Raw genomic sequence first — 44341 nt, forward strand, 5'->3', positions numbered from 1 at the left:
TCTTTACGCTTATGGAGTAACAAGCCGCTACCATCACACAATTTGCCAGCTCCCAATATTGTGGTCCCTTGGCACTTAAGACGGTTTATAAGAGGCATTTTTAGTCTTTTTTTAGTGTTTTTTGTTTATACGCCTCTCCCCACTTGTAACATGCAATCAAATGGTTTTGATAGATTCAACATAAAAAAGATTTGGATGAGAGAATCTTACGGTATTCAGGTTTTTTATTCAATATGAATAACGCAAAATTATCATTATAAATCAATATATTATATGATTAATGTATACAGATAACTACGATTGTATTGAACAATGCAAAGAGCAACTCCTAGAAAAGTGTGCTAGAAGCAAGTCAGCAAGAGCGCTTTTTACTAAGTCAAAATGTTGCAATAGCTTTTGCATTTAAACAGATTCGTGAGAATCTCCCTGTTTTCAAGAGTTTTATCCACATACAAACTTCATTTATGATGTGGAAGCGAATAAATTTGCTTAATGTATAATGAACAAGTTTGGAATGAGAGAATATTCTGATATTTGAGGAGCTCATTTTGTGTGAGGAAATAATAAATTATATTTATAAATCAATATGTTGATGTGATATTCGTATAGTTTATTATTTTCAGACGATATTTCGTGCCTTTGTTTATTACTCAATAAGTGATTTCTATGTTGGCAGAGCAGGGCAATTTGCTTTTATTTTAAAATCAAAAGGCTCCAAAGCTTTATTTTTAAGGACTTTCACTTTTTATCTATAAACATATTATTTTTCTCTAGAAATTTGCAACGAAGGCACTAGGTAAAATCCATTATGGATATTTGATGAGGTTAAATTTATGAACATAAAATATTTTATTACAGCTTTTGCTACTTTTGCTTCAATCTCTATCGCTCAGGGTGCGAGTTTTTTAGCATCTCAAAACCTTATACAGAGAGCATTTTCGGCTGTTCCTCCAATAGATCTTTTTTCTGGTGAACAGCTTCGCAAGGTTTTATCTGAAGTTTTTCAAATAGAACTTTCTTGCACGGATAACAGCGAATTCATAACATCAGCTAAGTTAGTACCTGTGTCACATTCTGGTAAAAAAAGAGGATATAATCATAAAAAAGGACCAGGGAAAGGAGGACGACCAAACCTATTTAGACGAGGTCCAATGAGTTTTTAAAAAGTGAGAAAACAATATTGAGAGGTGTAACGTATGCTCGAAAAATGAAGAAAGGAGATATTATCACTTGAAAAAAGGGGGGGAGTTATTTGTTTAAAGGGTGTTATGATTGTGCACGATGAGAATGAAGAGTACTGTTCGGAAAAGACATGAGAAGGGAGATTTCAGGGAACGAATAACACTGTATAATAGCAATCAGTCATTACAAAATTCATGGGTTTAGATGAATATAGCCTAGAGATTCTGCGTTATTTTCTTATGCCGTAAATATCGTCATTTTAAGTGTGATTATATAAGGCATGTAGAACGCCTTGATCAGTGTTTTTAGAGTACGTGGTGGGATTAGTGAAGGACTTGTCTATAAAACCCCTGGTAAAATGAATTACATGAATGGGAAGCTAAATGAAATCTACTCGACAAAAATCTGGACTATTTGCAGACAGGGCCTGATAGAAAGCTTTATCCAAATCGATGAGAAAACAAAGTATTTATTTTAATGTTAAACTTTTGATCTTGGTGTGTTTCAAAGAATAAAACGCCATTGAGTTGCATACTTACGTGCGCTTGTTTTAAAGAAACATTTCTCAATGCTCCCAAGCCTATTTCGCGACGCTATCTATGAAGGGTATAATGGCAAACCCTGACTACCACCATCTTTATACTTATTTATACTTATGAAGGGGACAAGACGGCATTCATCACACACTTTGCTAGCTCTCAATGCTGTGACAGCCTCTGGTATGTGAGACGATTCATAAGAGGCGTTTTTAGTCCTTTCTTGTACAGTTTTTATCCACACGGCTTTTCCTGCTTGTAACATGCAATCAAATGGTTTTGAGTAATTGCAACATGCGACCGGTTTGGAATGAGAGAATCTTACGATATTCGGATTTCTTATTTAATATGCGAAATGATGAATTATATTTATAATCAATCCATTATTTGACTTAGATTTAAAAATACTTTTATTTGTCTATGATTCAATATCAGATATTTTTTGCCAAATTGTTTGCTCAATTAATGACTTTCAAAGCAAAGTTTGGTGTGAGCACTTTAAGAAAGATCTCTCATCTTTTTTGCTTTAGGGAGAGTTTTAATATAGATTTCAGTATTTGTCATACCAGTTGCCTGTCTTGAGGTGTTTTTTACAGTTTCGTTTATAAATTCGTTTATAAAAGAGTATGAAATAGATAGCCTAAAAATAAGACTGAAACTCTGAAAAAGACTTTCTATGAGGTTGAGATAAGCAAAAAATGGTAAATATTTAAAAACAATAAATGCCTAAAGTAAAAACAAAGAGCAGGCAAGTTGCATATGATCTTGTTTCAATCCGTGGATTATTGGAAGAATTGTTTATGTGCGATACAAGTTTATTTGTAATATAAACATTCTTTTTATGAAAAAAAACAAATATATAACTTTCACATTTTGTCATGCTAAGGATGAAGGTAAAAACGTTATTTGTATAAATTTAAATAGAACGATTGTATTTGACTGTTCTTGATATTGAAAACATTCATAAGTGACCTTTTTAGTTTTTTAACGGTTTCACATACTTGCTCGTTTGTAATGTATAGAGGGACGATTTTTGTTGCTTGAATATACAATGGTTTAAGATGAAAGCATTTAAATTTAATATAAAAGGATAATCTTGTCATTAGACAAGAGCACATGCTTTTCACGGTGATAACGCAGATATTTTTGAAAAATTTATAAAGAAGAGCAAATATAACGAGAGACAATCATTTGTGTATTGGCATAGTTCAATTCTTATTTATTAAGAGATCAAGCAATTCAGGATGCTTTCATTGGCTTTTTATTTTTTTATGAGTGTATCATTTTTGCTACAGATATCTGAAGTTTGGGCTCTATATGAAATGATGTGTTCAAATAAATATTCAGCTATGGAGAGAAAATATGAATATGAAATGGTTAATAACAGCTTCTGCTTTCGCTTTTGTTTCAGTTTCAGCGGCGCAAGCAGCAGATGTTATTGTTCCCCCAAGTCCAACACCTGTTGCTCCCGTTATTGTTGCTCCAACTTTTTCTTGGACAGGTTTCTACCTTGGTGGGCAACTTGGTGGTTTTTCGGGTAAAACGAAAATGGATATTCTTGCTAAAGGGCAAAAGATTCCGGTAGATGACGATTATTTGCCTAAACTATCTGGTTTCATGGGTGGTCTTTACGCAGGTTCCAATATTGATCTCGGCAATGGCCTTATTCTAGGTGTTGATACAGATATCATGTGGTCTAATAAAGATGACACGAAGACAGGAAACACATATGTTATTCTTCCAAATCACATAAATTATATTAAGAAGATATTAACAGAATCTGGAATTAGTATTGGTAAAGATGCGCTTGAAGCTGGTGCTAAACGGACCCACAGTTTCACTTTTAAAGAAAAGTGGGCTGGTGCGACACGTGTACGTATTGGTTTTGCAGCTGAACGCATTATGCCTTATGTTGCTGGTGGTATCGCTTATACACAGCTTCAAGATAGTGCATCGATTTCAATAACAGGCAAAGATTCAGATAAAGTAATAGCTTCTGGTACCTTGTCTGATGAAACAAAGACCCTTGTTGGTTACACTCTGGGTGCTGGTGTTGATTTAGCAATGACCAATAACGTTATTGTTCGTGCGGAATATCGTTACTCTGATTTTGGTAAAAAGAAGTTCTCAAATGATAAATATGAGACATCTTACAAAACCAATGATTTCCGAGTTGGTGTTGCTTACAAATTTTAACAGATGATAAGTTAAATAACAGAGGCGCTGTCTTTAACAGCGCCTCTGTTATTCTCTGTTGCTATATTATCACACAATACATAATTTATTGTGGATGTGGAAAGATATTATTCAGATTTTCTTAAAAAAATCATAAACAATAATTACATTTAAGATCAATAAGTTATTTATATATACAGTTTGTAATTTCTCGTACAAAACAAAGCTATGAAGCGATTTTGTCTGGGATGTGCCCTCCATTTTCTGTGACTGTATCATTTTTACTACAGCTTTTCTTTCTGTAATCTTGTAGCACTGTGCTCATAAATAAATTAGGAGCAAAGTTTATGAATATAAAATCTTTAGTAACAACTTCTGTTATCGCTATGGCAGCAGCTTCTGCAGCACAAGCTGCTGATGTTGTCATCCCTCGTGAAACAGCCCCAGCAGTCATCTCAGCAGCCCCTGCCTATTCTTGGACAGGTTTTTATCTTGGTGCTCAGATTGGTGGTCGTTCAATGAAATCTGACAAAGGTTCTAGCACTTTAGGTTGGCACGATCTTAAGCTTTCCGGTATGCTCGGTGGCCTATACACAGGTTACAATGTTGATCTCGGCAATGGTGTGATCTTCGGCTTGGATACAGATGTCACTTTTATTGGTAAAAAAGACACAATTGATTACGGTACATGGGATGTTGAAACAGCAGTTACTAAAACTGCTGAAGAGATTAATAAAATCCTTACAGAAGCTAAGATCCCACTGAAAGATGGTTTACAAGTTAAAAAATTCGATAAATACACCGAAAGTGTTACTATGAAAGAAAAGTGGTCTGGAGCTACACGCGTTCGCATAGGTTTTGCTACTGATCGTATCATGCCTTATATCGCTGGTGGTGTTGCTTATACGCAGATGCAAGGCATCTCCGCAATTGAAGTGAAAAAAGCTGGTGATGCTGGTGATGATGCTAATAAGGTTATTGCTTCTGGTAACGTACATGATGAAACAAAGACCCTTGTTGGTTTCACCCTTGGTGCTGGTGTTGACTTCGCAATGACAGACAATGTTCTGTTGCGTGCAGAATACCGTTACTCAGACTACGGTAAAAAGAAATACTTTAAAGACACAGCTGAACTTCAATACAAAACCAATGATTTCCGTGTTGGTGTAGCTTATAAATTCTAATTTCGTTAACAACGAAATAAACTTCCAAGAGGCTCTGTCAAAGACAGAGCCTCTATTATTTTCTGTTGTTATATTATTACTCACTCCATATTTATTGGAGATATAAAAATATTTTCATAAACGACAGACAAGAATTACATTCAAAATCGATAAGTTAACTTATGAATTCTCGTACGGAATGAAGTTAATAACGTTGTAAAGTCATGCAGCGATTTTGTTTTGAGTGCATCCTCCATTTTCTATGACTGTATTATTTTTTACTACAGCTTTTCTTTATGTAATCTTGTAGCATTATCCTCTAAATAAATGAGGCGCAAAGTTTACGAATATAAAATCTTTAGTCAAAACGTCTATTATCGCTATGGCAGCAGCTTCTGTGGCACAATCTTCTGATGTTATCATTCCTCGTGAAACAGTCTCAGCAGTTATCACAGCCCTTTCGTTTTCTTGGATAGATTTTTATCTCGGTGGTCAAGTTGGCAACTTTTCAAGTCAAAGTTGATGTATTTGATTTAGAGACAAAAGAAAAAACTTTAGATAAAGATGGACTACCTAAGCTTTGAGGTTTCATCGGTGGTATTTATTTAGGCTCCAACATAGATCTTGGAAATGTCCTCAATTCTAGGTGTTGAAACCGATGCAGTCTGGATAGACCGAGGAGAGACGAAGACGGTCTCAAAGATTCTTGCGATTGATGAATTTGATGATTTTAATGATGAATTTGAAGATGATGGTGTTGCATTGGTGGTGTTACATTGGATTAAAATGAAAAGTTTCAAAAGGGTGACACAGCAGTGTGTCGCATTGGTTTTAAAGCAAAAAGGTCTGGTGCAACACGGGTTCGTGTTGGTTTTTCCGTCGTTGACTGCGTTATGCCTTATGTTGCCGATGGTATTGCCTATGCGCAAATACAAGGTGTCGATAAAGTTTCAGAAACAAAAAAGTCAGCAAAATGGTAAATCAAGTAAAGCAGTTTCTGCTACGATATTTGATAAAACAAAAACGATGGTGGGTTTCACCCTTGGTGGTGGTATAGATTTCGTTATGACAGATCATATTCTGCTTCGTGCGGAATACTGCTACTCAGACTTTGGTAAGAAGGAATTTAAAAAGGGTTACCTTAAACTAGGCTACAAAACCAATGACTTTCATGTAGGTGTAGCTTACAAGTTCTAATTTCATCAAAAGTGCGATTATGAATAAAAAGTATTAATAAAAAATTAAATTTTCAAGAGATCTTGACTTTGACAAAACTGCTGTTTTCTGGGCTTTTATTTGTATGACTGTGACATTTTTACTACAGCTTTTCTATCTATAATCTTGTAAGGTCATTTTATAGTTAATTTAGGAGCAAAATTATGAATACAAAATATTTAATAGCAACTTCTGTTGCCGCTTTAATTTCAGCTTCTGCAGCACAAGCTGCTGATGTGATGATCCCTCATGAAGTCGCACCAGCAGTTATCGCAGCAGCCCCTTCGTTTTCTTGGACGGGTTTTTATCTTGGTGGTCAAGTTGGCAACTTTTCGAGTAAAACTAAAGTAACTATTCCAGGAGAAGAGAGAGAACTTTTCAAAAAAGATAACACACCTAGTCCTTCTGGTTTCATGGGTGGTATTTATGCAGGGTCTAACGTAGACCTCGGAAATGGTCTCATTCTCGGTGTTGAAACCGATGCAGTTTGGGCAGATCGTGAAGAATCAAAAAAAGCCCGTGAATTGACTCTTACTGAAAAAAATGCAGCAGATTTTAATGCTGCCCTTGAAAAAGCTAAGGTTGAATTAAAAGATCAGCAACAGTTTGAAAAAGGTGACAAGGTAACAGAAACGCACAGTTACAAAGAAAAATGGTCTGGTGCGACACGTGTCCGTATCGGTTTTGCTGCTGTTGACCGTATTATGCCTTATGTTGCTGGTGGTATTGCCTATGCGCAGGTACAGGGCATTCAATCCGTTGCAGGAAAAGGAGAGAGAGCTAAAGTTGAGCAGAAAGCTGACGGGGATGAAAAAGTGCCAGAAGCAGGAGCTAAGCAAAGCATAGATTTGACTGGTGGTGCTTGGGCTGATGAAACGAAGACAATGCTTGGTTTCACTATTGGCGGAGGTGTTGATTTTGCAATGACAGACAACGTTCTTTTACGTGCAGAATACCGTTACTCCGATTTTGGTAAAAAGAAATTTGCAAACGATACGCGTGAATTCAATTACAAAACCAATGACTTCCGTGTAGGTGTCGCTTACAAATTCTAATTTCGTAAAAATGAAATTAGAAGCATAAAAAATACTAAGGCCTCGTTTAACGGGGCCTTTATTTTATTAGCTCTCTATTCTATATCTCTTAATCCCCTATATTTTTATTTTATATCATTTTGTAATATAAGACTTTAAAGAAAAAAGTTTTATATTATAGAGGGCGAATTGGTGCTCCATATGGATTTTATAGTTACTGATTACATAAAATCTTATATCACGGCTATCATTTTACGCCTAAGGAAAAGTATTCAATTAATCTCAGAAATAGGAAAAGATCATAACCAGTGACTAACTTTATTCTGCATATGCCAGATTAGAGCAAGCGTATTGCGTATATCTGTTGGAGTAAGCTTTGGGAAATACAGTTTCATTGGGGAAGAATATGAAGATGTAAAGATAGAAACCAGTTTCCAACTTTACCATCTTCTTTTAATTTAGTTTTACGATTTTCAAAAGTATTTAGAGCAATGTCTTTTAAATAATGAAAATGAAGATGACGCATTGTCTTACGTTTTTGTTTATTGCATTCTTTTTATGGGATTACACTCCTCATGCAAAACAGAACGCCCCAAACGGAATACACTTGTTGTTGTGTATTCACACATTTGTTTTAAAGAAATATTTTTCAAAGTACATCAAGCCCACTTCATGTCAGTATTCGTGAGTGATATAAGACGGTAAAGCCTCCCAATAAAATAATATAAAATCTATAGAGCACCGCTATCTTTACACGCTTAATAAAAAGAGCAAGCTAGCATCATCATACAACTTTGCCAGCCATCAATGTTGTGGACAGATATTGGCTGTTAAAAGCGTTTATAAGAGGCATTTAAAATTCTTTTAATGTTTTTGATTAATACAATATGGAACAGGTTCTAAATGATAGAATCCTAAAGTATTAGTTTTTCATTCAACATGAAAACAATAAATTATCCTTATAAATCAAACTGATGTGTCATGATGAAGATGTTTATACAAAAAATCTAAAAGTTTTTTTGCGAGTGTTTGAATAAGTCCTTTGTTTTTCTTAATTTTAGATACAAAATACTATCGCTAAAGCACCAAAAGTAGATCATACTGATAAATAGATGAAACTTTGATGGCGCTTGGTTTTAAAAAAGGCAATATTTGATTTCACTGTTTGCGCTGGCATTGATTTTGCGATGACAGATGATAGTTTATTACATGCAGAATACTGTTATTCAGATTTCGGTAAAAAGAAATTTATAAAGAGTATTATCATTAATAGTTATGCGAAAATTTAATGAAAATGAATCGAACGTTAAGACACATAATTCTAGTGTGATTTAGTTTACAAATTCTCATTGAATGCAAAATTGAAGGTTTAAGAAGCCTTATTTTCAAAAAATTTTTATTTTTTTGTGAGTGTGTCATTTTTGCTACAGATCTTTCAAAAAAGATGCTCTATATACATTTCATTTTGGATATTTGGAGAGATTTTATGAGTACAAAACGTTTAATAACAGCGTCTATTTTTTCATTAATTTCAGCGTCTACAGCGCTAGCTGCTGATGTTATGATTCCTCATCAACCAGCACCATCGACTTCTTCTACCATTGTTGCCCCCACTTTTTCATGGACAGGTCTTTATTTAGGTGTCCAAGCTGGTGGTTTTTCGAGCAAATCTGATATGGCTCTTGTTGATCAAGAAAAGAATTTGCCACTAGATAAAGAGTTCTCTCCTAAACTTTCGGGTTTTGTAGGTGGTTTTTATGCAGGTTCTAATATTGATCTCGGTGATAACTTTATTTTTGGTGTCGACACGGATTTAATGATATCTGGTAAAAAACACACAAAGACAATTACCATAGGTGCGGCTGATAACACTACAGTAGAAAATGCAGTTGTAAGATCCCGCAGATCCACAAGCCCACGAACGCCTCTAGTCCCTCCAACCACACAAGCAGGAATAGGAACACAGGCACAAGCACAAGCACCAAAAGCCGCTTCAGGAGGATCTGCAGGTGCAGGAGCTACAGCAGTAGGGACTCCAGTAGCAGGATCCGCGTCAGAACAATCTGCTGCAATGCAATACAGTCAAGCACAAGCACAAGCAGGAGTAGCACAATCAAATCAAGCAGCAACAACTGGAAGTTCTGGCAATGTTAATGCAACAGCAAAACAACCAGTGGCAGTGGGAGGGGGAAATTCAGGAGTTTCAACACCACCATCAAAAACGCCATCTGCATCGCCAGTAGCACAATCAGCCTCCTCTAAAACAGTGCAAGCGGCATCGTCCTCATTGGGAAGATCAGATACAGGAGGGGCATCGTTAGGTGGGGTAGGTAGATCACAGTTAGCTACACCTAAATCGACATCCCTTACAACAGGAGTAGGAACACCAGTGCAGTCAGCATCGCGATCAGCTGTAGTAGATCAGTTATCAGGCGTAAGGGCAAATGGAGCTGATGCATCTGTAAAACCAGCAGCTGTATCAGGAGGGTCCGCACAAGTACAACCTGCACCAGTAAAACCCACCGTAACCGCACCAGGAGCACAGCCAGCAGAAAAAGCAGCTACCTCGGTACAACCATCAGCAGCAGAAAGAACAGTACCGAGCGGAGGGGCACTTGTACTCGCGAGATCAGGATCATCCAATGGAACAAGCGGAGCCCAAGGTCATCATAGTACTCATCATGGTAGCGGAAGTAATGCTAATCCGCATGGTGCATCTCATGGAGGTGTGCATGGCTCTGGCGCTCATGCGCATGGTGCTAATTCACATGCTTCTCGTTCTCATGGTGGACAGAATATGGCTGGATACGGTGCACAGAGTACACAAGCGGTGGATAAGAACAATTCCAGTGTATATGGTATAGAACAAATGAAAAAGCTGGCTTCTGAACTTGGTCTTGATCAAGAGGATGAAGTTGAAACTTTAAATCATACTTTCAAACAGAATTGGGGTGGTGCTACACGGGTACGTATTGGTTTTGCGGCTGATCGCTTTATGCCTTATCTTGCTGGTGGTATTGCTTATGGGCAGTTCCAAGACACTGTATCAATATCCGTTAAGGATGAGGATGGAAGAGTCGTTTCTTCTAAGAACTTAGCTGATGAAACAAAAACCATGATTGGTTACACACTTGGTGGTGGCGTTGATTTCTCGCTTCTGGATAATGTGATTGTACGTGCCGAATATCGTTACTCTGATTTTGGTAAAAAGAAATTTGCAAAGGAAAAACTTGAAGTTAATTACAAAACCAATGATTTCCGTGTTGGTGTAGCTTATAAATTCTAATCTTTTAAAGAGTAAATTTCTAAAAGGCTCCACTGTCAGTGGAGCCTTTATTTTTTTAAGATCACTTTTTGGTTTCTTTTCTTGTTAATTTCATGATAAAGCCCATAGAGTGTAATGATATATTTTCCTGATCGCTGCTTAATACGAATGATAAGCTGGGCTTTCCCTATAGATAAAAACCAGAGTTGCAGGATTCAGGGAAGTTATGCAAAAATGAAATTGTAAAAGTGGACAGGGATATTTCACAATGACTGTGAAAAATGAAACAATAGATTATTCAAAAACTCTTTATCTCCCACAGACAAATTTTCCTATGCGTGCAGGGCTTCCGCAAAAAGAGCTTGAATTGATGGCGCGTTGGGAAAATATGGGGCTTTATGCGCAATTGCGCCAACAAGCAAAAGATCGTCCATTTTATATTCTTCATGATGGTCCACCTTATGCAAATGGTCATATTCATATTGGGCATGCTTTAAACAAAGTTCTAAAGGATGTGGTTGTCCGTTCATTCCAAATGCGCGGTTTTAATGCAAATTATGTACCTGGTTGGGATTGCCATGGGCTTCCAATTGAATGGAAAATTGAAGAAAAATATCGAGCACAAGGAAAAAATAAGGATGAGGTACCTCTTAACGAGTTTCGTAAAGAATGCCGTGAATTTGCACAGCATTGGGTAATCGTTCAAAGTGAAGAATTTAAACGCCTTGGTGTCGTGGGAGATTTTAACACGCCTTATACTACAATGGCGTTTCATGCAGAAGCACGCATTGCCAGTGAATTGATAAAATTTGCTATGTCAGATCAGATTTATCGTGGTTCCAAGCCGGTGATGTGGTCTGTTGTAGAGCGTACGGCTTTGGCAGAGGCTGAGATTGAGTATCATGATCATGAATCAGAGGTGATTTGGGTTAAATTTCCTGTTTTTGAAGCAAATTCTGATGATTTATATGGTGCTTATGTCGTCATTTGGACAACAACGCCGTGGACAATTCCTGCTAACCGTGCAGTGAGTTATTCTTTGCAGATTTCTTATGGTATTTACGAAGTTGAAAGTACTGAAAATGATTTTGGTCCTCAAGTTGGGGAAAAACTTCTCTTTGCTGATGCGTTAGCTATGAGTTGTGCAGAAAAAGCCAAACTTGTTTTGAAGCGTTTGCGTGTTATTTCTGCTGAAGAATTGAAAGCTCTTGTTCTTTCTCATCCACTCAAAGGTTTGGCTGGGGGGTATAACTTTAAAATTCCATTGCTTGATGGTTCGCACGTAACAGAGAGTGCTGGTACAGGTTTTGTTCATACAGCGCCAAGCCATGGGCGTGAGGACTTTGAAATTTGGAATGATTATAAGTCCTTACTGGAGCAAGCGGGGATTGATTCATCTATACCGTTTCCTGTTGATGATGCAGGGTTTTATACGAAAGATGTTCCAGGTTTGGGACCAGATCGTGAAGGAGGACCTGCACGTGTTATTGATGATAATGGAAAAATGGGTGATGCGAATAAAGAGGTCATTAACGCTTTAATTAAAGCAGATCGATTGTTTGCACGGGGGCGTTTAAAGCATTCCTATCCCCATAGTTGGCGTTCAAAAAAACCCGTTATTTTTCGCAATACACCGCAATGGTTTATTTCAATGGATAAAGATTTTGGGGATGGTTCAACTTTACGTAGTCGGGCTTTGGAAGCTGTTTCAAAAACGCGTTTTGTGCCGTCTTCTGGGCAAAACCGCCTAGCTTCGATGATAGAAGATCGTCCTGATTGGGTTCTTTCTCGTCAGCGTTCTTGGGGTGTTCCTATCTGTATTTTTGCGAATGAGGATGGTGTTATTCTAAAAGATGAAGGTGTGAACGAGCGTATTTTACGGGCTTTTGAAGCAGAAGGGGCAGATGCATGGTTTGCTGAAGGAGCACGTGAACGTTTTTTAGGCGAGCGTGCACATGAGCCTTGGATACAGGTTTATGATATTTTGGATGTTTGGTTTGATTCTGGAGCAAGCCATAGCTTTGTGTTAGAAGATCGGGCTGATTTGAAATGGCCTGCTGATGTTTATTTTGAAGGTTCAGATCAACATCGCGGATGGTTCCAATCTTCTCTTTTGGAAAGCTGTGGTACGCGTGCTTGCTCTCCCTATAAGGCGGTGATCACACACGGTTTTACTTTGGATGAGAATGGTAAGAAAATGTCTAAATCTTTAGGCAATACGGTTGTTCCGCAAGAGATCATTAAAACATCTGGAGCTGATATTTTTCGTCTCTGGGTTATGACAACTGATTATTGGGAAGATCAGCGTTTAGGCAAAAAAATCCTTCAAACAAATGTGGATTCATATCGTAAACTACGCAATGCAATTCGTTGGATGCTTGGAACTTTAGCATATGATGATGGAGAAGAAATATCTTATGGTGCACTGCCGGATCTTGAAAAATTTATATTGCATAGGCTTTTTGAACTTGATCAGTTGATTAATCGCGCTTACGATGAATTTGACTTTAAAAAGATTATGCGTGCATTATTGGATTTTTCAATCATTGAGTTATCGGCATTTTATTTTGATATCCGCAAGGATTCTCTTTATTGTGATGCGCCTTCATCAAAAAAACGCAAATCCTCCTTGCAGGTTGTCCGTGAGATTTTTGAGCGTATGGTAACATGGCTTGCTCCAATGTTGCCTTTTACTATGGAGGAAGCTTGGTTAGAGCGTTACCCAGAAAGCCAGTCTGTGCATTTAGAACAATTTCGCTCTGTACCAGAAGAATGGCAAAATCAATCTTTGTCTGAGCGTTGGAAAAAAATTCGGCAGGTCCGTAAAGTTGTTACAGGTGCTTTAGAGCTTGAACGCGTTGATAAGCGTATTGGATCCTCGTTAGAAGCCGCTCCTGTTGTTTTTATTTCCAATCCGGCTTTACGAGAAGCAATAGAAAATGTGGATATGGCGGAGATCTGTATTACCAGTGCACTCACAATTACGCGGGATACAATACCTTCCGATGCTTTTACTTTGAATGATGTTGAAGGTGTTGGTGTATATCCAGAGAAGGCATTAGGAAAAAAATGTGCTCGATCATGGCGTTATACACAAGATGTTGGGAGTGATCCTGCTTATCCGGATGTATCTGCTCGTGATGCAGCTGCTTTGCGGGAATTGCAGATTCTTGGCAAGATTTAAAATTTTAGATCAAAGGAAAGAAATGCAAGTAAATTTCTCATATTGATGAATATAGTTTTTTGTGGTACGAGGAAAATTCCGTTGTTTTATCTGCAGGGGGGGAAATTTGTGTATGGACCGTTCTCTCATAAATAACGGGAATATTAATCAGCCATATACTTAGGAAATGGAATAGGCAGTGAGAAAACGTGAAATAAAAATATTTCCAATAGGAATTTTAGGGATGTGCTTTGTTTTAACGGGATGCAGTTTATCCGCTCCTACCTATGGTACCGATAAACCAGTTTCGATACAGTTTTTTGAAGATGTTGCTAATATTACTTCATTAACACCAACAAATAACAGTAGCCAGATTGTTATGAAACCTCATCCAAAACTTGTAATACCAAGCCCTAGTTCGCGCAGATTTTTACCGATTCCACAACAAGATAGATCTGTCCATGAAATAGCAGCATCGAAGAAGCATCAAGGAATTACTTCTTTTCCTCACAAAGGATCGTCAGTTAATGGCGCTGGTTCAGAAAACCCTTCACAGTTGAATGCGAAGCAACGACAGGAATATTTACGTCGTCAGAGAGCACAAGTTGGAAGTTCAAAATACCGTCGCTATCTTACTGAACCACCTTTAATTTATCGCCAACCAGCAAAAACCGCACCTATTGGTCGATAGGGAAAAGACAAAATATTTAAAGTAAAGTATTTTTCCAATTACTTATGATACCAGGCTCTTATTCACGCAGAGTTATAATGCTGCTGAGGGGTATTATTCTCATGAAATAGCAACAGCATCGAGAGAATCCTTACGCGTTTCCTAAAAAGAAACATTTCTCAAGCTCATTTTACAACATCGCTCATGTGAATAGTATAACGTAAAATCTATAGTGCTTCACTATCTTTATGCTTAGGAAGGAGAAAGCTGATACTATCATTTTATTTTCTAGACTCCATTAGTTGCGACAATTCTTGCATTTGAGAGCCTTCATAAGGGACATTTTTAGTCTTTTCTAAAACGTTCCTTATCTAGACGATAATCCCGTTTATGATATGCAAGGAAGAGATTTTTATTGATTCAATATAATTTGAAATGAGAGTATATCTACGATATTTTGGACTTTGTATTTTATATACAAAATAATGAATTATTCTTATGAATGAATGTATCATCTAATAGAAGCAATATGCAGCATTAAAAGAGAGAAAAAATGCTTCGAAATGGCTTTTGCTATATATATCAGAGGAATTAATAGTTTTTTTTCGAGAAATAGGATAGTTTTTAAAGAGTGAAAGTTATGGAAGAAGAATTATTTTTCCTCACGCTTTTGTACAAAAAAATCTTTAAGTAATTGAGCAGCTTCTTTTTCTTTAAAACCAGAATAAATCTCAGGTTTGTGATGACAGGTTGGTTGCTGATAAAAACGTGGGCCATTTTCTATAGCTCCCCCTTTGGGATCATTTGTTGCGTAATAGAGACGTCGTATACGTGCAAATGAAATGGCAGCAGCACACATAGCACAAGGCTCAAGTGTTACATAAAGATCGCAATCAGGAAGCCTTTCGCTTTGCAATATTTCGCAAGCCATACGGATTGCACGCATTTCTGCGTGTCCTGTAGGGTCATATGCAGATTTTATAAAGTTACCAGCGCGTGCAATGATAGCTTTTTCACGTGTAATGACAGCGCCTACGGGAACTTCATTTTTTTTTGCAGCCCATTGCGCTTCTAAAAGGGCTATTTCCATGGGCGTCAAAGTCATAATATTCTTTCTACTGAAGGTATAGAAAATCTAAAGGTTATCTCGATAAGAAATGCGATGGAATGAATAATTTATTACGCTTTTATAATGAAAGGAATACCTCTATTTTTTAAAGTGTTTAAAACAAACGTGCAAGTCAACAGATACATTATTGTCGTTAAAGGATAGAAAATGATAAATGATTATGCTACTTCCTTTTTCAGGATAAGCGGTATGGTGCATGTGAATAATTTTCTGAACATACTGGCAAAGATTGGTTTGAAACGCAAATGAATGAAAATAATGAGAGTGAACGAATTGCTAAAAGGTTAGCGCGTGCTGGTGTTGCTTCGCGTCGAGATGCAGAAATGATGATTGTTGCAGGTCGCATTTCTGTAAATGGGACGGTCGTGACAACGCCTGCTTTTAATGTTAGCCGCTCTGATGTTATTAAAGTTGATGGCAAACCTTTACCTCCTATAGAACGAACGCGTTTATGGCTTTACCATAAGCCAGCAGGACTTGTCACCACGAACCGTGATCCTGAAGGCAGACCTACGGTATTTAGTAATTTACCAAAAGGAATGCCGCGTGTTCTTTCTGTTGGAAGGCTTGACATTAACACGGAAGGGCTTTTGCTTTTAACCAATGATGGTGGCTTAGCGCGTGTATTAGAGCTTCCTGTAACAGGATGGGTTCGCAAATATCGCGTCCGTGCTCATGGAAGAGTAAAGAAGAGCGCGCTGGATAACCTTAAAAATGGTATTGCGATTAATGGCATTTTTTATGGTTCGATTGAAGCATCAATTGAACGTGAACAAGGATCTAATATATGGCTTTCTGTCGCTTTGCGTGAAGGAAAAAATCGTGAAATAAAGAATGTTTTAGGGGCATTGGGATTATCAGTTAATCGATTAATACGTGTATCTTATGGTCCATTTCATCTCTCTGATTTAGAAGAAGGAGCCGTGCAAGAGTTAAAAGGGCGGATGTTACGAGATCAGTTGGGGGAGCGTTTGATTATGCAAGCCAATGCAGATTTTGATGCTCCTATTCTTAAGCCATTTTCAAATTCTGCAGTTGTTGCAGAAAAGCAAAGCCAGAAAGATCTTTCTGTTGCAAATGATGGTTGGGTTTTCTCAAGCGAAAGGGCGATACGGCGCCGACCAAGAGATGGTTCTGTTGAATATAGTCGTGCACGATTAAGTACAAAGTCTCATGAGAATGTAAAAAAGGAGAAAAGTGAGGAAGGAAAAGTAGAGCGTTTTCTACCGCGTTCTCGCCGTGCTAATGTTTGGATGGCTCCTGGTGCACGTCCGCAGAGTACACGTAGAAAGCCTCCCTATAGTGAGGAGAAATCGCATGATCATAAGAGCGATTTGGATGGTAGAAGATCCTTTCATCGAGGCAAGGAAAAACTAAAAGAAACTCCGTCACACAAAGAGAAGAGGGGAGGTTTTGTTCAAAAACGTGGCAAAACATCTTATGACGAGACGCATCCCTTTGGTAAGAAAGATCGCTTTTTTAAGGATAAAGAGAAAATGATAAAAAGTGGCCATGATGAGCATTCTTTTGAGAGAAAGAAAAAGGTAAAATCGTTTGGTGGTGCTATGAAAAAATCTAAACCACATAGGGATGGTGCAAAAACTTCAAAGCGATTTGGAGGTTCACGTGCGGATCATAGGCGGTAAATTTGCTGGGCGTGTTTTGTTTTCGCCTGTTAATCAGTCGATTCGCCCAACGAGTGATCGTACACGTGAAAGCCTTTTTAATATTCTTTCTAGCCGTGAAGAACAATTTTGGACCAATAAACGCATTCTTGATCTTTTTGCTGGTACTGGTGCTTTAGGCATCGAAGCACTTTCACGTGGAGCAAAGGCGGCTGTTTTTGTTGAGAACTCGGTTGAGGGGCGTGGGTTGCTTCAAAAAAATATAGAAGCCTTTGAATTACAGTCGATAGGACGGATTTTGCGTCGTGATGCGACCAAACTTGGCAATATTGGCACAATGCTCCCATTTGATGTTATCTGCGCTGATCCTCCTTATAGCCGTTGTTTAGGTGAACGTGCTTTCGTAGAAGCTTTGCGAGGGGGGTGGGCAAAAACTGATACACTCTTCATACTTGAAGAAAAGAAAGATACAATGATTCATTTACCTGACGTCTTTTATCTAGACGATGAGCGTTTTTATGGTGAGACAGCAATACGTCTTTATAAATTACGATCGTTTACATTTTGAGAAAGTTATTGTTTTGATCTAGGATGAAAAATGCTTCTTTACAGTTTTCTTCATTTTATATGGTTTTTAAAAGGTTAAGCAGAAAGTAAACAAAAGATTCTAATTTTAAAGGAATTGATGAATTTTGATTTCATTATGTTTTTTGTCTCAATCTCTCATTTTTTGAAGTTTTTTATAGCCCCAAGAGCGAGTCTTTTACAATATACGCCCTTTAATATAGAGAGGCCATCTGTTCTTTTGTCTAGCCAAAAATTGCTTTGAGGTGTAATGCTATTGGACCTAAATTAGCAGTATGTATTGCTGCTAATTTTTGTAAGTTATATGCTGATTTGTTAATTTCAGCTACATTAAAAGTGTAACACATTGCCAAAACTTTAGTGTATTATTAGCTTTACTACCGATGAATGTTTTTTCTCCAATAGGAATATATATTTCACGACAACAGTTATGATACTTTTTTCTAATTTCTTTCGGCTACACATTAATCCGCAACATCTCATTAGAAGCTGAAAGCTTTCAACTATGTAGTCTGCATTTATATCCTAAATAGTGCGTAACTTTTATTTTTGTTATTGTATAAACTTAAAAAAGATATTTTTTATTTAAGGTAGACAAGAGTGTTCATTATACTGAACTTTTGTGTGTTTATTTTATTAATATCGCTTGTTGAGTTAATAATTATATATTAAGTAAATCTGACAGTATGCAGTGTGTTATCGTTATTACATTTTTAAGAATAATTTTTATATTATTCTTTAGCAATAAAACTAAATGATTTCTAAAACAGGGAAGATTATCGTGTTTAAATGGATATATAGCGAAGAAATTAACACAGAAGCGAGTGCTGAGCAGATTTGGGCTATATGGGAAGATGTGGCATCATGGCCTTGCTGGGATAGTGAACTTGAATGGGTAGAACTTTCTGGTCCTTTCAAAGAAGGCGCTATAGGACGCATGAAACCTAAAAAGGGACCTACAGTAACTTTTACACTTGATAAAGTTATAAAAAATGTTTTCTTTTCTGATTATGCTAAACTTCCTCTTACTCATATGAGTTTTGATCATGAATATATTTGTTCAAAAAAATCTGATTCTTCAAATAACAAAATTCGCCATACTGTAACCATGTCTGGTTTACTTTCTCCTTTCTTTGGAATGATTATTGGGTCAAAAATTAAGTTACACCTTCGTGATGCAATGATTGAAATGAGCAGACGTGCTCTTATTGAAAACAAAATCATCTCGTAAGGGTGTGCATTTATAAAAAAGTTAATATCTTTACAAAGGCGCAGAAATCGTAGCCTTGTTAGAATGAAATCAGTTATGAGTATATAGCAAATCGATGAGCTATGATCTGGTTTTTAGTTAGTGGTTGAAATCGAGTCAAATCATCTGAGAAAATTAATTTTGCACCAAAGATCTTATAAAAGTCATTGAATTTTATTCAATATATAAAAGCTTATAAGGTGCGCATTTTTACTGAAAATAAAGAAAGTTGTAGAAGCTTATTTCTGCTCTTGTAAATCTGTAGGTCGATATTGTCATGATATTTCCTAGTTTCTAGTATTGCGATAGTTTTTGATTTGAGAGCATTTATAAAAGGCATTTTGACTCCTTCTTAAATAGGTTTTATCAATATTACCTCTATTCATGATTTGAGAGCGAATAGTTGTGATTTCCTCAATATAAATAAGTTTAAAATGGAGAAAATTTAATGATATTTGACTCTTTTATGCAAATTACAAAATGATCAATTATGATTATAAATCAAAGTGTTTTTTGATTAAAAGATGATGACTTTCTAGAGACTACAGCTTTAAAAGGCTCTAAAGAATAAATAAGCTCACTCTTAATTTCCGTAAAATTAATTTCGTATCATTGTATATATTTAGTTTAAATGTTTAAAAAAGCGATTTTTTAAAATGTGTACAGATATCCTAGTTTCTGCAAATATTTTTGTATCTGTTAAAACAATTATGAGCGATAAACTTGTCAAAATTAATTGGAAGAATACGCTTATTGCAGATTGAATTGAAAGATAAATACAACGTTGAGCTTCATATAAAAGTTTTATTGATTATCGTTTTATGACAATATTACGCTTCTTTATTTTTTAATGGAGGGGAAAGAGGAAAGAGTATAGTTCTTAAATCAAAATCTATCCAGTATCTTAGAATTTTTGTTTCAGGAAAAAGAAGTCAGTCAAATTATGCCTGTTTAATAACAAAATAACCGATTAAGGATGACGCATGAAAAAAATGAGATGCTCTCGATTAGACGTATTAGAAACGAGAGAGAATATTATGATTATAACTTATTTCTAATAAATATAAAAAATGAGTTCTTTGTGATACCACGTCCATGAGGGTAAAGAAGTTTATGACTGCTCATTTTATTGAAACCATAATGAAAGGAAAAATTTTTATTCCGTTTATGTTTTTTTGTTTACAAGATTGCCATCTTAATATGAGAGAGTTTATAGAAGAAAAGAAGTATACACAAATATAAGGCATTTTCTTGATTTTTGCTTGGAAATTAAAGAATGCTATAGGAATGAAGGAAGTTATTTGACTATCCAGAGGACATAAGGCTTGTGACTTAAGTCGTTTTATGCTTTTCGAATTTTTGAGGTTTTGGACTTAAATTCAAGTGTTATTGCTAGGTCTTTTGTTGATTGCCAAGTTTTCGGTTAATTTGATTATCAGTACAGATTGGGTTATCTAAAATGATAAGGGGCAATGAGAAATCTTGAAACTAAAGAAATTTTACGACATATTGCGTCTTTTCATAAAGAAGCTAAAAAGGAAATTATTCGATGCATTAAAAGAAAAAATGCATGAAATGTGCGTAATTTTATGAATAAACATACAAGAGTTATATTCTGATTTATATAAATTTGTCAGAGTGCTTATCAATGTAAATAATAAAATATTTTAGGGAGTCTATAATGACTGACAAAAACCAGATTGAGAAAGCTGTTTCACTGGTTGAAGCAGCAAGGCGTTCTGGGGCAGATGCTGCCGATGCCGTTATTGTTCATGCTCATTCTACCAGTGTATCAGTTCGTTTTGGGAAAGTCGAATCAACAGAAGCAGCAGAGAGCAATGATTTTACTCTAAGGGTTTTTGTTGGAAAAAAAGTAGCAAGTGTTTCTGCTAATTTAGCGTCTTATCCGCAAGAACTTGCGGAACGTGCTGTTGCGATGGCTAAAGCTTCTCCCGATAGTTTATTTGAAGGTTTGGCAGATAAAGAGTGTTTGGTTAAGTCTCCTAAAGATCTTGATCTTTTTGATGATTTTGTGCCAAGCAGTCATTTTTTAACAGAAGATGCTTTAAAAACAGAGGCAGCAGCTCTTGATGTTAAAGGTGTAAGTAATTCTGGTGGCGCTGCAACAGCTTATGGCCGGAGTGGGTTTATTCTTGTGACCAGCGATGGTTTTTGTGGAGCCTATCGCTCCAGTTGCTTTTCACGTTCTTGTAGTGCTCTTGCAGGTGAAGGAACACAGATGGAGCGGGATTATGATTATACAACAGCCTTACATTTTTCTGATTTAGAGGCAGCAGAAACTGTTGGAAAGAATGCAGGGTTTGGTGCTGTCCGACGTTTGGGTGCAGTTCGTGCGGCGACTGGGGGCGTTGATGTTATTTTTAATCCGCGTACGGCTCGCGGGATTGCAGGGCATATCGCATCTATGGTCAATGGAGCCTCTGTGGCTCGTAAAACAAGTCTTTTACAGAATTTCCTAGGCAAGGAAGTGATGAAGCCTAATGTTAATGTAACCGATCAACCTTTGCGATTACGTGGAAATGCTTCTCATCCTTTTGATGGAGAAGGGGTAGAGGGGCAAACACTCAATATTATTGAAAATGGTATTTTAAAAAGTTGGCTTCTTTCATCATCTACAGCACGTGAATTGGGACTTAAAACAAATGGACACGGTGTGCGTTCGGCATCATTAGTGCAGCCGACAAGTACAAATTTTGCTATTGAACCGGGTTTAGTATCGCCTTGCGATATGATAAAAGATTTGCGAAATGGATTTTATGTGACCGAATTATTCGGTCATGGCATTGATTTTATTACTGGTCAGTATAGTCGTGGGGCTTCCGGTTTTTGGATTGAAAATGGTGAAATTGCTTATCCGGTGAGTGAAGTAACGCTAGGTTCTGATTTGCTTCATATGTTAGCACATTTAACACCTGCCAATGATATTGATCGGCGTTATGGTACAGCGGCTCCAACATTGTTAATTGAAGGGATGACACTTGCAGGAAAATAACACGCATCATTCTTCTGATTTAAATCTTTTGCGGGATGTTTGTCGAGAGGCAGGAGATTTAGCAATGCGATATTTTGGATGCACGTTGGATGTTTGGATTAAAGAGGGTAATTCACCGGTCAGTGAGGCAGATTTTGCTGTTGATCATTTTTTGAAAGAGAAGCTTCTTGGAGCGCGTCCAAATTATGGATGGATTTCAGAAGAGACAAAAGATGATCGAGAGCAACAAGATTATAAACGCTTCTTTGTGGTTGATCCTATTGATGGAACACGAGGTTTTCTTTCTGGCAGTCCTTATTGGTGTATTTCGGTTGCCATTATTGAGAATGGGCGTCCTATTGTGGGCGTTCTACAATGTCCGGCTCAAGGAGATATTTATGCAGCTGTAATGGGTCGAGGGGCAACATTAAATGGGATAAAACTTCCTCGTTTAGCCTCGGGAGGACATCGAAAATATAAAATTTCACTTGATAAATCGCTCGCACAAAAATTACCAGATGATTTTCTCAATCGAGTCAGTCTTTACCATTATCTTCCTTCTCTTGCTTATCGTATTGTTCTTGTTGCTCAAGATGAAATTGATATCGTATTAGTTCGTCCGAATTGTCATGAATGGGATATTGCCGCTGCTGATCTTATTTTGCAGGAGTGTGGAGGGTGTTTTTTATCGCTCGATGCCCCTTTACTATCTTATGGAATTGAGCCTTACCAATATGGACTTTTAATTGCTGGTAAAAATAATTGCTGTCAAGATATGATAGATGTTGTTCGTCAAACAAAGTTAGTTTAATCACGTAAAAGCGCGCTAAAATAATCTAAATGATATGGAGGCACATATGACTGAAATCAACGAAAAAAAACAATATTTACATCTTGTATTTGGTGGGGAATTAAAAAACCTTAACAGTAACCAATTTAAGAATCCTGATGATTTAGATGTGGTTGGTATTTTCTCAGATTATCAATCCGCTCAAGAAGCGTGGCAGGCAAAAGCACAAAGCAGTGTAGATAATGCATTACAACGTTATTACATTGTAGATTTGCATCAGTTTCTTGATGCTGAGTTAGGCGATGCAGAATAAAGCTTGAATATCTGGTCATTATAGCCTGTAGATTGCTTCACGCTTTTGTTTAGCCGTCCTTTTCATAGGTACGTTTTTTGGGTAAAATAGAACGACGTAAAAAAGAATATGCTTGTTGTTTAAAATTCATATGTTTTCTTAAGGAAACATCTCTCAAGGCACCCAAGCACATTTCATAATGGTGTCCGTTCAGGGTATAAAATCCATTGTTGCATCACCATCTTTACACTTAATAGAAATGCAAGACAGTTCTATTAACCTATTTACAACAGCAATATTATCATGACAGCTATCACTCGAAGTTTATGATTATATTGTGAATAGTCACTCTGCTTTTGAATGGGGTATGAGACATTAATACGTTAAGATTAATAAAAAGAGTAGCATTATTAATGATATTAATTACTACTCCGTTGAGATTATTAGCACTCCCTACTTATCCATTGGAATTTTTCCAACAAATTATAATTATAAGCTTAGAAACCATGAAAGTCGCTAGAAACTTATCAAAATTAGAAATTTAGATAAACTGAATAGATTGATGAAGTTAACTTACCTCATAAGGGTTTCTTGAGTACTCGTTTAACACTACAATCTATAAATTAATCATTTTGTGTTGATTATATACAATATTAAAAGGAATAATATACCATGCGATCTCCTGGAAAGAGAGGATTTAAAATTTTGAAAACTCTTATTTAAATTGCTTTAAGATTTTTAAGAAATTTTTTATTAAACAAGATTGGATTTTTTTGGGTTATCTTTAAGAGATTATATCACAATTTAAAATGAGAACTTTATACCGTTCAAAAGTTTTTTTAAGATTAGTTTTACATATTCATTTTATTGAAATGAAATCATAGAGATTGGGCTTTCTTTTAAACATATTTTATTTGTTGTATTTATATAGGTTATAATATTTATATGGATTATTTTTTGAAAAATTGATAATACATAATATATGTAAAAATAAGTTTTTTCTCTAAAATACCAACGTGCAAAATTCAAAGTTTTACTAAAATCATAAGAAGTATTTATTCAGTGAGCTGAAAAAAATTGATACAATCTATGTTATAGGTTGTATGATATTTATCATTTATATTTTCAAAATTATAATCGACTGAAATGTGGCTTTGTTATTTTTTAAGTAAGATTTTTTATAGGGTGCAGAATGAAGTGATAAAATCGATATAAGTGACAAAATTTCATTAAAAGAGATTTAAATAATGTGTATATGCTATCTTTATAGGAAAATTAAAAAAAATATGGCGATAAAATTACGTTTTTTGTCCTTTATGTGTTGAATTTTCTCATGGGTGAAGCGTTTTTTGTTCAAGATATGGATGATATTAAAAAAATATGGATGTAACCAATAGTGTTGATGAATTTTTTAACAAAATAAGCATATAGATATCTTAAAGTAGCTGGATGAGGTGATTTAAATGGTAGAATTAAAGGCACATACGGCTCTTTTAAGCTATCGGATGATTGGTTTTTGCTTATGTCCTGTTATTCCTTTTTATTTGTTCTTTCGTGCTCTTCGTGGAAAAGAAGAGTGGTGTCGCAAAAAAGAGCGTTTAGGTAAAAGTTCTCATGTACGCCCCCAAGGTTCGTTAGTTTGGTTGCATGCAGCAAGTGTTGGAGAAACACTTGCACTTGTCCCACTTGTAAATTATATTTTATCATTGAAAATCAATGTGTTAATGACAACTGGGACTGTAACATCTTCTACTCTTGTGAAAAAACATTTTGGTAATAGGTTGATTCATCAATATGCTCCTTTGGATTTAGATTTTGCAGTGCGCCGTTTTATTAGTCATTGGAAGCCTGATCTCGCTTTGATTTGTGAATCAGAAATTTGGCCTCTTCGTATTAAAGAACTTGCAAAAATGCGTATTCCGCAGATTTTGGTTAATGCCCATATGTCTGAACATTCTTTTAAAGCTTGGCAAAAACGACGCGTTCTTGCCAAACATATTTTTAAGGATATTGATTTGGCGATTGGTCAAAACGAAAGAGATGTAGCTTATTACCATACACTTGGCGTAAAATCTGTTACGTTTTCTGGTAATCTCAAGGCTGATGTTTTTCTGGTTGAAAATCAAGCATTGCTTGCACGTTATCGTAATGCTATCGGCAATCGCCCAGTTTGGGCAGCTGTTTCAACGCATGAAGGGGAAGAGGAGATTGCTTTTGAGGTCCATAAGATTGTTAAAAATTATTTACCAGATTTATTAACAATTATTGTGCCTCGTCATCCTGAACGTTCAGAAGATCTTATCAGAAAATGCGACAATAAGGGATTACGTTTTATTCGTAGGAGTAGAGATGCTGTTCCAAACATGAATACCGATATTTTATGGGGAGATACAATTGGAGAAATGGGGCTTTTCCTTCGCTTATCGAAAGTTTCTTTCGTTGGTAAGTCGTTATGTGGAAATGGTGGACACAATCCATTGGAATTGGCTTTGCTTGGTTCCGCTATTTTGACAGGACCCCATGTTTCAAATTTTCAAGAGATGTTCGAAAAATTTTTAACGCATGATGCAGCATATATGGTTCAAGATACAAAACAGCTTGCTATTCAGGTGTATAAGCTTTTAACAAATGAAACATTGCGACAAGAAATGGTTGATAAGGCTCATGAAGTGGCGACAGATATGGCAGGTGCACTTGAGCGCACATTAAAGATTTTAGATCCATTTTTACAACCCCTTGTAATACAAACAGGTTTACGTCAGCGTCAGGGTAGATATGCATATTAGCGCCCCCCATTTTTGGTGGAAAAATAAAAGCTTTTTGCGTTTTGTATTAGCTCCAGTTTCATGGGGGTATGGTTATTTTTCAAGTTGTTTTATGGCAAGACAGCCCCCCGTGATTGACCTGCCAGTTTTGTGTATTGGAAATTTTACATGTGGCGGTGCGGGTAAAACGCCGGTTGTTATTGCTTTTACCAAAGTGGCTAAAGAACTTGGTTTCGTACCTGGTGTTGTATCACGTGGTTATGGTGGATCAGTTAAAGGGGTACATCTTGTAAATGAGAAATATGATACTCCACACAATGTTGGAGATGAAGCACTTTTACTTGCACGGCATGCTTTTGTAGCTGTATCACCTAATCGTTATGCAGCGGCACAAAGGCTTAAGCAAGAGGGATGTAATCTTATTTTAATGGATGATGGATTTCAAAGTCGCCGTCTTTATATGGATTATACGTTACTCGTTGTTGATGCGATGCGCGGTTTCGGTAATGGAGCTGTCTTTCCAGCAGGACCTTTGCGTGTACCATTAAAAACGCAGTTTTCTTTTATGGATAGTGTTTTATTGATTGGTCACTCCGATGCGCCTGATAATGTTGCTTTTCTTATTTCTCGTACTGGAAAGCCTTTATATCGTGCTCATCTTAAAGCCAGTGCCTCTGATGAGGTTTCAGGAAAATCATTTTTGGCATTTGCCGGTATTGGCAATCCAGATAAATTTTTTAAATCTATTAAAGAATTGTCTGGTCATGTGGTGCAAACTTACATGTATCCAGACCACTATTTTTTCACAGATGAAAATTTAAAAAGCCTTATACAAAAGGCTAAAATGCACAATTTATGGCTAGCAACAACAGCTAAAGATTATATCCGTATACAGACAATTCACACGCAAAAAGATTTGAAAAATCTTATTGTCTTTGATGTGAATGTTGATTTTGTTCAGAAAGATTTCTGTCGTATAGTCCTTGAGGAGGTCATGACCCGCTTTAGAAAACGTTCCCTTGAGTTTTCTTATCTAAAAGGTAAAGGCTAAATTTATAGCTTTCGAGGGTTTATTTTTCTTTTGTTTTTAACAATTGCTTGAGATATGGGTTGCACTCAAGTTCGCGCTGATAGGAGATTTCACAACTAGCATATGCTTCTTGACGGTGATGATTCCAATATTTCAAATCATCTATAGGGATTTTTTGTCCGCTGACAGCACAAATGGTATAGGAACCATATTCTATAATGTCATATCCATTATTAGAATAATGAATTTTTGCTTCGCGTTCACTATCGGAAAACATTATAACTCCTTTTTACTGATACAAGAGATTTAAGAAAAGTGCCATAAGATATATTATAAAGTCGAGAGTTAATTTAAAAATATTTTTCTTGTCAAAACTGGTTAAGAGTTTATTTTCTGCCAAAAAGCCGTTCTATATCTGCCAATTTAAGTTCAATATAAGTAGGGCGTCCATGATTACATGTACTTGTATTGGGTATTGCCTCCATTTGTCGCAACAGTGTGTTCATTTCTTCGGGGCGTAAAAGGCGCCCTGACCGTATTGAACCGTGACAAGCCATCGTAGCTGCAACATAATCAAGCATTGCTTTTAAATTGTTTGTTGTATCATACTCAGCGGCTTCATCTGCGAGATCTTTAATAAGGGCTTGGACGTTGATCTCTCCTAACATGGAAGGTGTTTCACGCACAACAATTGCTCCTGGTCCAAATGGTTCTATTCCTAATCCAAATTTTTGCAAAGCATCTTTATGGGTTAAAAGGCATGTTGCATCCTCTTCAGAGAGTTCTACAATTTCAGGAATAAGTAATAACTGTGAAGGAAGCGGTTTGGAATAAAGTGCATTTTTGAGTGCTTCATAAACCAATCGTTCGTGAGCTGCATGCTGATCGACAATGATCAAACTATCTTGTGTTTGGGCAATAATATAGTTTTTATGGATTTGTGCTCTGGCCGCTCCTAATGGATAAGATAACTCTTCTGATGAAGATGTAGTGTTTGGAATGTATGCATCCCCACTTGGTATATTTAAGCCCTCCATAATAGGAGTAGCATCTTCTTTTAAACCAGAAGAACTAGTAATATCCAATGGTTTGTGAACCATTGAAGCGGTGGCAAAATGATGAGGCTGTGGGCTATAAGAAGAGGACTGGTGCGTATTCTTAAAATTGCCTAACGGTTGTTGTGCCAATGGTTTTTGTATTTGAAATGCAGCTAGCGTTGCTTCAGAACGGGTTGAAGTAGGACGAATACCGGATTGCTGTAATGCTTCACGAATAGCTCCAACGATCAAACCACGAATTAATCCTGGATCACGGAATCGTACATCAGCTTTGGCTGGATGTACATTAACATCTACCTCAGCAGGTGGGAGATCAATAAAAAGAATAGCGACAGGATAACGATCTCGTGTCATGACGTCAGCATAAGCGCCTCGGATAGCGCCCCATAGAAATTTATCACGCAGGGGACGCCCATTAACATAAGCAAATTGATGAAGGCTGTTATTTCGGTTGAAAGATGGCAAACAGGCAAAACCCGTTAAGCGCACTGCTTCGCGTTCAGCATTCAGTGCAATGCTATTAGGGGCGAATTCTTTTCCCATAATTTGCGTAATACGTTGTAATTGACCTTGAATATTATTTTCTGTAGCGGACAGTTCCATAGATGTTCTGTCTAGTCCTGAAAGAGAAAAGCGGATATGTGGAAATGCGATAGCAATTCGCTTAATCATATCGCTAATAGCATTTGTTTCAGCCCGATCAGTTTTCATAAATTTTAATCGTGCCGGCGTGACAAAGAAAAGATCACGAACTTCAACAATTGTTCCAAGGTTTGCAGCAGCTGGTTTGGGTCCTACAATTTTTCCTGCAGTAACGGAAATTTCAGCAGCGCTCTCAGCATCTTTTGTTCGTGAAATGAGTTTAAGTTTAGCAACAGAACCAATAGAGGGGAGGGCTTCTCCTCTAAACCCAAGGAAGCAGATATTGTGTACGTCATTGGTAATCTTTGAGGTACAATGGCGAGAAACTGCTAAAGTTAACTGATCTGCAGGAATTCCATAACCATTATCACTCACCTTTATAAAATTTTTTCCACCATTTGCTGTAATAATTTCGATGCGTGTTGCACCAGCATCAATAGCGTTTTCAACAAGTTCTTTAACAACATTTGCTGGTCGTTCAATAACTTCACCAGCGGCGATTTGATTAATAATATTTTCGCTAAGATGGCGTATAATCATAATAAATTCTAACAGGAATCTTAAGGCTTCTATAGAAAATTATGATAACATCATTTGCGCGACATTCAAGAATAAGAGAGTATGGAAGGTATTATTTTTACAATACCTCCTATTTTACTTTTAGAGAGAAGAAAAGAGTTCTTCATCATTCGAAGTATTTTATTTTATGTTAACAAATCGGTTGGAAAAAACAGAAAAAATAGTTTTTATCACCTTAAAATAGCTTGCACCAATTTATCATCTAGGTCAAAAAAGAAACAATGTAAAAAGGGAAGGCAATATATATGGCGCGTATAAGCGGTATTTTAGCAGATAGTGATATACAAGCTTTGATTGAGAATAACTTTCTCAAGGCTCAGTATCCATTTGATAGATTTCAAATACAACCAGCAAGCCTTGATCTTCGTTTAGGGGAGAAAGCTTATCGTATACGTGCTTCTTTTATGCCGGGCCCTAATACAAAAGTTTTGGATAAGCTTGAACGGTTAAAGTTGCATGAGTTTGATTTACGAGACGGAGCCGTTTTGGAAACGGGGTGTGTTTATATTGTTCCTCTTTTGGAAAGTTTAGCTTTACCAGAATTTTTATCTGGTGTTGCCAATCCCAAAAGTTCTACAGGCCGATTAGATATTTTTACGCGTGTCATTACGGATAATGCTCAGGAGTTTGATAAAATTTGTGCTGGTTATCATGGTCCACTTTATTTGGAAATTAGTCCACGCACATTTCCAATTTTGGTGCATAAAGGCTCATATTTATCACAGCTTCGGTTTAGAAAAGGGCAAAGTTATTTAAATGAAATTGAGTTGCACACTTTGCAAAAGCAAGAAACACTGATATCGGAGGATCTTCCTAATATTAGCGTTGGTGGTATTGGTCTTTCCATTAATTTAAAGGGAGACGAAAACGGGCTTATAGGTTATCGTGGTAAACATCATACAAGTGTTATTGATATTGATAAACGTGCTGTTGCCCACGTTTTAGATTTTTGGGAACCTCTTTTTGATCGTGGTCAAAGGGAGTTGGTTCTTGATCCTGATGAGTTTTACATTTTAGTTTCACGAGAGTCTGTTCATGTGCCTCCGCTTTATGCAGCAGAAATGACTCCTTTTGATCCTTTAGTTGGTGAGTTTAGGGTGCATTATGCAGGCTTTTTTGATCCAGGATTTGGGCATATGGAAGCGGGTGGAAAAGGAGCAAGAGCGGTTTTAGAAGTGCGGAGCCATGAAGTTCCTTTTATCTTAGAGCATGGTCAAATGATTGGCCGTTTGGTCTATGAGCATATGCTTAATCGACCATCAACCCTTTATGGACATGATGTTGGATCACATTATCAAGCACAGGGTTTAAAGTTGTCTAAGCATTTTAAATGAGTTGGAAACTACGAATTTTGATAACATGTATGCAGAAAGTGTATTTTGGATAAAAGAAAAATTTATTCTTCGCAAAACCGGCGCTATTCATTCTATTTTTAGTTTCCAAAGTTATCGCATCCCTTGCATTTGAGAGGATATGAGAGGCATTTTTACTTCTTTTTTTCAAGAGGTTATATTTATACGAACTTCGTTTATGATGTGCAAAAGAATAGTTTTGATTATTTCATCATGAAAAAATCTAAAATGAACGAATTTTACTATATTTAATATGTTATTCGTACTTATTATTATAATAAATCAATAAGTTACTAAAATTCAATATAACAGTAGCGTATTTGCTTTTAAAGTAAACATGCGAGCTTGAATGCTGCTATTGACTCCATTTTTCTAGAGCTTAAATGACCAGTATGTTTTATTTCGTATAAAAATTATCTTTAAGAGCCAATAAATAAGTTTTGCATTACAGTTTAGTAACAATTTTTTAATAAACATTGTTCTAATTTTAGTAACGCATTTATAGCCTCAAGATATAATATTGCTAGAAAATTATTCAATTCAATATGGAGAGCTTCTATTAGTATGAACATTAAAAATTTTTTATGCTTTATGTGAATTAGGCACTCTATATTTTTATAAACTTTCATGAGTAAGTAACAGGTCTCAATTTTGAGTATTGATATAAGAAGATTTCTGGATGTATGCGACAACTTTATTTCCAGTATTAATAAAGGATTTTTCAACTTTTAGGGGAGATTATGGTTTATAGTTAATGACTATAGGATCTATATTTTTATAACCGATAATGTAAGGACCTTTTGAGGGAAAAACAACTTTAAATTATAACTAATTAAGCTGCGGAGCAATCGCTTTCGAAGAGGTATTCGTTTAAAGAAAGTATAACATTTCAATTGCACATGAACAATATATGAGTGAGTACATTATTAATGATACCCCATACTGTGAGATTTTAAATTTGGATAGGAGAAATAAAGACATTGTTTTTATCAATTAGTTTTTTTAGAAAGTTGCAATCTCTGTTAGTTCTATCTATTCAATAGAGCGTTTTAGGAGAATATCGAATAGGCAGGTACACGGATTCGCTTTTATGCGTTTTAGGATGTCTTCTCTTTTCATTTAGGAAAAATGGTGCCATCAATGATTATTTCTTCAACACTTGATTATCGTAAGGCAGCAAAGCGTCGTCTTCCTCCCTTTCTTTTTCACTATATTGATGGTGGGGCTTATGCTGAAGAAACGATGCGACGTAACTGTACAGATCTTCAAGTTCTTGCACTGCGTCAAAGGATTCTAAGGCAAGTTGGTGAAGTTGATCTTTCAATCAAGCTTTTTGATCAGACACTTGATTTACCGATTGTACTTGCACCTGTTGGGCTAACGGGCATGTATGCACGTCGTGGAGAGGTCAAAGCAGCGCGTGCCGCAGCGGCAAAAGGGATTCCTTTTACTCTATCCTCTGTTTCAGTTTGTCCCATTTCGGAAGTGCAAGAAGCGGTTGGAGGTGCATTTTGGTTTCAACTTTATGTTCTCAAAGATCGCGGTTTCATGCGTGATGCACTAGAACGGGCTTGGTTAGCTGGTGTACGCACGTTGGTTTTTACAGTTGATATGCCAGTTCCTGGTGCACGTTATCGTGATGCGCATTCGGGGATGTCTGGCCCTTATGCTGGATTACGTCGTTTTTTACAAGCGTTTACTCATCCATATTGGGCTTGGAACGTTGGTATTATGGGGCGCCCCCATGACCTTGGAAATGTCTCCACTTATTTCAAAAAGAAAATTGCATTGGATGATTACGTTGGTTGGCTTGGTGCAAATTTTGATCCATCAATTGGTTGGCATGATCTACAATGGATTCGCGATTTTTGGAAAGGAAAAATGATTTTGAAAGGTATTCTTGATCCAGAAGATGCACGAGAAGCAGTAAAATTTGGTGCGGATGGTATTGTTGTTTCTAATCACGGCGGACGTCAGCTTGATGGTGTATTGTCAACAACACGAGTGTTGCCTGCAATTGCGAATGCTGTAAAGGATCATTTGACTATTTTAGCGGATTCAGGTGTTCGTTCTGGTCTTGATGTTGTACGCATGATAGCACAAGGTGCGGATGCTGTTATGATTGGCCGTGCTTTTGTTTATGCGCTTGCAGCAGCAGGTAAGAAAGGTGTTATGCATCTCCTTGATCTTTTTTCCAATGAAATGCGGGTAGCTATGACGCTGACCGGTACTCAGACAATCAAAGATATTACACGCAAGAGTTTAGTAAATATGGATGTTTTTAAGAAATGAAAGCAATATGTTATACTGCTTTCAGAAAAAGAAAGTCTTTTTATAGAGGAGCATAATTATATATTTTACAAATATATTGACCGTTAAAGTTAAATAGAAAAGATCAAAAAGCTCCTCTATAAAATCACAGAAAATACTCAGTAATTACAATAATATTAACGTAAAAATCTTAATAATAATAAACACACAAAAAACACTAATAACATTTCACACATCTTTTACTTACTTTATTAAAAGCCCATTCTACGGATAAAAAGGAACAAGCGCTGATATTAAAGGTAAAACAACTGTTGATATAGAAAAAATAGCTATAAATAATGCTGTGAGCATTTTTCCCTCCTATATATAAAAATATAATATGTTAATTACTTATTTTTCATATTAGCACAAAACGTAAATTTATAAACTTCAATTAATATTATTCTAATATAGAATGATATTAATTATGGTATATAAATAAAATTATTAAAAATGTCAATATGTATTTATTGTAATCTATAATTATAATAAAAAATGGATCTAATAAATAATATTTCTATAATCTATATATTATTTTATATTAAGTTTATTGGATAATATATTATATGGATATGATATTGTTTTTATGGAGTACATTTTTAAGCAATGGAAAAAATATCCATACTATCTTTAAAAAAGCTCGTTTACTGAGAGAAAGACTTCGTAAATTAATGTGCTTTTCTTTCTTACTTTCTTGTATCCTCAATGAGTTATGATGTTTTTAACTGGCGAACATATTAGGAAGCAGTTGAATCTTTTTTGTATAGTATATCATTGTTAACACTGTTTATGCTTTCTCTACTGATTTCATAATTTGTTAAAAAATCCAGTTTGTTTTTATTACAGATGGGGTCATTTGGTATTCCTAATGATACAAATTGGCATAGAATGTTTTGTTTTATAAGCGATTTAACAATTGCATCTCTAGGCTTCTCCATTAATACTATGCTCTTCACAGATAAAAACAGATTGGTGAGATTGGCATAACTCTAGCACAGATATATTATCTCAAAGTTGAATTGTTGGCACACTTGTAAGCGTTGGGATAACTTTATGTTTTTTGAAGCTCTAAAGCAATATCAAGACAAATTTGAACAGGTTCTTCAGTAGCAAGTAAGAGAACATCTTTTCCTTTTTAAACAAGAGTTTTGCTGATATCAATTTTTGAAGCATTTTTATGAATATTCATAACAGCGCGCTTTCCTAAATCTATATAAACGGGTAGAGGATTACTCAGAGTGGAAAAAATTACAGTTTCCATTTGATCCAATTACTCTCATAAGTAATTGGATAATATTTACTTTATCGCTGAATAAAAAAGAAAAGTTTTTCTTTCTTTAAATAGAGGATGTGTTGTCATCTAGCAAATAGGGATAGTTTGCGAGAAATTTGTTCGATGTAAGACAACTTAACATTTCAGTTACTTTTTATCATTTGAAGCTGTGAAAAGAAGGCTAAGATAGATGAAAGAATGTAAAAAATGATGGATACATTTTAAGATAAAAAATTATAGTTCTGTTAATTCCACACCAGTTGCTGCTGATATTGGCAACAAAAGAAATTTGACTAAAAAATTATCAAAATTATTGAGGACATTCCTCATAGCATGTAGACTAAATTTTTTTGTTGGTATGGATGGGGTTTTCTTTGAGAAGAAATTGATTCTATCCCCTGAAATCAGCAATAATCTCTCAGGTGATGTCGTAAACTTTTTGGGGATGTTACAACGCCACTATCGTCCTTTTATGAAAAATGTTAGCATTTCAGATGAGTAGCTGTGAGGAGTTTCAACGTTTATACAGCAAGACCCAGCAACTCTCACGGATTTAGAACGGGCTTCAAGGTTTTTATATTTACAGCGATTAAGTTTTAGAGGGAAGGTAAATCGTACGATGAGAGTTGAAATCCGTCGTAGCGCGTGGGGTTTAAGTCTTTCCAATTTGAAGGCGTGCTAAAACTTATTTGCCTCTGTTTAGCAGGTGTTAGCATTGAACATTTAAACTGGTCTGATTTTATTGTGCGTTATGATCATCTAAAAACATTGTTTTATCTTTCACTACTTTGATTGTGGTTCTGAAGGTTATTCCAGAAAGGATTTTTATAAGCGGGAGGATTATCAGCCGATGTCTAAGCTGTTTGCATAAATAAAAGGGAGGTTTCTTTTGTCTTTAAACAATATGCTAGAAATTCGAAAAACTTTAGTTAACTTCATAAAAGAGATTACACCATCTTAATATAGATTGCTCTTCAAATAATACAATTTCTGGTAAGGAATGGAGCATCACCAATTTTGATTTCTAAAAAAGAAACAATACGCACTAAAGAGTCTTTAACTTTGCAGACTTTTTGAGAATCCTTTCAGAATCTTTTGAAAAAAGTAAACTGATAGAAGATTTGCTATCAAAATATAGAAACTTTTTTAACAAGTTACGAATAAATCTAAAAATATATATTAAATATAAAAAACAGCGTGATATGCTGGCAGACTAGGCTTTGGAAACAAGAATCAAAGTGTATAAAGATGCATAAAGGTAAGATTGGTACAGATCATTTTATGATTCAAGAAAAAATTCTATATCAAAAATTTAAAATGGTTTAAAAGGTGGGCAGGCAATGCATAGAAGGATGAGCGAGAAGGTGAATTAGGTAAGGGTGATTTATAGATTATGAGCATCTTTTGTAAAAGTATCTTCTCAAGGTAAATATTGTGATGAAGTAAGATTGTGGTTGAATGTTCGAAAAGATAATACGCGCTCTTAATTTTTCCGTTATACACATCACAATAAACACCGTGAAAGGCACGGTTCTGTTACAAACTTTCTCTAAAAGCAGCATATGAGTTTGCAAGATATTACAGTGATATTTAAAAAGAAGGTAATGATCCCATTTTATTTCAGGAACAGCTTGTCTTAAAACAGCAAAGCAATATTTTTCAAGAAATTGCGCTGGCGGCTTTTGAAAGTAAAAAAGCAGAGTTGAAAAATGAAGGTAAAAATGGTCGTTGGTTTTCTCCACTAGAGTTGCATGTTATTTTCCACATAGGGAATTTACCTATAGAAAAATTAACAGCCAATATCACTCACAATGTTTTCGCGCCACTTTAGCATGAAAAAGCAGATACAGTGCGAAACTATTTACCTTATCTTCAATATCATTATTACAATTAGAAAGCTGAAATAACGTCATTCACAAATCACATAAAAGCCGTCCATTATTCATTATACAATCCTGTGGATTGCTTTTCTTAAGCATGCCAAACACGAGATATTATTTTTGTTGAAGCCAGAACATTGTGTATCATCAGTTTTTTGAACGACGATAGCAGTGCAATCCATAAAATCTTTTCTCATCTTCTTTGATAGGATAACAAAGATGCCCTTAGAATACATCAATATACTCAATTATTTTATATAAATATAACCTGTTGAATCCTTTAGCTTCAACTCAGACATCTCCGTCACTCTAATTAAATCCAATCGACCACTAGAGTATTTTTATCCTTTAAATTCTTTTACTTTTAATCTGAATATATCCACCTCTTTCAAATCTTTTCATTGATTAATGTTTCAGAGGAATTGTATTTTTATCACTTTATTTTCCGTTTATGTCTCCAACCACATAGACGTTCACCTTGTTCGTTATGTTTTAAAATATCTCTCGCCGAATTTGGATTAATCATATTAATATCTTGTCGATTCAAATAACTTGGCAGCCATCCAATACAAGAAGTTCGTTCATTCGTCGCGCAACCAGTTAGAAAGCTTAGTGCGCTCATCAGCATCATTTTTCTTATTAATTTCATTTTCTACCTCAAGCCGTGTTGTCGCTATCTTGAAAGCTTCCTTTGTTTGCTTTTGCTTCTCAACTTGTTTCCCAAGAAAAAAGACTTTCACTAAAGCTATAAGAAAACTGCTATGATCGCTGACGTCATTGTCAGATATTTTTTTTCCATATGAATAACACTTTCGTCTTTTTCATATGAGGCGTTTGTGGGGCGTTCGGGGACAATGATATTATCTTTGTCTGGTGTTATATTGGTTACGTTTCCAGAAGCGTCTTAAACAAATTAATCAAGCTATTGAAATCTTTTTAGAGGCAATAGCACAAGAGATACAAAAGATTTTAACAAAAGCCGCTTGAAGATATAGGAGGCTTTCTCTTTCTAGCATCCCCGCCTATTTACATAACAAAAAAGAGAAAGGTAATGAGATGATATTTGATGATGGATATAGATATGTAACAACACGTGAGTGTGCACAGCTTTTTAATGTATCCACAACAACGATTCGCAATTGGGTGCTTCAGAGGTTGTTTCCGGAGCCATATAAGCTAGGGAGAGCAGTGAGGTGGAGAAAGAAAGAGATCTTAGCCTTCACTCCAAAGAAAAATAAGAACAAATTAGATAAAATTATATAAACTGTAGAAGGTAGTCCAAAAGGTGGTCTGAAAATGGTTACTTAAATAAAAAATCTATATGTTCTAATATGATAAAAAGAAAATATGGTGCCGCATGCCGGATTCGAACCAGCGACCCCATCATTACGAATGATGTGCTCTACCAACTGAGCTAATGCGGCATAGGTTTGAATGAGACAAAACTAATTTGAGGGTAATAGCTAAAAGTACGTATAAAAGCAAGAATGCATTTTTTCAATAATTTATAAAATATGATAATAATTTGCAGGAGAAGTATGTAAAAGTCAGAGGACAGTATTCTTTGATCGTAATACTATAAATGCTTTCCAATTTACGATAGAACCCAAATTAAGACGCTGGGAATGTAGATCTTTAGGATGGAAAATGGTGTCAAGATAACTTAGTAAAGATAAAAATATTTTTTGATTCTTAAGAAAGAAATTTGTTGAATAAGTGATTAGGAAAATAAAGATCATTATAAACCCTTTATAATGTGCAAATAAGATGAGTAGAATTAGTTGAAAAGTTACTTCTCATTTTTATGGAAGAAAAAGGGGGAGAATCAATAAAATTAATCACGTTTTTTTATTTAAGATGGAGTAAGAATCATGTCGGATGAAGCTCGCCTAATAGAACTAGAAATGAAGCTAGCTTACCAAGAAAAATTCATTGAGGAACTTTCTCGAGAGGTAACTAATCAATGGAAAAGTTTGGATGAGATATCTAAAAAAGTTGATGTTTTAGCGAGGCGATTTTCAGATTTAAAAGAACAGAGTGTTACTGAAGCTGTTGTTTTAGCATTTTCTCAATAGGGAGAAGGTGCTTAAAAATTCTTCTGCTAATAGTCTCTTGGATTTTTTTAGATATAATGGGGTGGATATCACAACGGGAGGAAGTTGCGAAATGTTCTTTATTGCAATTGCGATTATTTACAGATTGGTTTTTATTTAACGCATTTTGTTAGACTTGTAGAATAATTTTTATAAGCTTCTTCATTAATTTCAAGAAGTTCTAATTTTATAAGGAGTACTGATATTAGAAGACGTTTTTTATATGTGATTTCTAGTACTAAAATTAAGAAAAGTTTTTGTAGAGTATAAAGAAGCATCCATAAAAAACTACGAACTTCAATATATTAAGTTTTTTCTGTATAGAGTTTTCTATAGATGGGAGTTAGATTTATTCGCTAATTTTTTTAAATTGATACAAATGAAGTGATGTTATCGTTATCTATATAAATCATAAGTGAGCGCATATATTTATAATAAAGCGTTTTAATCCATTCTGATGATCAAGTGATTTTTAGTTTTTTAATCGAGAGAGGTGCTCTAAGCGATATCGGTTGTGTATAGTACAAAGGGCTCTAGAAGTCTTTTTCAAGATTAAATGTATTCTTCATTATATGTATATGATATTTTGTGAAAAGGTTTTTGTTTTTCGTAATTTAAGATACAAAATACTATTGCTACAGCACCAAAGATAGACCATGCTGGTAAATAAGTGAGAGTAATGCAAATTGAGAACAGAAAATCAGGCATTACCTTGCATAGAGATTGATTAAGGTGATAGACATCTGTTTGCAGAAGGTTTATTAAAATTTTATTAAAGGGGGTTGTCGTCCAATGTGATGTGATTACAGAGTGTGCGTTATCAATGACCAATGCTATAATGGTTAGTGTAACGAAAATGAAGGACATTAATTTAAATAAATAGTGGAGCATATTTTTTCTTAAAACTTCAACGGGGCATATGTATAATGCACAAAAAAATGATGAGTTGCATTATGATAAAAGGGCAGTTTTACGTTTGTTTTGTGTTTTTGAAAAAGCTACCTAATTTTTCGATAAAAGTTGAGGTTAGGCTCAACAAAAGTAATGAGGCATGATGTTTGAAAAAAAACACAATGAATTGAAGCGTAGCCTTCAAAATCGCCATATTCAAATGATTGCTTTGGGTGGCGTTATTGGGACAGGACTTTTTTATGGGTCAACCGAGGCAATTCAATTAGCTGGTCCCTCAGTCATTTTATCTTATCTTGCCGGCGGGCTTATTATGTATTTCATTATGCGAATGCTTGGTGAAATGTCAGTAGAAGAACCGTCTTCAGGAGCGTTTAGTTTTTTTGCTTATAAATATTGGGGGAGATTGGCTGGTTTCATAACAGGTTGGAATTATTGGTTTCTTTATATTCTTGTGAGCATGGCTGAACTTACAGTGATAGGGTTTTACCTTGATCATTGGATTTTGATTGATCATTGGAAGGCATCTTTCATTGTTCTTTTATTTGTTACATTCATTAACTTGTTTAATGTTCGTTTTTACGGAGAATTTGAATTTGCTTGCGCTTTGATCAAAGTGGCTGCTGTTATTGGTATGATTATTTTTGGAATTTTTATCATTGTCACGGGACTAGGGGAAAATCAAGCGAATATTCATTATCTTTGGGACCATGGTGGTTTTTTCCCTTATGGAGCAGTAGGGGTTGTTTTAGCGACTTCTGTAGTAATGTTTTCTTTTGGAGGAACAGAGCTTATTGGTATTGCTGCTGGAGAGGCATCTAATCCACAAAAAACAATTCCAGCGGCTATCCGTCAAGTTATGTGGAGGATTATAATTTTTTATATTGGTTCTATCAGCGTTATTATGATAATCAGCCCTTGGAATATGATTGGAAAAAATGGTAGTCCTTTTGTTACAATTTTCGAGACTATAGGAATTCCTGCTGCTGGTCATATTTTGAATTTTGTGGTGATTATGGCTGCTATTTCTGTTTATAATAGTGGCATTTATTCTAATGGACGTATGCTTTATAGTTTAGCTGTACAAAAAAATGCACCACATATTTTTAGTAAACTGAGTGCTGCTCGTGTTCCTTATATTGCTATCCTTTTTTCATCATTCTGTACGGTGTTGATTGTCGTTGTTAATGCTCTTGTTCCTGATAATAGTTTCATGCGGATCATGGCTCTTGCAACTGCAGCAGCAGTGATTACTTGGGCTATTATTGTTATTGTTCATTTGAAATTTCGCAATGCACATAAGAACAGAAAAGGCAACTTTACTTATGCGTTTGGTTTATATCCTTACGCTAACTATCTTTGTCTCTGCTTTCTTGCTTTATTATTTTGTATTATGTTTATCAGTGGTTTTGGGCAAAATGGATTGATGACTCGACTTTTTGATATGATAGGAATAAGCGTGCCTTTTCTTGAAACATATATTCCTGTACAGATGCCTGATATGAGTTTGGCAGTCATTATTATCCCTCTATGGTGCTTATTATTACTTTTAGGTTATAAACTGAAACGATAGAGAGAGAAGAGCTAATAAAAGGGATTGATTGGAATAAATCTTGGGGACTATAAAATTTGATGAGGTAACACAAGTTTTTGGTGATTTGTGTGTTTTAAGAAATATTACTGTACAGCTTACCGAAAAACGAATTGCTGTTATAGGTGCAAATGGTTCTGGAAAAAGTACATTTGTTCGTCTTATTAATGGACTCCAATTACCATCTCACGGTTTTGTAAGCGTTGATGGGCTTGACACCAAACGCGATGCAAAAGCAGTAAAGCGTAAAGTTGGATTTGTATTTCAGAATCCCGATAATCAGATTGTTTTACCATTAGTTGAAGAGGACTTATCATTTGGTCTCAAAAATTTAAAGCTTGATAAAGATGAAATTAAGGAGCGTGTAGATGAAATTTTACAGCGCTATGAACTTCAAGATTTCAGAAATCACGCTGTCCATTTATTAAGTGGTGGACAAAAACAACTCGTTGCTATTTCCGGTGTAGTTGCAATGAAACCGGACTACATTATTTTTGATGAGCCGACGACATTACTTGATTTGCGAAATAAGCATCGCGTTACGCAAGTGATAGAAGAATTACCACAAACGGCAATAGTTGTATCGCATGATTTGGAGTTTTTGAAAAAGTTTGATAGAGTGCTGGTTTTTGATAAGGGGGAGATAGCAATTGATGATGTACCTTTTGTTGCTATCAAGGAGTATATAAGAAGAATGTCATGATCGGTTTATATATTCCAAGGGATACGTTTATTCATAGGTTAAGTCCTAGAGTTAAGTTATTGTTTCTTGCGGCGTGTGGAACTTTTATAATAATGGTTTCTTCCATAGCGCTTCTTGGGTTGTTTTTGTTGTTGGTCATCTTATTCTATAAAGTTGCCAAGGTCTCTTTCAAAACTGCGATAAAGCAATTTAAATCGATGGGATTGCTTTTAGTCCTTCTATTTGTATTTCAAACTATTTTTAGCGGTTGGCTTACGGGGGTTGAGGTCATATTACGTCTTGTTATCCTCTTTTCTTTATCATCACTTATTTCATTTACAACAAAAGTTTCAGATATGGTGGATGCAATTGAAGTCGGGCTTCAGCCTTTTTGCTGTTTTGGTATAAATCCATCAAAAGTGAGTATGGTTATCTCTATGGCGATCAGGTTTATTCCTCTTTTGAGTGAAAAGTTTAATGAGGTACATGAAGCACAGCAAGCACGGGGACTTAATACTAACATTGTCGCTCTTGCGATACCTTTAATTATACGAACCATAAGAATGGCTTCAGAAGTGGCTGAAGCATTGGAAGCGCGTTCTTATGATTCTGATACTATTGATACAGCATCTCATAATAATCAAAGTTTTTTATAGTGAAAGAAGAATCAAATGAATACAAAAGATTTAGTTTATATTGCTTTATTTGCCGCTATTTATGCTATTTTGGGCCTTTTCCCTTCAATTTATCTTCCTTTTCTTCTAGGGGTACCTATTACAGCTCAATCGATGGGACCGATGCTAGCAGGGTCTATTCTTGGGGCAAAAAGGGGTGCTTTAGCATCACTCCTTTTTCTTGTTCTTGTTGCGATTGGATTACCTCTGTTGCCTGGTGGTCGAGGTGGAATCAGTGTATTTTCAGGGATTGCAAGTGGTTATTTAATAGGTTTTCCATTTGCCGCATTTTTTATTGGTTTAATGGTAGAGTTGTTTTGGAAGCGGTTAAATTTTATAACATTATTTGTGATAAATACTGTTGGTGGCATTGGGATAGTTTATTCTTTTGGTGTTCCATGGACAGCTTATATGACTCAGGTTCCTTTACTGAAGGTTTTAATGGCTTCATCAGTTTTTTTGATAGGCGATTGTTTAAAAGTGTTGATTGCATCCTTTGTTGCACTCGCGATTAAAAGATCTGTTCCTCTCATTCATTCAAAGCATAATAAGAACAAGCTAAAATAAATGTATCACAATAAGTTTACTGAATTTAACCATAGTAATCTATGATGTAATTAAACATTGTAGAATCTAATGTGATCTATATAAGTGATATTATTAAAATAAATTATTATATTATTTTTCTCTATATCTAAGGCATTTAAAGTGTACTTTTATAAATCTGATACTTTTTATTAATTATACAACAATAACGAAAGTTTTTCCATAGTGAAGGAATAATTCAGTGAATACAAAAGATTTAGTTTATATTGCTCTATTTGCCGCTATTTACGCTGTTTTGAGTCTTTTCCCTCCTATTTATCTTCCTTTTTTGCTGGGTGTCCCTATTACAGCTCAGTCTATGGCTCCGATGTTAGCAGGTTCTATAATTGGAGCGAAAAGGGGAGCTTTAGCATCACTTCTTTTCCTTATTCTTATTGCAATTGGGTTACCTCTATTGCCTGGTGGTCGTGGTGGAATTAGTGTGTTTTCAGGAGTTACGAGTGGTTATCTGATTAGTTTTCCATTTGCTGCATTTTTTATTGGTTTAATGGTAGAATTGTTTTGGAAGCGGTTAAATTTTATAACATTATTTGTGATAAATACTGTGGGCGGCATTGGGATAGTTTATTCTTTTGGAATACCATGGGTAGCTTATATGACTCAGGTTCCTTTGCTGACGGTTTTAATAAGTTCATTAGGTTTTTTGGCTGGTGGTTTCTTGAAAGTGCTGATTGCATCCTTTGTAGCGTTGACCATTAAAAAAATCGCTCCTCTCATTCATTCTTAAAAAGGGGTAGTTCTGTACTGAAGAACAATTTTTGCCAAATGTATGTGGATTAAAAAGTACCACGGAATATCATTCTGTTTTATTTACTTTTTATTGGTATTTTTATCTGTATAGCTCTCAAAGGTAGCCATATGAAAGTTGAATATTTCGGCACCAAAATTTATTTTTTGCTTTCAGGAGCAGACCCCTAAATAGTCAATTAATATCATTTTATTCAACATGCTTGTAAGTTTTATTCGATTTGCATATTATATGCATAACGCCTTAGGATTATTTATTATTTTTTATATTTTCAGTTAATTAATCACTAATTTTTAAAGTATTAAATTATATTAATTGTACAAAAACATCGATAATTCAGTGTTCATTTAAAACTCTTGATGTACATAATACCCTTATAAATGTGTTAATATAAGGTATAAAAATAAGATTTGAATGGGATGAAGCTAAAACAAAAAATAATCTTAGAAAGCACCGTGTAAGTTTTGAAATGGCTGCATGTGTTCTTTCGGATCCATTCTCCATAGCTAAACAAAACCGTATTGAAAACGGAGAATATGGTTAGCAAGCTTTAGGACTCATGGATGGTTTTTTATTACTATTCGTAGCGCATACTGTCTATGACGATAAAGATGGCATAGAGGTAATCCGTATTATTTCAGCACGGCGAGCCAACTTGAAAGAAAGGAAACGTTATAAAGAAGAAAGTTCGTTATGAAATTGAGGTAGGTAACTTATCACCTTTGACAGATAAACAGAGAGTTGAAGTTGATAAACTGGCTGTAATGCCGGACAGTACAATTGATCATAGAGATATTTCGTCACTCAATGATGCGTTCTGGAAAAACGCCGTTCTCAATCCATTCTATAAACCAACGAAAACTGTTGCTAACTGTGCGTGTGGATTCAGACATGCTAGCGTGGCTTAAAAGTCAAGGAAAAGCAAAATAAACCTCATTAGCAGAATTTTTTAGACACTAATTCCTCTAACTGTTGGCAAATTTTAAGCCTATTTTACTCTGCCTGCACGGTCATCTCAAGATTGTTGTTGTTGAAGGAGTGATGGAAGATATCACTCTTGATGGGCATAAAGTTGAGAGGAGAC

28 protein-coding genes, 1 tRNA gene and 4 pseudogenes (1 of these 33 only partly in view) are annotated in these 44341 nt (G+C 35.6%); 26 read left to right on the top strand and 7 right to left on the bottom strand.

What is annotated here, in order from left to right; translation table 11 throughout:
• A pseudogene (locus ACFINF_RS02655) lies at positions 1 to 98 on the bottom strand (integrase) (its annotated part extends 358 nt beyond the left edge of the window); the annotation flags it as partial.
• Positions 99 to 833: 735 nt separating this feature from the next.
• On the opposite strand from ACFINF_RS02655, the gene ACFINF_RS02660 reads away from it, so the two are divergent.
• From ACFINF_RS02660 to ACFINF_RS02695, 8 genes and pseudogenes are all read left to right on the top strand, one after another.
• Positions 834 to 1163: a hypothetical protein gene (locus ACFINF_RS02660; RefSeq protein WP_375619560.1), complete on the top strand. Its 330-nt coding sequence runs from the start codon at positions 834 to 836 to the stop codon at positions 1161 to 1163.
• Positions 1164 to 3080: 1917 nt separating this feature from the next.
• The gene (locus tag ACFINF_RS02665) at positions 3081 to 3914 is read left to right on the top strand and encodes an outer membrane protein (RefSeq protein ID WP_375619561.1); all 834 of its coding nucleotides are present in this window, start codon (positions 3081 to 3083) and stop codon (positions 3912 to 3914) included.
• 326 nt (positions 3915 to 4240) lie between these two features.
• Positions 4241 to 5077, top strand: a complete 837-nt coding sequence (locus ACFINF_RS02670; protein ID WP_375619562.1) for an outer membrane protein — start codon at positions 4241 to 4243, stop codon at positions 5075 to 5077.
• Positions 5078 to 5438: 361 nt separating this feature from the next.
• Positions 5439 to 6253 (top strand): annotated as a pseudogene (locus ACFINF_RS02675) (outer membrane protein).
• 182 nt (positions 6254 to 6435) lie between these two features.
• A complete protein-coding gene (locus tag ACFINF_RS02680; RefSeq protein ID WP_375619563.1) occupies positions 6436 to 7326 on the top strand; it encodes an outer membrane protein in 891 nt (296 codons plus the stop codon).
• Positions 7327 to 8791: 1465 nt separating this feature from the next.
• Positions 8792 to 10591 (top strand): porin, encoded by a 1800-nt coding sequence (locus tag ACFINF_RS02685; protein ID WP_375619564.1) that lies wholly within the window; start codon positions 8792 to 8794, stop codon positions 10589 to 10591.
• Between the two features lie 247 nt (positions 10592 to 10838).
• On the top strand, positions 10839 to 13754 hold the full coding sequence (ileS, locus tag ACFINF_RS02690) for an isoleucine--tRNA ligase (RefSeq protein WP_375619565.1): 2916 nt from the start codon (positions 10839 to 10841) through the stop codon (positions 13752 to 13754).
• A 178-nt stretch (positions 13755 to 13932) separates the two neighbouring features.
• The gene (locus tag ACFINF_RS02695) at positions 13933 to 14424 is read left to right on the top strand and encodes a hypothetical protein (RefSeq protein ID WP_375619566.1); all 492 of its coding nucleotides are present in this window, start codon (positions 13933 to 13935) and stop codon (positions 14422 to 14424) included.
• A gap of 631 nt (positions 14425 to 15055) precedes the next feature.
• Here the strand turns inward: ACFINF_RS02695 and ACFINF_RS02700 are convergent.
• Positions 15056 to 15508, bottom strand: a complete 453-nt coding sequence (locus ACFINF_RS02700; RefSeq protein WP_375619567.1) for a nucleoside deaminase — start codon at positions 15506 to 15508, stop codon at positions 15056 to 15058.
• A 269-nt stretch (positions 15509 to 15777) separates the two neighbouring features.
• Here ACFINF_RS02700 and ACFINF_RS02705 point away from each other — a divergent pair, with 269 nt between their 5' ends.
• From ACFINF_RS02705 to lpxK, 8 genes are all read left to right on the top strand, one after another.
• Positions 15778 to 17178, top strand: a complete 1401-nt coding sequence (locus tag ACFINF_RS02705) for a pseudouridine synthase (protein ID WP_375619568.1) — start codon at positions 15778 to 15780, stop codon at positions 17176 to 17178.
• Entirely contained in the window at positions 17159 to 17725 is a 567-nt protein-coding gene (rsmD, locus tag ACFINF_RS02710; RefSeq protein ID WP_375619569.1) for a 16S rRNA (guanine(966)-N(2))-methyltransferase RsmD, read from the top strand. Before ACFINF_RS02705 ends, rsmD begins: the two co-directional genes overlap by 20 nt.
• Before the next feature lie 798 nt (positions 17726 to 18523).
• Positions 18524 to 18973: a hypothetical protein gene (locus ACFINF_RS02715; RefSeq protein WP_375619570.1), complete on the top strand. Its 450-nt coding sequence runs from the start codon at positions 18524 to 18526 to the stop codon at positions 18971 to 18973.
• 1699 nt (positions 18974 to 20672) lie between these two features.
• Positions 20673 to 22004: a TldD/PmbA family protein gene (locus tag ACFINF_RS02720; RefSeq protein WP_375619571.1), complete on the top strand. Its 1332-nt coding sequence runs from the start codon at positions 20673 to 20675 to the stop codon at positions 22002 to 22004.
• Positions 21991 to 22794 (top strand): 3'(2'),5'-bisphosphate nucleotidase CysQ, encoded by an 804-nt coding sequence (locus tag ACFINF_RS02725; RefSeq protein ID WP_375619572.1) that lies wholly within the window; start codon positions 21991 to 21993, stop codon positions 22792 to 22794. The genes ACFINF_RS02720 and ACFINF_RS02725 overlap by 14 nt, the downstream gene beginning before the upstream one ends.
• Positions 22795 to 22840: 46 nt before the next feature.
• Positions 22841 to 23086, top strand: a complete 246-nt coding sequence (locus tag ACFINF_RS02730; RefSeq protein WP_375619573.1) for a DUF4170 domain-containing protein — start codon at positions 22841 to 22843, stop codon at positions 23084 to 23086.
• A 1442-nt stretch (positions 23087 to 24528) separates the two neighbouring features.
• Positions 24529 to 25851, top strand: coding sequence for a lipid IV(A) 3-deoxy-D-manno-octulosonic acid transferase (waaA, locus tag ACFINF_RS02735; protein WP_375619574.1), 1323 nt, complete (start codon positions 24529 to 24531; stop codon positions 25849 to 25851).
• A complete protein-coding gene (gene lpxK, locus ACFINF_RS02740; RefSeq protein WP_375619575.1) occupies positions 25841 to 26881 on the top strand; it encodes a tetraacyldisaccharide 4'-kinase in 1041 nt (346 codons plus the stop codon). Before waaA ends, lpxK begins: the two co-directional genes overlap by 11 nt.
• A gap of 19 nt (positions 26882 to 26900) precedes the next feature.
• On the opposite strand, the gene ACFINF_RS02745 is transcribed toward lpxK, so the two are convergent.
• Positions 26901 to 27137, bottom strand: coding sequence for a DUF2093 domain-containing protein (locus ACFINF_RS02745; RefSeq protein WP_012754677.1), 237 nt, complete (start codon positions 27135 to 27137; stop codon positions 26901 to 26903).
• 109 nt (positions 27138 to 27246) lie between these two features.
• Positions 27247 to 29100 carry a DNA mismatch repair endonuclease MutL gene (mutL, locus tag ACFINF_RS02750; RefSeq protein WP_375619576.1) on the bottom strand — a complete coding sequence of 618 codons (1854 nt, stop codon included), beginning with the start codon at positions 29098 to 29100 and terminating at the stop codon, positions 27247 to 27249.
• A 284-nt stretch (positions 29101 to 29384) separates the two neighbouring features.
• Here mutL and ACFINF_RS02755 point away from each other — a divergent pair, with 284 nt between their 5' ends.
• Both ACFINF_RS02755 and lldD read left to right on the top strand, forming a co-directional pair.
• Positions 29385 to 30473, top strand: coding sequence for a 2'-deoxycytidine 5'-triphosphate deaminase (locus ACFINF_RS02755; RefSeq protein ID WP_375619577.1), 1089 nt, complete (start codon positions 29385 to 29387; stop codon positions 30471 to 30473).
• A gap of 1158 nt (positions 30474 to 31631) precedes the next feature.
• Positions 31632 to 32783, top strand: a complete 1152-nt coding sequence (lldD, locus tag ACFINF_RS02760; RefSeq protein ID WP_375619578.1) for an FMN-dependent L-lactate dehydrogenase LldD — start codon at positions 31632 to 31634, stop codon at positions 32781 to 32783.
• A gap of 1153 nt (positions 32784 to 33936) precedes the next feature.
• Here lldD and ACFINF_RS02765 read toward each other — a convergent pair.
• Positions 33937 to 34062 carry a hypothetical protein gene (locus ACFINF_RS02765; RefSeq protein WP_375619579.1) on the bottom strand — a complete coding sequence of 42 codons (126 nt, stop codon included), beginning with the start codon at positions 34060 to 34062 and terminating at the stop codon, positions 33937 to 33939.
• Positions 34063 to 35453: 1391 nt separating this feature from the next.
• On the opposite strand from ACFINF_RS02765, the pseudogene ACFINF_RS02770 reads away from it, so the two are divergent.
• Positions 35454 to 35902, top strand: a pseudogene (locus ACFINF_RS02770) (integrase); the annotation flags it as partial.
• A 633-nt stretch (positions 35903 to 36535) separates the two neighbouring features.
• Here the strand turns inward: ACFINF_RS02770 and ACFINF_RS02775 are convergent.
• Positions 36536 to 36753: pseudogene (locus ACFINF_RS02775) on the bottom strand (hypothetical protein).
• A 257-nt stretch (positions 36754 to 37010) separates the two neighbouring features.
• On the opposite strand from ACFINF_RS02775, the gene ACFINF_RS02780 reads away from it, so the two are divergent.
• Complete coding sequence (locus ACFINF_RS02780; RefSeq protein ID WP_375619580.1) at positions 37011 to 37217, top strand: helix-turn-helix transcriptional regulator; 207 nt, start codon at positions 37011 to 37013, stop codon at positions 37215 to 37217.
• Between the two features lie 85 nt (positions 37218 to 37302).
• On the opposite strand, the gene ACFINF_RS02785 is transcribed toward ACFINF_RS02780, so the two are convergent.
• Positions 37303 to 37378, bottom strand: a tRNA-Thr gene (locus tag ACFINF_RS02785).
• A 447-nt stretch (positions 37379 to 37825) separates the two neighbouring features.
• On the opposite strand from ACFINF_RS02785, the gene ACFINF_RS02790 reads away from it, so the two are divergent.
• From ACFINF_RS02790 to ACFINF_RS02815, 6 genes are all read left to right on the top strand, one after another.
• Positions 37826 to 38029, top strand: coding sequence for a SlyX family protein (locus ACFINF_RS02790; protein WP_375619581.1), 204 nt, complete (start codon positions 37826 to 37828; stop codon positions 38027 to 38029).
• A 1072-nt stretch (positions 38030 to 39101) separates the two neighbouring features.
• Positions 39102 to 40529 carry an amino acid permease gene (locus ACFINF_RS02795; protein ID WP_375619588.1) on the top strand — a complete coding sequence of 476 codons (1428 nt, stop codon included), beginning with the start codon at positions 39102 to 39104 and terminating at the stop codon, positions 40527 to 40529.
• Between the two features lie 40 nt (positions 40530 to 40569).
• A complete protein-coding gene (locus tag ACFINF_RS02800; protein WP_375619582.1) occupies positions 40570 to 41250 on the top strand; it encodes an energy-coupling factor ABC transporter ATP-binding protein in 681 nt (226 codons plus the stop codon).
• Complete coding sequence (locus tag ACFINF_RS02805; RefSeq protein ID WP_375619583.1) at positions 41247 to 41885, top strand: energy-coupling factor transporter transmembrane component T family protein; 639 nt, start codon at positions 41247 to 41249, stop codon at positions 41883 to 41885. The genes ACFINF_RS02800 and ACFINF_RS02805 overlap by 4 nt, the downstream gene beginning before the upstream one ends.
• A gap of 15 nt (positions 41886 to 41900) precedes the next feature.
• A complete protein-coding gene (locus ACFINF_RS02810) occupies positions 41901 to 42470 on the top strand; it encodes a biotin transporter BioY (RefSeq protein WP_375619584.1) in 570 nt (189 codons plus the stop codon).
• 220 nt (positions 42471 to 42690) lie between these two features.
• The gene (locus tag ACFINF_RS02815; protein WP_375619585.1) at positions 42691 to 43236 is read left to right on the top strand and encodes a biotin transporter BioY; all 546 of its coding nucleotides are present in this window, start codon (positions 42691 to 42693) and stop codon (positions 43234 to 43236) included.
• Positions 43237 to 44341: the final 1105 nt, after the last annotated feature.

The organism is Bartonella sp. TS25HLJMH, from assembly GCF_042193505.1.
Lineage (GTDB): Bacteria > Pseudomonadota > Alphaproteobacteria > Rhizobiales > Rhizobiaceae > Bartonella > Bartonella grahamii.

Bases quoted from the DNA above. Each gene is read 5' to 3' on its own strand.
- ACFINF_RS02660 (WP_375619560.1), top strand. From the start codon at position 834: ATGAACATAAAATATTTTATTACAGCTTTTGCTACTTTTGCTTCAATC.
- ACFINF_RS02665 (WP_375619561.1), top strand. From the start codon at position 3,081: ATGAATATGAAATGGTTAATAACAGCTTCTGCTTTCGCTTTTGTTTCA.
- ACFINF_RS02670 (WP_375619562.1), top strand. From the start codon at position 4,241: ATGAATATAAAATCTTTAGTAACAACTTCTGTTATCGCTATGGCAGCA.
- ACFINF_RS02680 (WP_375619563.1), top strand. From the start codon at position 6,436: ATGAATACAAAATATTTAATAGCAACTTCTGTTGCCGCTTTAATTTCA.
- ACFINF_RS02685 (WP_375619564.1), top strand. From the start codon at position 8,792: ATGAGTACAAAACGTTTAATAACAGCGTCTATTTTTTCATTAATTTCA.
- ileS (WP_375619565.1), top strand. From the start codon at position 10,839: ATGACTGTGAAAAATGAAACAATAGATTATTCAAAAACTCTTTATCTC.
- ACFINF_RS02700 (WP_375619567.1), bottom strand. From the start codon at position 15,508: ATGACTTTGACGCCCATGGAAATAGCCCTTTTAGAAGCGCAATGGGCT.
- ACFINF_RS02705 (WP_375619568.1), top strand. From the start codon at position 15,778: ATGAATGAAAATAATGAGAGTGAACGAATTGCTAAAAGGTTAGCGCGT.
- ACFINF_RS02720 (WP_375619571.1), top strand. From the start codon at position 20,673: ATGACTGACAAAAACCAGATTGAGAAAGCTGTTTCACTGGTTGAAGCA.
- ACFINF_RS02730 (WP_375619573.1), top strand. From the start codon at position 22,841: ATGACTGAAATCAACGAAAAAAAACAATATTTACATCTTGTATTTGGT.
- waaA (WP_375619574.1), top strand. From the start codon at position 24,529: ATGGTAGAATTAAAGGCACATACGGCTCTTTTAAGCTATCGGATGATT.
- lpxK (WP_375619575.1), top strand. From the start codon at position 25,841: ATGCATATTAGCGCCCCCCATTTTTGGTGGAAAAATAAAAGCTTTTTG.
- ACFINF_RS02745 (WP_012754677.1), bottom strand. From the start codon at position 27,137: ATGTTTTCCGATAGTGAACGCGAAGCAAAAATTCATTATTCTAATAAT.
- mutL (WP_375619576.1), bottom strand. From the start codon at position 29,100: ATGATTATACGCCATCTTAGCGAAAATATTATTAATCAAATCGCCGCT.
- ACFINF_RS02755 (WP_375619577.1), top strand. From the start codon at position 29,385: ATGGCGCGTATAAGCGGTATTTTAGCAGATAGTGATATACAAGCTTTG.
- lldD (WP_375619578.1), top strand. From the start codon at position 31,632: ATGATTATTTCTTCAACACTTGATTATCGTAAGGCAGCAAAGCGTCGT.
- ACFINF_RS02765 (WP_375619579.1), bottom strand. From the start codon at position 34,062: ATGGAAACTGTAATTTTTTCCACTCTGAGTAATCCTCTACCCGTTTAT.
- ACFINF_RS02780 (WP_375619580.1), top strand. From the start codon at position 37,011: ATGATATTTGATGATGGATATAGATATGTAACAACACGTGAGTGTGCA.
- ACFINF_RS02790 (WP_375619581.1), top strand. From the start codon at position 37,826: ATGTCGGATGAAGCTCGCCTAATAGAACTAGAAATGAAGCTAGCTTAC.
- ACFINF_RS02795 (WP_375619588.1), top strand. From the start codon at position 39,102: ATGTTTGAAAAAAAACACAATGAATTGAAGCGTAGCCTTCAAAATCGC.
- ACFINF_RS02805 (WP_375619583.1), top strand. From the start codon at position 41,247: ATGATCGGTTTATATATTCCAAGGGATACGTTTATTCATAGGTTAAGT.
- ACFINF_RS02810 (WP_375619584.1), top strand. From the start codon at position 41,901: ATGAATACAAAAGATTTAGTTTATATTGCTTTATTTGCCGCTATTTAT.